The 57,671-nt window shown below is 44.2% G+C and carries 53 protein-coding genes and 2 pseudogenes (2 of these 55 running past the window's edge); 21 read left to right on the top strand and 34 right to left on the bottom strand.

Annotated elements, in window-relative coordinates:
• A protein-coding gene (locus AO382_RS01605) for a polyprenyl synthetase family protein (RefSeq protein WP_064617589.1) crosses the window boundary here: on the bottom strand, positions 1-313 show its 5' portion. It extends 731 nt beyond the left edge of the window; 313 of the gene's 1,044 nt are visible here — the first part of the coding sequence; its start codon is at positions 311-313; the stop codon falls past the left edge of the window.
• A gap of 228 nt (positions 314-541) precedes the next feature.
• On the opposite strand from AO382_RS01605, the gene AO382_RS01600 reads away from it, so the two are divergent.
• From AO382_RS01600 to AO382_RS11240, 4 genes are all read left to right on the top strand, one after another.
• Positions 542-1,624 (top strand): 3-deoxy-7-phosphoheptulonate synthase, encoded by a 1,083-nt coding sequence (locus AO382_RS01600; protein ID WP_049235794.1) that lies wholly within the window; start codon positions 542-544, stop codon positions 1,622-1,624.
• Positions 1,625-1,709: 85 nt separating this feature from the next.
• Entirely contained in the window at positions 1,710-2,423 is a 714-nt protein-coding gene (locus AO382_RS01595; protein ID WP_064617587.1) for a Smr/MutS family protein, read from the top strand.
• Positions 2,424-2,493: 70 nt separating this feature from the next.
• Positions 2,494-2,961: an SDR family NAD(P)-dependent oxidoreductase gene (locus AO382_RS11245; protein WP_258865223.1), complete on the top strand. Its 468-nt coding sequence runs from the start codon at positions 2,494-2,496 to the stop codon at positions 2,959-2,961.
• Positions 2,962-3,031: 70 nt separating this feature from the next.
• Complete coding sequence (locus tag AO382_RS11240) at positions 3,032-3,361, top strand: SDR family oxidoreductase (protein ID WP_258865224.1); 330 nt, start codon at positions 3,032-3,034, stop codon at positions 3,359-3,361.
• A gap of 83 nt (positions 3,362-3,444) precedes the next feature.
• Here the strand turns inward: AO382_RS11240 and AO382_RS01585 are convergent, their stop codons facing one another.
• Both AO382_RS01585 and AO382_RS01580 read right to left on the bottom strand, forming a co-directional pair.
• Positions 3,445-4,731, bottom strand: a complete 1,287-nt coding sequence (locus AO382_RS01585) for an ammonium transporter (RefSeq protein WP_064617585.1) — start codon at positions 4,729-4,731, stop codon at positions 3,445-3,447.
• A gap of 34 nt (positions 4,732-4,765) precedes the next feature.
• Positions 4,766-5,104 carry a P-II family nitrogen regulator gene (locus tag AO382_RS01580; protein WP_064617583.1) on the bottom strand — a complete coding sequence of 113 codons (339 nt, stop codon included), beginning with the start codon at positions 5,102-5,104 and terminating at the stop codon, positions 4,766-4,768.
• Between the two features lie 308 nt (positions 5,105-5,412).
• On the opposite strand from AO382_RS01580, the gene lpxB reads away from it, so the two are divergent.
• Both lpxB and AO382_RS01570 read left to right on the top strand, forming a co-directional pair.
• Positions 5,413-6,657, top strand: coding sequence for a lipid-A-disaccharide synthase (gene lpxB / locus AO382_RS01575; RefSeq protein ID WP_064617581.1), 1,245 nt, complete (start codon positions 5,413-5,415; stop codon positions 6,655-6,657).
• Position 6,658: 1 nt separating this feature from the next.
• Positions 6,659-7,402, top strand: coding sequence for a ribonuclease HII (locus AO382_RS01570; protein WP_227513596.1), 744 nt, complete (start codon positions 6,659-6,661; stop codon positions 7,400-7,402).
• 75 nt (positions 7,403-7,477) lie between these two features.
• Here the strand turns inward: AO382_RS01570 and der are convergent, their stop codons facing one another.
• From der to prmB, 9 genes are all read right to left on the bottom strand, one after another.
• Positions 7,478-8,896 carry a ribosome biogenesis GTPase Der gene (gene der, locus AO382_RS01565; RefSeq protein ID WP_064617579.1) on the bottom strand — a complete coding sequence of 473 codons (1,419 nt, stop codon included), beginning with the start codon at positions 8,894-8,896 and terminating at the stop codon, positions 7,478-7,480.
• Positions 8,897-9,032: 136 nt separating this feature from the next.
• Complete coding sequence (bamB, locus tag AO382_RS01560; protein WP_064617577.1) at positions 9,033-10,211, bottom strand: outer membrane protein assembly factor BamB; 1,179 nt, start codon at positions 10,209-10,211, stop codon at positions 9,033-9,035.
• A 71-nt stretch (positions 10,212-10,282) separates the two neighbouring features.
• Complete coding sequence (locus AO382_RS01555; protein WP_064617575.1) at positions 10,283-11,116, bottom strand: YfgM family protein; 834 nt, start codon at positions 11,114-11,116, stop codon at positions 10,283-10,285.
• A 98-nt stretch (positions 11,117-11,214) separates the two neighbouring features.
• Complete coding sequence (gene hisS, locus AO382_RS01550; protein WP_064617573.1) at positions 11,215-12,483, bottom strand: histidine--tRNA ligase; 1,269 nt, start codon at positions 12,481-12,483, stop codon at positions 11,215-11,217.
• A 23-nt stretch (positions 12,484-12,506) separates the two neighbouring features.
• Complete coding sequence (locus AO382_RS01545) at positions 12,507-13,457, bottom strand: hypothetical protein (RefSeq protein ID WP_064617571.1); 951 nt, start codon at positions 13,455-13,457, stop codon at positions 12,507-12,509.
• Positions 13,458-13,461: 4 nt separating this feature from the next.
• The gene (ispG, locus tag AO382_RS01540; protein ID WP_064617569.1) at positions 13,462-14,577 is read right to left on the bottom strand and encodes a flavodoxin-dependent (E)-4-hydroxy-3-methylbut-2-enyl-diphosphate synthase; all 1,116 of its coding nucleotides are present in this window, start codon (positions 14,575-14,577) and stop codon (positions 13,462-13,464) included.
• A gap of 58 nt (positions 14,578-14,635) precedes the next feature.
• The gene (locus AO382_RS01535; RefSeq protein ID WP_064617903.1) at positions 14,636-15,208 is read right to left on the bottom strand and encodes a tetratricopeptide repeat protein; all 573 of its coding nucleotides are present in this window, start codon (positions 15,206-15,208) and stop codon (positions 14,636-14,638) included.
• A 76-nt stretch (positions 15,209-15,284) separates the two neighbouring features.
• A complete protein-coding gene (gene rlmN / locus AO382_RS01530) occupies positions 15,285-16,472 on the bottom strand; it encodes a 23S rRNA (adenine(2503)-C(2))-methyltransferase RlmN (RefSeq protein WP_064617568.1) in 1,188 nt (395 codons plus the stop codon).
• Between the two features lie 143 nt (positions 16,473-16,615).
• Positions 16,616-17,728 (bottom strand): 50S ribosomal protein L3 N(5)-glutamine methyltransferase, encoded by a 1,113-nt coding sequence (gene prmB / locus AO382_RS01525; protein ID WP_064617566.1) that lies wholly within the window; start codon positions 17,726-17,728, stop codon positions 16,616-16,618.
• A gap of 246 nt (positions 17,729-17,974) precedes the next feature.
• On the opposite strand from prmB, the gene AO382_RS01520 reads away from it, so the two are divergent.
• The 6 genes from AO382_RS01520 (at position 17,975) to AO382_RS01500 (ending at position 25,395) form a co-directional block, all read left to right on the top strand.
• The gene (locus tag AO382_RS01520; RefSeq protein ID WP_181878875.1) at positions 17,975-19,120 is read left to right on the top strand and encodes a cupin domain-containing protein; all 1,146 of its coding nucleotides are present in this window, start codon (positions 17,975-17,977) and stop codon (positions 19,118-19,120) included.
• Positions 19,121-19,140: 20 nt separating this feature from the next.
• Positions 19,141-19,269: a hypothetical protein gene (locus AO382_RS11235; RefSeq protein WP_003666477.1), complete on the top strand. Its 129-nt coding sequence runs from the start codon at positions 19,141-19,143 to the stop codon at positions 19,267-19,269.
• 32 nt (positions 19,270-19,301) lie between these two features.
• A complete protein-coding gene (dnaE, locus tag AO382_RS01515; RefSeq protein ID WP_064617562.1) occupies positions 19,302-23,027 on the top strand; it encodes a DNA polymerase III subunit alpha in 3,726 nt (1,241 codons plus the stop codon).
• Complete coding sequence (locus AO382_RS01510; RefSeq protein ID WP_064617560.1) at positions 23,027-23,911, top strand: RNA methyltransferase; 885 nt, start codon at positions 23,027-23,029, stop codon at positions 23,909-23,911. Before dnaE ends, AO382_RS01510 begins: the two co-directional genes overlap by 1 nt.
• A gap of 100 nt (positions 23,912-24,011) precedes the next feature.
• On the top strand, positions 24,012-24,818 hold the full coding sequence (gene cysE / locus AO382_RS01505; RefSeq protein WP_064603592.1) for a serine O-acetyltransferase: 807 nt from the start codon (positions 24,012-24,014) through the stop codon (positions 24,816-24,818).
• Positions 24,802-25,395, top strand: a complete 594-nt coding sequence (locus tag AO382_RS01500; protein WP_064617558.1) for a DNA-3-methyladenine glycosylase I — start codon at positions 24,802-24,804, stop codon at positions 25,393-25,395. Before cysE ends, AO382_RS01500 begins: the two co-directional genes overlap by 17 nt.
• A gap of 69 nt (positions 25,396-25,464) precedes the next feature.
• On the opposite strand, the gene AO382_RS01495 is transcribed toward AO382_RS01500, so the two are convergent.
• The 4 genes from AO382_RS01495 to AO382_RS01480 form a co-directional block, all read right to left on the bottom strand.
• A complete protein-coding gene (locus tag AO382_RS01495; protein WP_064617556.1) occupies positions 25,465-26,499 on the bottom strand; it encodes a mechanosensitive ion channel family protein in 1,035 nt (344 codons plus the stop codon).
• A gap of 116 nt (positions 26,500-26,615) precedes the next feature.
• Positions 26,616-27,470, bottom strand: a complete 855-nt coding sequence (locus AO382_RS01490; RefSeq protein ID WP_064617554.1) for an SDR family oxidoreductase — start codon at positions 27,468-27,470, stop codon at positions 26,616-26,618.
• Positions 27,471-27,596: 126 nt separating this feature from the next.
• Complete coding sequence (sohB, locus tag AO382_RS01485) at positions 27,597-28,574, bottom strand: protease SohB (RefSeq protein ID WP_064617553.1); 978 nt, start codon at positions 28,572-28,574, stop codon at positions 27,597-27,599.
• Positions 28,575-28,710: 136 nt separating this feature from the next.
• Positions 28,711-30,573, bottom strand: coding sequence for a potassium/proton antiporter (locus AO382_RS01480; RefSeq protein ID WP_064617551.1), 1,863 nt, complete (start codon positions 30,571-30,573; stop codon positions 28,711-28,713).
• Between the two features lie 496 nt (positions 30,574-31,069).
• On the opposite strand from AO382_RS01480, the gene aspS reads away from it, so the two are divergent.
• Genes aspS through AO382_RS01465 form a run of 3 tightly spaced genes read left to right on the top strand, consistent with a single transcriptional unit; the run spans position 31,070 to position 34,532 of the window.
• Positions 31,070-32,866, top strand: coding sequence for an aspartate--tRNA ligase (aspS, locus tag AO382_RS01475; RefSeq protein WP_049235773.1), 1,797 nt, complete (start codon positions 31,070-31,072; stop codon positions 32,864-32,866).
• A gap of 3 nt (positions 32,867-32,869) precedes the next feature.
• Positions 32,870-33,793, top strand: coding sequence for a lysophospholipid acyltransferase family protein (locus AO382_RS01470; RefSeq protein WP_064617549.1), 924 nt, complete (start codon positions 32,870-32,872; stop codon positions 33,791-33,793).
• Positions 33,786-34,532 (top strand): hypothetical protein, encoded by a 747-nt coding sequence (locus AO382_RS01465; RefSeq protein WP_064617547.1) that lies wholly within the window; start codon positions 33,786-33,788, stop codon positions 34,530-34,532. Before AO382_RS01470 ends, AO382_RS01465 begins: the two co-directional genes overlap by 8 nt.
• A 46-nt stretch (positions 34,533-34,578) precedes the next feature.
• On the opposite strand, the gene AO382_RS01460 is transcribed toward AO382_RS01465, so the two are convergent.
• The 5 genes from AO382_RS01460 to AO382_RS01445 form a co-directional block, all read right to left on the bottom strand.
• Positions 34,579-34,788 (bottom strand): tautomerase family protein, encoded by a 210-nt coding sequence (locus AO382_RS01460; protein WP_064610821.1) that lies wholly within the window; start codon positions 34,786-34,788, stop codon positions 34,579-34,581.
• 74 nt (positions 34,789-34,862) lie between these two features.
• Positions 34,863-35,993 (bottom strand): YbfB/YjiJ family MFS transporter, encoded by a 1,131-nt coding sequence (locus tag AO382_RS01455; protein WP_064617545.1) that lies wholly within the window; start codon positions 35,991-35,993, stop codon positions 34,863-34,865.
• A 201-nt stretch (positions 35,994-36,194) separates the two neighbouring features.
• Positions 36,195-36,917 carry a nitroreductase family protein gene (locus AO382_RS01450; RefSeq protein ID WP_064617544.1) on the bottom strand — a complete coding sequence of 241 codons (723 nt, stop codon included), beginning with the start codon at positions 36,915-36,917 and terminating at the stop codon, positions 36,195-36,197.
• 27 nt (positions 36,918-36,944) lie between these two features.
• Positions 36,945-37,112: a hypothetical protein gene (locus AO382_RS10850; protein WP_167366915.1), complete on the bottom strand. Its 168-nt coding sequence runs from the start codon at positions 37,110-37,112 to the stop codon at positions 36,945-36,947.
• A gap of 154 nt (positions 37,113-37,266) precedes the next feature.
• Complete coding sequence (locus AO382_RS01445) at positions 37,267-38,757, bottom strand: DUF3360 family protein (RefSeq protein ID WP_064617542.1); 1,491 nt, start codon at positions 38,755-38,757, stop codon at positions 37,267-37,269.
• Positions 38,758-39,084: 327 nt separating this feature from the next.
• On the opposite strand from AO382_RS01445, the gene AO382_RS01440 reads away from it, so the two are divergent.
• The 4 genes from AO382_RS01440 to AO382_RS01425 are packed head-to-tail and all read left to right on the top strand — an operon-like array spanning position 39,085 to position 41,866.
• Entirely contained in the window at positions 39,085-39,270 is a 186-nt protein-coding gene (locus AO382_RS01440) for a DNA gyrase inhibitor YacG (protein ID WP_064617540.1), read from the top strand.
• A gap of 35 nt (positions 39,271-39,305) precedes the next feature.
• Positions 39,306-40,484, top strand: coding sequence for an aspartate aminotransferase family protein (locus tag AO382_RS01435; RefSeq protein WP_064617538.1), 1,179 nt, complete (start codon positions 39,306-39,308; stop codon positions 40,482-40,484).
• Between the two features lie 21 nt (positions 40,485-40,505).
• The gene (locus tag AO382_RS01430; RefSeq protein ID WP_064617900.1) at positions 40,506-41,405 is read left to right on the top strand and encodes a threonine/serine ThrE exporter family protein; all 900 of its coding nucleotides are present in this window, start codon (positions 40,506-40,508) and stop codon (positions 41,403-41,405) included.
• Positions 41,405-41,866 carry a threonine/serine exporter family protein gene (locus AO382_RS01425; protein WP_064617536.1) on the top strand — a complete coding sequence of 154 codons (462 nt, stop codon included), beginning with the start codon at positions 41,405-41,407 and terminating at the stop codon, positions 41,864-41,866. The genes AO382_RS01430 and AO382_RS01425 overlap by 1 nt, the downstream gene beginning before the upstream one ends.
• A gap of 162 nt (positions 41,867-42,028) precedes the next feature.
• Here the strand turns inward: AO382_RS01425 and AO382_RS11360 are convergent, their stop codons facing one another.
• Positions 42,029-45,910 (bottom strand): hypothetical protein, encoded by a 3,882-nt coding sequence (locus tag AO382_RS11360; protein WP_064617534.1) that lies wholly within the window; start codon positions 45,908-45,910, stop codon positions 42,029-42,031.
• A 374-nt stretch (positions 45,911-46,284) separates the two neighbouring features.
• A complete protein-coding gene (gene leuA, locus AO382_RS01415; RefSeq protein ID WP_064617532.1) occupies positions 46,285-47,997 on the bottom strand; it encodes a 2-isopropylmalate synthase in 1,713 nt (570 codons plus the stop codon).
• Positions 47,998-48,192: 195 nt separating this feature from the next.
• On the opposite strand from leuA, the gene AO382_RS01410 reads away from it, so the two are divergent.
• Positions 48,193-48,669 carry an Lrp/AsnC family transcriptional regulator gene (locus tag AO382_RS01410; RefSeq protein ID WP_064617530.1) on the top strand — a complete coding sequence of 159 codons (477 nt, stop codon included), beginning with the start codon at positions 48,193-48,195 and terminating at the stop codon, positions 48,667-48,669.
• A 40-nt stretch (positions 48,670-48,709) separates the two neighbouring features.
• On the opposite strand, the gene AO382_RS01405 is transcribed toward AO382_RS01410, so the two are convergent.
• The 10 genes and pseudogenes from AO382_RS01405 to AO382_RS10605 form a co-directional block, all read right to left on the bottom strand.
• On the bottom strand, positions 48,710-49,420 hold the full coding sequence (locus tag AO382_RS01405; protein ID WP_064617528.1) for an ATP-binding cassette domain-containing protein: 711 nt from the start codon (positions 49,418-49,420) through the stop codon (positions 48,710-48,712).
• Positions 49,404-50,340 (bottom strand): annotated as a pseudogene (locus AO382_RS11405) (ABC transporter permease subunit). Before AO382_RS11405 ends, AO382_RS01405 begins: the two are co-directional and overlap by 17 nt.
• Before the next feature lie 75 nt (positions 50,341-50,415).
• Positions 50,416-50,664: an ABC transporter permease subunit gene (locus AO382_RS11355; protein WP_309544252.1), complete on the bottom strand. Its 249-nt coding sequence runs from the start codon at positions 50,662-50,664 to the stop codon at positions 50,416-50,418.
• A 176-nt stretch (positions 50,665-50,840) separates the two neighbouring features.
• Positions 50,841-51,065, bottom strand: a complete 225-nt coding sequence (locus AO382_RS11350; protein ID WP_309544253.1) for a hypothetical protein — start codon at positions 51,063-51,065, stop codon at positions 50,841-50,843.
• A complete protein-coding gene (locus AO382_RS11345; protein WP_309544254.1) occupies positions 51,058-51,393 on the bottom strand; it encodes a hypothetical protein in 336 nt (111 codons plus the stop codon). Before AO382_RS11345 ends, AO382_RS11350 begins: the two co-directional genes overlap by 8 nt.
• A gap of 2 nt (positions 51,394-51,395) precedes the next feature.
• Entirely contained in the window at positions 51,396-51,953 is a 558-nt protein-coding gene (locus AO382_RS01390) for a manganese efflux pump MntP family protein (protein WP_064617526.1), read from the bottom strand.
• A 41-nt stretch (positions 51,954-51,994) separates the two neighbouring features.
• Positions 51,995-52,786 carry a hydroxyacylglutathione hydrolase gene (gloB, locus tag AO382_RS01385; protein ID WP_064617524.1) on the bottom strand — a complete coding sequence of 264 codons (792 nt, stop codon included), beginning with the start codon at positions 52,784-52,786 and terminating at the stop codon, positions 51,995-51,997.
• 149 nt (positions 52,787-52,935) lie between these two features.
• Positions 52,936-54,333: pseudogene (locus tag AO382_RS10955) on the bottom strand (extracellular solute-binding protein).
• A gap of 447 nt (positions 54,334-54,780) precedes the next feature.
• A complete protein-coding gene (gene serC / locus AO382_RS01375; RefSeq protein ID WP_064617898.1) occupies positions 54,781-55,872 on the bottom strand; it encodes a 3-phosphoserine/phosphohydroxythreonine transaminase in 1,092 nt (363 codons plus the stop codon).
• A 392-nt stretch (positions 55,873-56,264) separates the two neighbouring features.
• Positions 56,265-56,420, bottom strand: a complete 156-nt coding sequence (locus tag AO382_RS10605) for a hypothetical protein (RefSeq protein ID WP_154806247.1) — start codon at positions 56,418-56,420, stop codon at positions 56,265-56,267.
• 71 nt (positions 56,421-56,491) lie between these two features.
• Here AO382_RS10605 and AO382_RS01370 point away from each other — a divergent pair, with 71 nt between their 5' ends.
• Positions 56,492-56,953 carry a hypothetical protein gene (locus AO382_RS01370; protein WP_147286446.1) on the top strand — a complete coding sequence of 154 codons (462 nt, stop codon included), beginning with the start codon at positions 56,492-56,494 and terminating at the stop codon, positions 56,951-56,953.
• Positions 56,954-57,050: 97 nt separating this feature from the next.
• Here the strand turns inward: AO382_RS01370 and AO382_RS01365 are convergent, their stop codons facing one another.
• Positions 57,051-57,671 carry the 3' portion of a hypothetical protein gene (locus tag AO382_RS01365; protein ID WP_064617520.1) on the bottom strand. The gene runs 192 nt beyond the window's last position, so only the last 621 of its 813 coding nucleotides appear in the window; its start codon lies beyond the right edge, outside the window — the gene reads right to left on this strand; the stop codon is at positions 57,051-57,053.

Genomic DNA, 57,671 nt, shown 5'->3' with positions numbered 1-57,671 from the left:
CCAAAGTCGCCGTGTGTAGCATCTCAGTGATCGCCGCCAGCTGCATCGCTTGCTCACTTTGTACATCATTCAGCATTCGCGCCGTCAAAAGCGTGATCAAAGGACGCATTCTTTTACCGCCTGCGTCGATCACATGTTTCGAGACGCTCATCACCAGTTGCACTTTGGAATTTAGACTGCCAAAGACCTGTTTGTCCATAATGGCAAAGTCTTCAGAAACAATGGCTTGGATGTCGGCATAAGTCAGCTGATAGGCATTCATAATTGATAAATCTGTCTTAAAATCAAAAACGCTATCATAGCATAAAATTATGACAACTCAAACCTTGCATTGATGCTTTCAAAAGGCTTGGGCGAAATTATTTATCGGTCAGTTGGTTGGATTGGTTAGAAAAAAATTTCATAACTTTATGTTATTTTTTAATAGAGAAAATCAGCTTTTCTGCTTGTAAATCAAGCCAACTATAGGCATAATGTGGATTTAAATTTGTGCTTACATCCCAAGCCACTGTGCACACCCAAATTATACAGGGAGTCAACCATGAGCCAACCCATTACACAACATAAAGAAATTGATGACGTGAATATTGAACAATTCATTCCGCTGATTACACCAAATCGACTCAAAAGCGAACTGCCATTATCTGATGCTGCCTACAAGACTGTCCTTGAAGGAAGAAAAACCATCCAAGATATTTTAGATGGTGTGGATAAGCGTATCTTGGTTGTCGTCGGACCTTGTTCTATTCACGATCCAGTCGCCGCGCATGAATACGCTGATAAGCTTAAAATTCTTTCAGAAGAACTTAAAAATGAGCTGTTCATCGTGATGCGTGTTTATTTTGAAAAGCCTCGCACAACCACAGGATGGAAAGGCTTGATCAATGACCCTGATATGAATGACAGCTTTGATATCGAAAAAGGCTTACATATCGCAAGAAAGCTTTTGCTTGAGCTGAATGAAAAAGGCCTGCCTTGTGCCACTGAAGCGCTTGATCCCAATACTCCGCAGTATATGCAAGATTTGATCAGCTGGTCTGCCATTGGCGCGCGTACGACTGAAAGTCAGACACATCGTGAGATGAGCTCTGGACTATCTTGCCCTGTCGGCTTCAAAAATGGTACAGACGGCAGCATGACGGTCGCGGTCAATGCCATGCAGGCAGTGCAGTCAGGTCACAGCTTTTTGGGATTGTCTGGCGACGGTCAAGTCTCTATCATCAAATCCAAAGGCAACCGCTATGCTCATGTCGTGCTACGCGGCGGCAATGACAAACCCAATTATGACGAAACCGCGGTCGCTGCTGCCGAAAATGAGCTTGCCAAAGGTAAAACTAACGGCAAAATCATGATCGATGCCAGCCATGCCAACAGTGGCAAAGACCCATATTTACAGCCTATGGTCATCCAAAATGTCGCCAGTCAAATCGAGAATGGCAATCTGTCTATCATGGGCTTGATGATCGAAAGTCATCTTAAAGGTGGTCGCCAAAATATCCCTGTTAATTTGGCGGATTTGGAGTACGGCAAGTCTGTCACAGACGGTTGTTTGGATTGGGAGGCGACAGTTGAGACCTTGCGCGCTTTTGCCAAAACAGTGAAAACGCACCTGCCAAATCGCTAAATGATCCCAAAATACCCAAAAAACCGCTGTTGATGAGCGGTTTTTGTTTCATCTTAATTTATCAAAACATCATCAGAAGATTAGTATGAGCAATCCAAGTTTTAAAGATTTATTATCAAAGTCACTCCAAGAAGACCTAAAACAAATGGTCAAGCCTTCCGCCAAACCTGAATTGGCAAATGACAAGCCCAATGAAAACGTACAACTGCCCAGCTCAAGAGCCATCGCTAATGAAGTCAAACGCTTCAATCACGATGCCATCACTGATGACACCGTGCTGTTTATGCAGGCGATGAGCGGTGTTACGCCCCTAAAAACCGATGCCGTCGTCAGCCACACCAAGCCCGCCCAAGCTGATGAAAATACGCTGCGTCGCCGTGCATCAGCCGAAGGCGGTGAGCAGATCGAAGGCGTTTTGTCTGACATACAAGCTTTATTAAATCCTGTAACGGGCGAGGCTTTTTTATCCTACAAAAATCCCACCCTACAAAACAAAGTCTTTGAGCAGCTCAAACAAGGCAAACTGCGCTGGTATGATGCGGTAGATTTACATGGCTCAAGCATTGAAGATGCGCGCAATGCCGTCTTATTGCTTATCAACCAAGCGATCAATAAAGACGAAACCGTCGTCAAGATTGTGCACGGCAAGGGTAAAGATGCCATCATCAAAACCTGTGTCAATGGCTGGCTGCGCCAAATGGAAGATGTCATGGCGTTCGTCTCTGCACCTGCCAAAGATGGCGGCAATGGCTCGGTGTTGGTGCTACTCAAAAAGAAGTCATCCAAAAAAGATCCGTAACAAAAACCAACAAAACCTATCATAATGAGTGCCATTTGGGATAATCAAGCCTTCTATAATGATTGTGGTAGTGATTAAACTATCTTTTGGTACGATGATCAAATCAGCCTTAGGTTTGGTTTATCATCGACTGACACACACATTCACTCAGGGGAATTATGATGAACGCTCAAAAAGTTGCTATGTTACTGGCTCTGCTGCAGGACTCGGTAAAGCCATCGCCACTCGGCTTGCCAAAGATGGCTTTGCGGTAGTTTTGCACGATATTAATGAAGAAAATCTTAATCAAACTAAGCAAGACTTTGACTCACAAGGATACAAAAGCATCGCTGTTCAAGGCGACAGCACCAATCGCGATGACCAATTTCGACTCGTTCAAGAAGCAGTAGAGGCATTTGGTCAGGTCGATGTCTTTGTCAATAATGCAGGCGTAGAATCTGTGGAGCCTTTTATGCAAATTCAGGGCGATGAGATTGATCGGGTGCTTGGCATCAATATCAAAGGCGTGATTTATGGCACGCAAGCTGCTGCCGAATAGATAAAAAAAACAAGACGGTGTTGGCAAGATCATCAATGCGTGCAGCATCGCAGGACATGAATCTTATGAAATGCTTAGTTTATACTGCGCTTCCAAACATGCGGTACGCTCATTGACCCACTCTACCGCCAAAGAACTTGCGCCTTATAATATTCGTGTGAATGCTTACTGCCCTGGTGTGGCTGACACACCTATGTGGGAGCGCATCGATGCTGCCTTTGTCAAGCATAAGGACTATCAGCCTAAGCAAGCTTGGAATGAGTTTACCAGTGGTATTTTGGTGGGTCGCCCCCAAGAGCCTGATGATGTTGCCAATTTGGTTTCTTTCTTGGCATCTTCTGATGCTGACTATATCACAGGTCAGACTATCTTAACTGATGGCGGTATGGTTTTTAGATAAACGCCATTGATGTTGGTAATGATCTGGATTGAGTGACAAAAATAAAACGCTGTTTTGGCAGCGTTTTATTTTATTTATCAAAATCAATCTGCGATTTTCTCACCGTGGATTGCTAAGTCAAGACCTTGATATTCATCTTCAGCATCGACACGCAGACCGATGGTGTATTTGATGACAAGTCCAATAATCGCCGTCATCACTGCACTGTATGCGATAGTGGCAAGTACGCCTTCAATTTGTAGCCATAATTGAGTTGCCATGCTCACTTCAGCGGCATCTGGATAAATGGTTGAGCTAACAAAAACCCCAGTCAATACCGCCCCCACAATACCACCCACACCATGCAATCCGAACGCATCCAAGCTATCATCAATACCCAAACGGCGCTTACCATAATGAATCATGACAAAGCAAGCAATTGCTGTGATAGCGCCGATGGCAAGTGCACCAAAGACATCAACAAAGCCTGCCGCAGGTGTAATACCAACCAAGCCTGCGATCGCACCTGAAGCACCGCCGAGTGCAGATGCTTTTTTACGCACAATATATTCACACACCATCCAAGCGATCGCGCCAATCGCTGCTGCCACCTGTGATACGACCAGTGCCATCGCCGCTGATCCGTTGGCTCCCAAAGCTGATCCACCATTAAATCCAAACCAGCCTACCCATACCAAGCCTGCACCAATGAGCGTGAGTGAAAGATTTGCAGGTGCCAAAATACCTTTGCCATAATCTTTACGCTTACCAAGTAATGCTGCCAGCACCAGCCCTGCCACACCAGCATTGATATGAACTACTGTACCTCCAGCAAAATCAAGTGCATATCCAGTGAGCCAGCCACCGCCCCACACCCAGTGACAAACTGGCGCATACGCCAGAACGACCCAAGCGGCAGAAAACCACATAAACGCACCAAACTTAATACGCTCTGCCAATGAGCCCGCTAAGATTGCCACTGTAATCACTGCAAAAGTCAGCTGAAAGACCACGAATAAGATCACAGGAATGGTGCCGCTCACGTCATCAAGCCCAATATTAGCTAGCATCACATGATCAAACCCACCCACAAAGGCATTAAAACTACCCTCTGAAAACGCCAATGAGTAGCCTATGATCACCCAAAGCACCGACACCACAGCGGTGGCTCCGTAGCTGTGCATCATGGTTGATAAGATATTTTTCTTACGCACCATCCCAGCATAAAACAGCGCAAGCCCTGGCAGTGTCATCATCAAAACCAATGCCGTCGAAATTAAAACCCAAGCCGTATCACCAGTATCCAGTACATCTTCAGCATATGCCAAATTTGATGCACTCAGCAAGCCAAGCCCAACGCTCAGCGACGCCCATTTACCAAACCGATTCATGATCCCCTCCCTTTTTCATTGTAGTCATATTAAATTATAATGCCGCTTTGTCCATCTCGCCTGTGCGGATTCGGATCACCTGATCAAGCGAAGTCACAAAAATTTTACCGTCACCAATACGACCTGTATTCGTATTTTGTATAATCACTTGAATCACTTGCTCAACCATTTCATCAGTTGTAGCGATTTCAATTTTGATTTTTGGTAAGAAATCGACGACATACTCTGCACCACGATACATTTCGGTATGACCTTGCTGGCGACCGAAGCCTTTCACTTCGGTTGCAGTGACGCCTTGTACACCGATATCCGACAACCCTTCGCGTACTGCATCTAGCTTAAATGGCTTGATGATGGCACTGATTAGCTTCATAAAAACACTCCCTATTTGACCTAGATTCATAACTTAAATTTCTTGGTGGAAACAGTATGCAAAATTTTTAGTAAAAAGAAAAACAGTTTATTTTGATAAAAAATTCTTTATTTATAGTATTTTCTTATAATGTTATAGATTTTACTATTTAATTAAAATTCTAACTAATTATGCGCTAATTAAATGATATTATTCAGACTGTTTTTATAGGATCTTGTAGGCTTGAATTAGTCATTGCAAGCGCCTTGACATGGCATTACAATACAGTCAAACTTTCGATGAATTTAGTTAATAATATTGGGAAAATTATGAAAAACACATCATCACTGACCATCGGCATCGTGGCAGGTGAAGTTTCAGGGGATGCGCTTGGCGGTGATTTTATGCAGCAAATGAACGCTCTGCACCCAAACATTCGCTGGGTCGGTGTCGGTGGGCGATCCATGGCGGCACAAGGGCTAAGCTCAGTGATCGATATGCAGCGCTTATCGGTGATGGGCTTGGCAGAAGTGATGATGCATTTGCCCGATTTACTAAAAGCCAAAAAGCAGATCATCAGCGGGTTTCAAGATCATCACATCGACCTATTTATTGGCATTGATGCACCTGATTTTAATCTACGAATTGGTAAGGTTTTAAAAAATCAGGGCATATTTTGTGTGCAATATGTCAGTCCTTCGGTATGGGCATGGCGAGAAGGTCGCATTCATCACATTAAGACGGCGACAGATTTGGTACTGTGTTTGTTTCCTTTTGAATTGGGCGTGTATCAAAAGCACGCCCATCCTGCTGTCTGCGTCGGACATCCACTTTTGAATAAACTACACGCGGATCAAAATCAGCCAAAGACTCGTTTGGAGAATTTTATTCAACAATTTAATGATGAATATCATGGTGCGCCAGCGCTCACGCAAGCAAGTCATATCATCTGCATCATGGCAGGTTCGCGCACTTCTGAGATTCAAGCCATTTTACCGCTATTATTAACAAGCGCCCAAAAAATTCATCAGCATCTACCAAGCGCTCAGTTTGTGCTGCCAGTGGTTAGCGCCGAGCATGCACAATTGGTGACTGAAATTTTACACGCTCATCATACCAGCTTGATCGATTGCGTGCATATTTTGGATCATCGCAATCAGTCTCAAAAGACAAATCAGCCTGCGATCAGTCATGCTTGCATGACCATCAGTGATGTGGTGCTTTTGGCATCAGGTACAGCCACGCTGGAATGCTTATTGCTTGAGCGCCCCATGGTCGTGGTCTATAGAGTCAATCCGCTGACCTTTATGATCGCCAAGCGCTTGGTCAAAATTCCTTATGTATCACTGCCTAACATCTTGGCTGATCAGCATCTTGGTCGCCCGATCGTGCCTGAGCTACTACAATCTGACGCCACCGCCGAAAAAGTCAGCACCGAAGCGCTAGAGATTCTACATCACCCAAGTAAGCAGAGCGCAGATTTGAGCGAAATTTCGGCGTGGCTGCGCAGCCAAAGCCGCCAAAGTCCTGCCAAGGCAGTGTTAGACCACTATTTGATGAACGCCAAAAATTAATATGACAAACACCATCTCACCACTGGCAAAGCTTATGAATGATTGCTCCATCCACACCAAGCCCAATGCCGTTTTATCAAGTCAAGCACCCATCATCGGCATCGATGAGGTCGGACGAGGTGCGCTGTTCGGAAATATGACTGTCGGGGCGGCCATCTTACCTGATGATCTCAGCGGTCGCTTTGATGAGATAGATTTAACCAATACAAAAATTTCTTTATTAAATGACAGTAAAAAGCTGAGCGAAAAACGGCGAGAGCAGCTGTTTGACATCATCTCAGATGTGGCGCTTGACTATGCGATTATTGATGTTCCAAGGGCGATCATTGATGAGATAAATATTTATCAAGCCACCATGCTCGGTATGCGCCGTGCCATTGAGACATTGATTATGAAGCATGGTTTAAGTGAAAAAAACACAACCATCTTGGTGGATGGCAATCAGCTGCCCTCAATGGTTGGCGGATTAGGCGAGTATTTTAAAATTCATGCTATGATCAAAGGTGATGCCACGCATAGCAGTATTGCTTGTGCCAGCATACTGGCTAAAGTGCATCGTGATCGTTTGATGATTCAGTATGCCAAATCCTATCCTGAATATCTGCTCGATAAGCATAAAGGCTATTTGACCGCCAGGCATAAAGCTGCTATCTTAGAATATGGTATTTTACCCGAGCATCGTCGCAGCTTCTCACCGATTCGTGAATTATATGATCAAGGATTTACCAATCCAAATCACTGGTAGTCATAGTGATCATTATATATCAAGCGTCTGACGGCTGAATCACCATAAATAAAAAAGCGGGCATTACCCGCTTTTTTATCGTTTTTTCTCAGCACGCTTAAACCGCTGAATGCGTTTTTTCTCGCGCATCAGCTTGGCTTTGTTTTTAACGACAGGATTTTTCTTACCTTCGTATGGGTTGGTATTTTGCTTAAATTCTACCTGCAGTGGTGTCCCTTCGAGTTTATAGACATTGCGAAAAACATTTTCAAGATAACGCTGATAGCTTTTTGGCAGGCTGCTCGTTTGATTACCATGAATGACGATGACAGGAGGATTATGCCCACCCAAATGTGCATATCTCAGCTTAATTCTGCGACCACCCACCATCGGCGGTGGATGGCTGGCAACAGCATCTTCCAAGATTCGCGTCAGCTGATTGGTTGACACCTTAAACATCGATGCTTCATAAGCTTTATGGATCGAAGGATAAAGATTGCCCACACCATTACCATATAAAGCAGAAATTAAATGAATTTTTACCCAAGGCACAAAATTAAAACGGCGATCAATTTCAATTTTGACAGAGTCTTTTTGATCTTGGCTTAAGCCATCCCATTTATTGATTGCCACGACAATGGCGCGCCCTGCGTCTAGTGCATAGCCAAGCATATGTAAATCTTGATCAACAATGCCTTCTTTGGCATCGATGACTACTACCACGACATTGGCATCTTTGATCGCTTGCAGCGTCTTAACCACAGAAAATTTTTCTACTTTCTCATCAATGCGACCACGGCGACGCACGCCTGCTGTATCAATCAGAACATAGCTACGCCCTTCTCGCTCAAAAGGAATATAAATACTGTCACGCGTTGTGCCTGGCATATCAAAGACCACCACACGATCTTCGCCCAGCAAGCGATTGACTAAGGTTGATTTACCGACATTAGGGCGACCAATGATGGCAAGCTTTAAGGCTTTGTCATCAAGTTCATCTTCGGGCATATCTTCGGGCATATCCGCCGTCAAAGACTCAAGCAAATTGGTAACGCCTCTACCATGACTGGCTGCAGTAGCGTACGGTTCACCAAAACCTAAGGCAAAAAACTCTGCATATGCCGCTTCATGAACGCCATCCATCTTGTTTGCCACCAAAAATACAGGCTTACCCAAGGTGTGCAAAAAACGGGCAATTTCACTGTCCGCACCAATCAATCCTGCACGCGCATCTACCACAAAAACAACGATATCTGCTTCATGAATCGCCGTGTATGACTGAGTCGCCATATAATCGTCGATATTACCTGAACCATCATCCATCTCACCGATACCACCAGTGTCAACGACAATGAATGACTTATTTTCAAAATGTGCATCGCCGTACTGACGGTCACGGGTCAGACCTGCCAAATCCGCCACCAGTGCTTGACGACTCTTAGTCAACTGATTAAATAAGGTCGATTTGCCGACATTGGGACGACCAATCAAGGCGACCACAGGTTTTATACTCATGTTTTACTCTTAATATATTGAAATTAAATCTATAGCACTTAGGATTTGGGTGATGCCGTATTAATAATCAGTGACCCAAAACAGCAAAACCTTTGCCACTCATGAAGTGACAAAGGATGCTGATTTTATTGATCAATTAAAACTGCCAAACAGTCACAACGCCATCTGCTGATTGGGTATATAAACGATTATTGATCACAGTTAAGTTGGTCAAAGCACCCTTAGTATTGACTCGGCTGATAATTTTGCCTTGATGATTTAAAATATGTACCACGCCATCTGCATCCCCAACAGCGATATAAGAGCCGATGGTTACAGGGTTGGTTAATCCGCGATATTTTAGATCATGATTTTCCCAAAGCTTATCACCAGTCAGTCGGTTAAAGGCAACCACATCACCATCGGTGCTGCTACCGATGACAGCGTTCGCCAAAGTGGTCAGTTTTTTGGTGCTAGATAGCTCGCTGACGAACATGGTGCGCCCTGTTGTCATATCAAAGCCGGTTAATTGCCCACTGTAACTGGCAGCGTACAGATGATTCCCTGTTACGATCGGTGTGCCATCGACATCACGCAGCTTATCAATCTCTCCAGAACCCATCGCCAATCCCACACGGCGAGCCCATACAGGCGCACCTGTCATGGTATCTAGTGCATGAATACGCCCATCCGAGCCGCCTATCAATACCGTGCGAGCATCAAGCGCCAAAGGCTTTGCCATACCGCGCACACTGGTATTTGGTGCTTGGGTATTGTACTGCCAAACTGTCGCACCACTGTTAATATCCAATCCAAAAATCGCGCCGCTGTTAGTGATGGCAATCACTTTATCACCGCTGATCAAAGCTGGCGCCAAACTTGAAGAACCAAGCTCCGCTGTCCAACGCGGCGCACCTGTGTGGGCATCGAGCGCAATCATTTTGCCAGAGCGTGTGCCAATGACCGCCACCCTTCCTTGATCATCAATGCCAACACCACTGGTAATCGCATCTTCAGCGCTATATTGCCAAGCAGTAGATCCACCCATGTACCCACTAACAATACCGCTGCGACTTGCTGCAATCATACCATCTGCCAAAGGTGCAATTTGTAAATCAATCACATCCTTTCGCACTTTGGCGCCACTGCGGCTTAACGCCGATCGACCTTGATCCAAGCGGACGCTCGATACCTGTGTTAATACAGCGACTGGCGCCTGAATATTAACCAATTTGGCAGGTTTGCGTTCGGTTGGCTTGATGGCTTTGGTGCCGCAGCCCACCATAGTTACCGCCAAAGCTGCAACCAATGCGGTATTGATAAAGCGCTGATACATAAAATATCCTTACTTTGCTATTCTTAATTAAGTGTATTTGACCAATTATTATAAGGTGTCTTTACTAAGCACTAATTGCCATTTTGTGGGTTTTGTGTGTCTGTCACTGCCGAATCGTGCTCAACGATCTGTGATGCGTCCCCACCCTCAACTGTTGGCTGAGTATTTGGTATCGATACCACCGATGGGGCAGGCTCGATCGGCTCAACACTGACCCCAAGCGACTGCAATTTTAAAGCCAATACCGCGCGGTTTTCTTGGCGCTCACGCAGTGCCTCCCAGGCTTTGGTATAAGCAGCTTTGGCATTGTCTATTTCGTTTTTGGCATGATAAATATCACCCAAAAGCTCTTGGCGCGACGCTTCAAACGCTGTCGGCATGGTTTCATTAGCGATCGATAACGCACCGTTTGTATCACCATTTGCCAACATGGCTCGTGCATGGCGTATTTTAGCTATTGCTGTTAAACCGTCGTCATCAAGATCGATTGAAGCGGCTTGGCTGAGCGTTGCGACCGCACCTTCAAGATCATTATTATTGGTCTGATGGCGCGCCTTGATCATCAGCGCTTGCCAGGCATAAGCAGTATCGCCATGCGCTGCAACAAGTGCATCAATATCGCCAAATAACTGCTTTTCTTCTTCCGCCAATGCCTGCTTGCCAGCTGCATCGAGCTGTGGATTTAAATATGCCTGTACCAGCTGCTCGTCGCGTGTCGAGATCGATGTATAAGCATCTGCAGCGACGGTGTCTATCTTGGCATAATTCTTTTGATAATACTGCCACCCAAAAAAGACAGCCAATACCAAAAGTACGGCATAAATAATCTTTTCGCCATGCAATTTTAAGGCATTTAAGGATTTTTGATCAGTAAAATTATTGTCATTCTTCGGAGTGTCAATCATAATCAAACTCTAATTGAAAATTGCATGCATTATATCACACACAACCATTTTCATGCGGTTTTTATCCATATACATTTTATCGCAAAATCATACACATTTTATCGTATAAATTGATAATCAATGGGTGCACGGCGTTGTTCACCCGTTGCCATTGTCTTAATGGTGATTTGGTTGGCATTTACCTCATCTTCTGCGATGATGACCGTATAAGCTGCACCTGATTTATCAGCTTTTTTCATTTGTGATTTTAAGCCTGTCGCACTTGCCATTTTGACGCGTAAATTATTCTGACGCAAGCGAAGTGATTCGGCGTATTTTAAGCCATCAATATAATAATCAGGGTGGGCGATCACAAAAACATCACACCAAGATGCTGCTTGATAAGGATTAACGGCATCAATCAATAGCATTAAGCGTTCAAGACCCATAGCAAACCCAACCGCAGGCTCTGACTGCTCAGCTTTGCCTTTGATGATACCCACCAAGCCATCATAACGACCGCCACCGCAGACGGTCGCTTGTGAACCTAATTTGTCAGTTACCCATTCAAAAACGGTTTTGTTATAATAATCCAAGCCACGCACCAATTTATCGTTTATCTCAAACGAAATACCCAATGCGGACAAATAATTTTGTACTTTTTCAAAATGAGCCAACGATGCCTCACCCAAAAACTCACCAAGCTTAGGGGCGTTTTTTAGGATTTGTTGAGTGTTTTCATCTTTGGAATCCAAAATACGCAGTGGATTGGTATTTAAACGGCGTTTTGAATCATCATCCAAAGCCTCTTGGTGTGTTGTCAAATATTCAACCAGTGCTGATTTGTATGCCGCACGCTCATCAGTCTCGCCCAAGGTGTTTAGCTGAAGTGTCACATGCTCACTGATGCCCAGTTTTTGCCACATATGATAAGTCATAGCGATCAACTCAGCATCAGCATCAGGCAACTCAGCGCCAAAATACTCTACGCCCAATTGATGAAATTGGCGATAGCGACCTTTTTGGGGGCGTTCATAACGAAACATCGGACCTAAGTACCATAATTTTGGTGTATCGCCACGAGTTAAGTTATGCTCAACAATTGCCCGTACACATCCTGCAGTACCTTCGGGGCGTAAAGTAAAAGAAGATCCTTCATCGCCCTTATTTCCGCCATGTACAACGCCAAACATTTCTTTTTCAACAATATCTGTCGCTTCACCGACACCTCGTGCAAATAGCTGAGTTTCTTCAACCAAAGGCAAACGGATTTGGCTATAGCCATAGCTATCCATCACCTCAATTAATGTTCGTTCCATTGCACGCCATGCTGGTGTTTGCTCGGGCAGCACATCATTAAAGCCACGGATAGCGGTAATTTTATTCATAAATATTCCTTAATTATATACAATCAATGATTGCTGTCATTGGGTTCATGTAAGTTCAAAATTTTATCAAACTCACCTTTAAATCGGTGGGGGTGATTGACATCAAAGTCGATAATGGTTTTTAAAAATTGTGAAAAATTGGCATTTTTATTCGCCAATTCATTAACCACCGAATAATCCATCATCTCTTTAAATTTGGCAGGTGATAAAATCTTACTTTGTTTCACATTGTGTCTATTAAGCTCAATAATACCAATCCCAAAGCTTTGGCTAAGTTTTTTGAGCGCCTCGATAAATTGACCATCAGGCAGGATTTGTGCCGCCACCAAATAACCTTCATTTGCCCAACTTGAGTTACTGACTGCCTGAAAAAAGCTTTCTTTATAATTACTAAAATTTAGCTCTTTTTTAATCTCAAATGAGTAGATTTTTATTGGCGGCTTATTAAATTTCGTAATAAAATCAAGTACATAGTTTTTTTGGTAATTGGCGTATTCAAAATGCACCGCCACCATATCTGGATACAGCCATTTATCCTCGCCTTTTGCTCCTTTTGGACTGACTTCATGAAAAATGGTTTTTGAATAAGCTTGAAAATATTTATCAGATTTCAAAAAATAAGTCAAGATAGGATGTAACTCTCGCTCATGATATTTTGCTAAGCGATGAGTAGTTTGATCAAGATTTTTTGTTACTTCCAACTTTGTTTGCTGAGATTTTAAAATATATTGTTTTGGCTTGGTATTTGGGATTGCTTCAAAAAAATGTTTATTTTGAGAAATCGTGGTGGCAAAAGTCACCGATGGCGTTTTACCAGAAAATTTATTTTTTTGTACATCAAAAGTGTATAACCGATGATGCAGCTTATTTATAAGTATAAAATCCCACAGCTGCGTCGTTGTCATTGGTCGATTGACCATTTTCATCGCATGCACCGCCAAATCCACAAAGCCCAATTTATCCTGATCGCTCATACATTTAGCCTATGCGAATGATCTCATTTGCCCGTTTATCTTGAATGTCTTTGACTTGTGCACGCACCATCGCCTCAATCTCATCTACCAATTTTTTGGTATCAATCAGATGGCTTTTTGCACCATGTTTATAAACCAAACTATTGGGGCTTGCTCCCACGACACCGATCGTCGCTTCTTTGGCTTCACCTGGTCCATTGACTTTACAGCCAATAACTGACAGATCTAGCGGCTCACGGATATCCTCTAAGCGAGCCTCAAGCTCATTCATCACTTTAATCACATCAAACTCTTGACGGCTACAACTTGGGCAAGCAATAAAATTGACGCCATTACTACGAATGCCCAGTGATTTTAGAATGTCAAAGCCGATTTTAATCTCTTCTTCTGGTGCTGCCGCCAAAGAGATACGCATGGTATCGCCAATGCCATCAAGTAGCAAACCGCCCAAAGCAATGGCAGATTTGACCGTGCCAGTGCGATATACGCCCGCTTCGGTAACGCCAAGATGCAATGGATTATCAATTTGTGCTGAAATCAGCCGATACGCATCAAGGGTTAAAAATACATTGGAGGCTTTGACTGAGATTTTATAATTCTGAAAATTAAGATTTTCTAAAATATCAATGTGGCGTAACGCCGATTCTAGCATCGCCTCACCTGTCGGTTCTCGATATTTTTTTTGTAAATCCTTTTCAAGTGAGCCTGCATTCACACCGATACGAATCGGCACATTATGATGGCGTGCCGCCGCAACCACTTCTTTGACTTTTTGATCATTGCCAATATTGCCTGGATTGATACGCAGGCAGTCTGCACCCACATCTGCCACCGCAATGGCGATTTTGTGATCAAAATGAATATCGGCAATAAGTGGAATGGATACGCGTTTTTTTATCTCAGCGAAGGCAGCAACGCTTTCCATCGTTGGTGTCGATACACGCATCAAGTCCGCACCTGCGTCCACGCATCGCTGAATTTGTGCAACTGTTGCATCAACATCACAGGTATTTGTATTTGTCATACTTTGCACGCTGATGGGTGCATCACCGCCGATGGCGACATTGCCAACATGGATTTTTTTGGTGGGTCGGCGTTTAATCGGATTGTGTATTGACATGGTATTACCGTTATTCTTGTTCAATTGACCAAATACATGGCGTGATAATCATCATAAACTATTTATAATCACTTAATAATTTGTCATAAGACTTTTTGATTTCATCATGCTGAGTGCCTGAAGTTAACGCACGCTCAAGTGCTGATTTGGCGTTATGATAGTCATCTTTTGTTGGTGATTTGGCAGCTTCATATTGATGATAATAAATATATGCCATATTTTCGATGGCGATCACACGCCCTTCATAGCCGATAGCTCGGCTAGGCTTGTCAAAATAAGTCAACGCACCTGATAAATCTCCCATCCGTACCAAATAAAATCCATAATCCATATAATTTTGCATATCTTTGGGATTTAGTTCAATCGCTTTTTCAAACAAGCGTTGAGCTTTGGCTTGGTGAGCAGCATCCTCTGACGCCTGATAAACCTTTGCCAAGGTGCGATAGGCAGGTGCAAACTGCGGATCAGCCGATAAGGCAGCATCCAACTGCTGTTTGGCTTGATCAAGCTTACCCATGTCCAGTAGCGAGATTGCAATTTGGGTTCGGATTTGTGCCAATTGCGGATTATTTTTAGGCGGTATTGGTGTACTTTGACAGGCACTCAATACCGCCCCCGTCACCATGACCATAAGCCACTTTACTCGGATTTTCATGCAGCGTCCATTCTATCAGGCTTTGACATTATTAGTAAATAGATGTATCAATTCATTCATGATGGCTTTGGCGTTTTTGGATACTTTCTTGCCATTTTTTGGCACGGCGTGTACGATCAGCGACCTGACCGACCAGCTGCCCACAAGCAGCATCAATATCATCACCACGAGTCTGGCGAATTGTACAAACAAATCCTGCTTGGTTTAAAATATGACTAAAAGCATGTATCCGATTATTGCTTGAACGCCCATAAGGTGCATGCGGAAATGGATTGAACGGAATTAAATTAATTTTGCTCGGCAAATCTTTGAGCAAATCAACCAGCTGATGTGCGTGTTCATCAGAATCGTTAACGCCTGCTAGCATAACATATTCGATGGTAATGTGTTTTTTGTGACGAGGATTTTCATCGTACACATAAGATTTGGCAGCCTTAATAAGATCTTTTAAAGGATATTTTTTATTAATTGGCACAAGTTCATTACGAAGCTCATCATTAGGTGCATGTAAGCTGATGGCAAGTGCCACATCAATATCTTTGGCCAAATCATACATTTTTGGGACAACGCCTGAGGTTGAAAGCGTGACACGGCGTTTGGATAAGCCAAATGCATGATCATCAAGCATGAGTGACATGGCTGCCACCACAGGATTATAGTTTAATAACGGTTCACCCATGCCCATCATGACGACATTGGTCACACGGTTTTCTCGCTCAGTTGGCGGCACATTTTCCATATAAGACTGATTGGCGACCCAAAGCTGTCCGATGATTTCGCTTGGCGTCAAATCTCGCTCAAAACCCTGCTTGCCTGTACTGCAAAACGAACAATCCAACGCACAACCCACTTGTGATGAAATGCATAAAGTCTTACGCCCAAATTGCTTACCATCATCAGCAGGAATCAAGACTGTCTCAACCAACGAACCACCCGCCACCTCAAAGACCCATTTGCGTGTGCCATCTTGGCTAAACTCTTTATATTTCACAGTCGGTGGCACTACATAAGCTACCTCATGTAGCTTATGCTGAAGTTTTTTTGAAATATTTGTCATCTCAAAAAAATCTGTCACACCAAATTGATAAATCCACTTCATCACCTGCGTTGCACGAAACGGCTTTTCGCCCAAAGACACAAAAAACGCCGATAATTCATCTTTTGACATACCTAAAAGATTGACTTTCTTGGCTGCTTGGTCGGACTGCTCAGCGGAGGTGATGACAGGAATTTTATTCACGGTACACTCTATACAAGTATTTAATTAAACCCATTATTATACTAAAATTTTGCATCAAAGTCATGCCAATGCACTCAGATACAGATAATAAAAAGCAAACGGATGTTCCATTTGCTTTTTATTCAACACATCATAAAACGGTATCAGTGGGTCAAACCTTGCACACGCTCAACTTGTCTGGCAAAATCTTCTTGGTATTCCAAAAGCTCTTCACATGTGATGGCAAAAACACCGCTACCGCCTTTTTCAAAGGTCAGCCAATCAAACTGAATTTCAGGATAAGCTTGGCGTAATGCCCACTCGCTATCACCAACTTCACAGACCAACAAGCCATCTTTGGTCAAATAATCAGGTGCGTGGTATAAAATTTGATGTACCAAATCTAAGCCATCTTGACCTGCTGCAAGTGCATGTTCAGGCTCATGCAAAAACTCAGGTGGCAGATCTGCCATCACCGCCGCATCCACATAAGGCGGATTAGTCACAATAAGCTCGTACTGATTTTCAGCGGGCAGTTTGGCAAATAAATTTGATTCAAGTAGGTTGACTTGATGAGCAAGCTCATGATGCTCAACATTTGTCCATGCCACTTCTAGGGCATCTTTATCAATATCTGTGGCATCAATATTGGCATCAGGAAATGCCTTAGCAAGTGCAATGGCAATACAACCAGAACCTGTGCATAAATCCAAAATACGCTCAGGTGCTGCCAACTGCGACTCTTCTAAACCGTGGCTAAAAAATGAGTTTTTGCGTACATCATCGACATCAAAATATGGATAAAACTGCTGATTAATCAGCTCGGCAATCGGAGAGCGTGGAATCAAAACACGCTCATCAACATAAAAAGGCAGCCCACAAAAATACGCCAAATTAATCAAATAGGACAAAGGCTTACGCTGAATGATACGCTCAGATAATAAAGTCAAGACTTCTTGCTTTTCGCTGGGAGTCAGCTTACACTCCAAAATCTGCTCATCTGCCGACCATTCAAGCGATAAAGAATGCAAAACAATTGCCGCCGCTTCAGCAAACTCATCTGTCGTCCCTTGTGCCACAACGACATCATACTGGCGAAGCTTGGTCACCACAAAGCGGATAAAATCACGAATGGTTACCAATGCCTGCTCAGCTTCACCAAGCTCGGTATATAATGTAGCAATCTCCGCTTGGGTGAGCTGACCATTTTCATTCATCGTATAATCAAAGTCATATTCCGCCAAATCGTCAGCGTCAAAGTGGGTATCAGTTGTCATCAAGCTGCCTTTTCGTCATGCCCTGTCACAGTGCTATTTATTATAATCAACTTAGCACAAATTTGCCACTGTTTTCATCATACCAACCAAAATCTTGGTACAATCTTATTCAATAAAAACCACAAAAATACTAAAATTTGGTGAATGTGATTGGTTTTAAACCAAAAAATTGTTAAACTAAAGGTTTATATTAAGCATAAAGTATGCCAAATTTTATCGCATTTTTTGATTAATTTTGAGACCATCATGACCGATACTATAAGATTTTGCCTACCCAAAGGCATGAGCCATAAGACTTTTTTGGCAGAATATTGGCAAAAAAAGCCGCTGCTAATTAAGGGAGGTTTGCCTGACTTGATAGGGATGTTTGAGCCTGAAGATATACTTGGTTTGGCACTTGAAGAAGGCGTGTCTGCTCGATTGATCAGCCAAAGTGATAAAAATATCAATCAATGGTCGCTAAAATCTGCACCACTTGATGAGGACGATATCCATCAAGCCCCCAAGCTTTGGACAATCTTGGTACAAAATCTTGAGCAATGGTCGCCTGAGCTTGGTGAGCTTTGGTCGCATTTTGATTTTATTCCCAAATGGCAACAAGATGATATCATGGTATCTGTTGCTCCAAAAGGCGGTTCGGTGGGTGCACATTATGATGAATATGATGTATTTCTTGCCCAAGGTTATGGTGCGCGTCGATGGCAGTTGGGCAAAATGTGTACTGCCGATACCCCTTTTGTGCCTAATCAACCAATACGCCTTTTAGATGACATGGGTGAGATTATTTTTGATGAAGTCTTGCAAGCAGGTGATGTGCTTTATGTACCGCCAAGGCTTAGCCATCATGGGATTGCGATGAATGATTGCTTGACATTTTCATTTGGTTTTCGCAGACCCAATCTTGTGCAAATTATGGACGAGCTGGCAGATGTCGCCACCAATCACGCCAATCTGTTTCATGTCCTAACCTTACCGCAAGCTGACCAGCCAGATGCCTATGAGCTTAGCCAAGATAGCATTCAAGCACTCAAAGATAAGCTAATTACCCTGCTAAATTCCAAAGAAGGCGATGCGTTATTGACAGATGCCATCGGCGAGCTGGTCAGTCAACGCCAGTATGAATTACTTGCGTTTGAAGATGAGCTTGACGCTGATACACTCAAAACTCGCCTTGAAGATGGTGAGTGCTTGGTATTAAACCCTGCCTGCCGCTTTGTCCATGTGCGTGATGTGTGGTATATCAATGGCGAAAAAGTTGACTTGTCAGATGATGAACGAGCATATCTTAAGCATTTGATTCACGGTGATGCCATTACTGCCGAAGACGCCAATTTACAAAATCTACCTTGGCTTAGCCAGTGGCTTAATGATAATTGGCTGATTTTGGTTTAATATGATTTTGGTTTAATATTATGTTAAGCGTCATTCGTATGCTGATGCTATTTATGATTCTTTTGTTGATTGGTGCATATGTGTTTGGTCAATTCCAAAATCATCATTCAGACAATATCAATCCCATTCCTGTGGTTTCTGTGTTTTAGGCACAGTCAGCTTAACTCAAAATTAGAAGATTATGTCCTTTGTACATTTAGGTATTCGTAGCGAATACGCCATCGTAGACTCAATCGTCCGCATCAAAGACCTGGTCAAAGCCGCCGTCGCTGATGGTCAAGATACGCTTGCTTTGGCTGACTGGAATAATATGTTTGCGACGGTGAAATTTTATAAAGCGTGTATCGGCGCTGGCATTAAGCCAATCATTGGGGCTGAGGTGGTGGTCGGCGAGCATAGTGATAAAGATGCTGCCGATGCGCGCCACAGCGTCATCTTGTATGCGATGAATAATGATGGCTACCAAAATCTGATGCGCCTGATTTCGGACGCTTATACCAACCGCCCAATGAATAATCATGGTTCGGTAGAGTTTGAAACACCCGTCATCACCAAAGCGGCTTTGGCGGAACGCTCTGATGGATTGATCGCCATCTTGACACATCGCTCAGAGATCGCTCAGCCTTTACTTAGCCATAACCCTGACAATGCCCTACCTATTTTACAAACATGGCAAAATATTTTTGGCGATAGGCTCTACATTGGCATTCGCCGCGTCAAAGCCAGCGATGATAAGTTTAATGAAAGTGCCATCATTCAAGCGGTCAAACTTGGCATTGCTATCATTGCACATAATGATGTACGCTTTATTCACGCAAGCCCAACTGAGACAAATGACAAAAATAATACCGTCAGTACAGACTTTGATGCACATGAAGCTCGTGTGTGTATCGCAAATGGCTATACCTTAGCAGATGACAGACGCCCAAGAGAATACACCGAACTTCAATATTTCAAAAGCCAAAAGCAGATGGCCGAGCTGTTTGCTGATTTGCCCCAAGCCATTGAAAATACACGCCTACTCGCCAGCCGATGTAATGTAACGATCACACTTGGGATTAATGTTCTGCCCGATTTTCCTATCCCAAAAGGTGAGACCATTGAGACTTTTTTTAAGAAAGTGTCCGCTGATGGCTTAAACAGACGGCTTGAGAAGCTCTATCCCGTTGAGGAAAGAGGTGACGATTGGGATCAGGTACGCAAACCTTATGATGAACGGCTTGACTATGAGCTTGATATCATTCTTAAGATGGGTTTTCCTGGCTATTTTTTAATCGTGATGGACTTTATCCGCTGGGCAAAAGCCAATGGTGTACCTGTCGGTCCTGGTCGTGGCTCAGGTGCAGGCTCTTTGGTTGCTTATTCGCTTAATATTACTGATCTTGACCCTTTGAGCTATGATTTGTTATTTGAGCGATTCTTAAATCCTGAGCGCGTCTCGATGCCTGACTTTGATATCGATTTTTGTATTGAAGGGCGTGACCGCGTGATCGACTACGTGGCGCAGGCGTATGGTCGTCAAGCGGTCAGTCAGATCATCACCTTTGGTACGATGGCGGCGCGTGCTGTGGTTCGCGATGTCACGCGTGTTCAGGGCAAGCCTTTTGGCTTGGGTGATCGCATCTCAAAGATGATTCCAAAAACACCTGGCATTAAGCTTGAAGATGCCTTCGATCAAGAGCCGCAGCTCAAAGAGCTGCTCACCAATCCAGATGCGCCAGATCATGAGCTGGCACTTGAGATTTGGGAGATGGCCAAAAAACTTGAAGGTCTGACGCGTAATGTCGGTAAGCACGCAGGCGGCGTACTCATCGCCCCGAATCGTATCAGTGACTTTTCAGCCATCTATTGTGATAGTGAAGGTCATCCTGTCAGCCAATATGATAAGGACGATGTCGAAGCTGTCGGCTTGGTAAAATTTGACTTCTTAGGACTTCGAAATTTGACCGTACTTCAAGCCGCGGTCGATAACATCAATCAAACTCGCCAAGCCCAAGGTCAATCCCCAATTGATTTAGAAACCTTGCCACTCGATGATGCTGATGTATATACCTCAGTGCTCCAAGAAGCCAAAACCAGTGCGGTATTTCAGCTAGAAAGTAGCGGCATGAAAAAATACTTAGCACAGCTTAAGCCCTCAAATATCGAAGATGTCATCGCCATGTGTGCTTTATATCGACCCGGCCCACTTGAGTCGGGCATGGTATCTGATTTTATCGACAGAAAGCATGGTATTCAAGAAGTGGCTTATCCCCATCCTCAATTTCAGCATGAGCTGCTACAGCCACCCCTTGAATCAACCTATGGGGTCATCGTCTATCAAGAGCAAGTCATGCAGATCGCGCAGGTCTTAGCAGGTTATACCTTAGGTGGTGCAGATATGCTAAGGCGTGCCATGGGTAAGAAAAAACCCGAAGAGATGGCCAAGCAGCGTAGTACTTTTGTTGATGGAGCGATTGGACAGAATATCGATGGCAGCTTGGCGGCGCAGATTTTTGATTTGGTTGAAAAATTTGCCGGCTACGGGTTTAATAAATCACATTCGGCAGCCTATGGTGTGCTTGCTTATCAGACTGCTTACCTAAAGCATTATTATCCAGCTGAATTTATGGCAGCGGTCTTGACATCCGAAATGGATGATACCGACCAGGTGGTTTTTTTGTTGTCGGATTGTCGGGATAATTTTGGGCTAACTATCATCCCACCCAGTGTCAATCACAGCCAGTGGAAATTTGTAGTCAGGGACGCCAAGACGATTGTTTATGGGCTTGGCGCTGTCAAGGGCGTCGGTGAAGAGGCGGTTAATAGCATTGTCGCTGCACGCAAGGACGGTCCTTTTAAGGATTTATATGATTTTTGTAATCGCGTTGACATCAAAAAAGTGGGCAAGCGCTCACTAGAAGCACTCATCAAAGCGGGCTGTTTTGATATTTTAGCCGAAACCTTAAAACCACATTATATCACCGATCAGTCAGATCAAAGCTACCAAATTCGCCGCGGCTTATGGCGACAGCTCCCCGAAGCGATGGCAGCAGCTGACCAAAACCGCCAAAATCAACTGTCCGGGACGATGGATTTATTTGCAGATGTTGATGATGCGCTGTTTGTTGCACCACCAGTTGAGGATGTCTACTGGCAGCCCCAAGATCGCTTACGCTATGAACAAGCCACACTTGGACTGTATTTGACGGGTCATCCTTTGGATGAGTATCGCAGTGAGCTACCCTTATACACCACCGTCAAGAGTGTCATTGATCTAAAAGATACCGGCAAAGGCTTTGCATGGATTGCAGGCTTGATCTATGATGTGGCGTTTTTTGGGGAGCGCATTGTCGTGAAGCTTGACGATGGTAAAGGTCGCATTGAGATGAGCTGTTATGGCGAAACTTTTAATAAATTTAAAGATGTTTTGACCGCAGGTAAACGCGTGCCTGGCATTGATGAAGAGTATGAACCTTTATATACCAAAGGTGAGCGTGCAAATATGACCATCGCTAATATCGTCATCGCCAAAATCGGTGTCCGTGAAAGTGATGATGGTCGGATTTTTACTCGCCTACATCACATTGAGTCCATCGAAACCGCGCGGATTCGCAGACTTAAGGAAATCCATCTTAAGCTTGCTTGTGATGACACCCAAGCGCTTGCGGGGATTTTGAGCGTGATCAAAGAAAATAGCCCGCCGCCTGAAGTCATCAAACGGGGCTCCTACCCAAATTCAGAGCATGATGACGCTATGGATATCGGTCAAGTAGGCGATTTGTGCGTACCTTTATCACTGTATTTATATGATGAATGCAGTGTTGCGCGCGTCCAAACCAATGACCGATTGCGACTATACCCCAGCGACCAAAACATCGCTCAATTAAAAAATCATCTCACTGATGATCATTTGGTGTTCCGCTAATGACGAACAATTTACTCAAATCTTGGCTATCACGCATTCGTATCGTGATGATTGGCACTACCTTGCCTGCCAATATCGGCTCGGCGGCACGTGCACTTCATACCATGGGATTGGACGATTTGGTAGTTGTCAATCCGCGTCTGCCGATTGATGACAGCAGTTATGCCAATGCCGCAGGCGCAGGCGCATTACTGGATAAAACTTGCATCACAAAAGACCTTAAAGATGCTATTGATGACTGTACGCTTATTTTTGCGGCCAGTGCTCGCTCACGCCAAATGCCTAGACCTGTACTCACCCCAAGTATGGCGGCACAAGTTGCACTTAAGCAATTATCAAAGACTGATCCGACAAGTGATTTAGCGCCATCTTTGGCTGATAAAGCTCAATCATCTGATGATTCGGTCAATGCCTTACCTAAAATTGCCATTTTATTTGGGCGTGAAGACCGAGGCTTGACCAATGAAGAGCTGTCATTGGCTGATTATCACATTCAGATTCCTGCCAATCCAGACTATCCTGTACTTAATGTTGCCAGTGCCATACAAGTCATCACGGCTAACTTTTTTGATCAATTTGCCAGTACGCTGACATCATCCCCTCTTATCAGCACCAAGCAGACACAAGGCGTGCAGCAAGAGGATCACTCGCTGCCCATACACATACGCAGCGACTGGGATGAGCCTGCGATCACTCAAGCACAGGCAGCCAATCTTGAAAGTGCGCTCATCGCATTAATGCAACGGCTCAATCTTGCACACGACGATGATCTTAAGCACCTACCAAATCGCTTATCTCGATTGAATAGCCGCTTACAGCTCGACCAAAAAGAATACGCCTTAGTCCGTGCTTTGATTGCTAAGATTAATAAAAGTTTGCCCTAGGTTGGCGTGATTGCTCATATTCAATCATATCAATATGCCAAGATTGACTTGATAAATCTCACATTGAGCGATATGATGACAGAAATTTTAGGAAAAATACATGCTAAAAAAACTATTTAAATTAAAAAATGCCATCAAAGATGATGTTAAGGCTGTGCTTGCACGAGACCCTGCTGCACGCAGTCAGATGGAAGTGCTTTTAACCTATCCTGGTATTCATGCGCGTATCATGCACCGAGGGGCACACTACTTGTGGAATTTGGACCATAAGTTTATGGCCAGAGCACTTTCTCATTTTAGTCGCTGCACAACAGGCATTGAAATTCACCCTGCTGCTAAGATCGGTAAGCGTTTTTTTATTGATCATGGCATGGGCGTCGTTATTGGCGAGACTGCCGAAATTGGTGATGATGTCACTTTGTATCACGGTGTCACTTTAGGTGGCGTCTCTTGGGAAAAAGGCGCCAAACGCCATCCGACCCTTGGCAACAATGTGGTTGTTGGTGCAGGTGCTAAGATTTTGGGTGGCTTTCGTGTTGGTGATGATGCCAAGATTGGCTCAAATGCTGTTGTCGTAAAGACAGTGCCAGCTGGTGCCACGATGGTTGGTAGTGCCGCCCGCATGGTCGTCAAGCACAAACAAGAACAAATATCCACCAAACATCACGCACAATCCGAGGAGCTGTTTAACGCTTATGGCTTAAAACCTGATTCCAAAGACCCTGTTGCATCAAGTATTGCAGCTTTATTGGCACATATCCAAGAGCGTGATAAGCAAATCTGTGAACTCACCGCCGCAGTCAAAAAACTAGATCCAAATTTCAACCCCCAAGGCATAAAATCACTGTGCAAAGATGATTTAGATGTTTTTGATGGCGAAGGCTTAGAGCTTGATTATCACATTTGATATGAACAATCCAATCGCAAAAACAGCCAATCGCTGCAGTTGGTGCTTATCCGATCCACTTTACATTAGCTACCACGATCATGAGTGGGGCAAGCCCATTTATGATGATCAGAGGCTATTTGCTCAACTTTGCCTAGAGTCGATGCAATCAGGCTTAAGCTGGATTACGATTTTAAAAAAGCGTGATAATTATTATCGTGCCTTTGATGAGTTCGATGCCATAAAAATTGCCCAGTACGATCAAGCTAAGATTGAGGCATTAATGCAAAATACGGATATTATCCGCCACCTTGGTAAAATCAACGCCATCATCAATAACGCCAAAGCCTACCTTGCCATCACAGAGCATCAAAGTTTTAGTGACTATCTGTGGGGGATGACAACACCAGATGGCAAACCCATCATCAACCACCCCAAAACACTTGCCGACATACCCACCCAAAATGAAGTTTCGGCAAGATTGGCAAAAGCCCTAAAACAGCAAGGATTTAAGTTTATTGGTTCAACGACCTGCTATGCCTTTATGCAAGCAGTTGGTATGGTAAACGATCATTTGGTTGATTGTGATTTTCACTAAAAAGCCCTTTGTATTATCATAGATACAAAGGGCTTAAATCAATGGATTGATTAAATTTACTTAGGCTGTTTATGGGTTGGATGAATTAGGTTCAGGATGCTTAGCATTTGATTCAAAAATTGTTTTAACTTTATCCATCTGCAGCCCCTCAATCTGTACCGTGCGATTAGGAAAGGGAATATCAATGCCCGCTTCATCAAACGCATATTTCACCTGCTCAAGCAAATCTGCTTGAGTCATAAACCAATCGTCATTATTAGTCCATACTCTTAGCGCCAAATCCACAGAGCTATCCGCCAATGCTGTAACAATGACAGTTGGTTTTGGGTCATCCAAAACATTTGGATGGGCTTCGGCAAGACCAATCATTACCTTGCGTGCCGCTCGAATATCTGCATTATAACCGATACCCACCTCGACATCTACACGGCGATTTGGCAAGGAGGAATAATTGATACTAGCAGAGGTCATAATATCACCATTTGGGATAATAATCTCGTGATTATGGGCGGTACGAATACGGGTATTGACCAAGCTAATATCAAGTACTGTGCCAAGTTTACCGCCAATCTCAACCAAATCACCACGCCCAAATGGTCTAAAAATCACAATCAAAACACCTGCCGCTAAGTTTGATAACTGGTCTTTGAGCGATACACCAATAGCAACACCTGCTGCACCCAAGACAGCAACAAATGAGTTGGTATTGACGCCCAATTTGTTCAAGGATGCCAAAATCACCGTGACCAACATCAAACCATATAATAAATTACCCAAAAAGTTGGCAGCCGTGCGATCCAGTCGGCTTTTTACCATAATGTGTTTGGCAACGCCAACGATGCGTTTACCAATCCATTGACCTACAAAGAAAATCAGCAATGCCAATACCAAACGACCCGAAAAGTCAATTGCCAGCTGGGTTAATGTATTGATATCAATTGGTACGCCCAAAAATTGTAAAGTATCATTGGCACCATGCTCAAGGGTATCTTTTGTCAGCCTTGCTGCGTCTGTCGCAACCTCTTTGGCTGTTTCAGCGGTATCAGCGACCGTACGAACAACGGCATTAGACTCGCCGCTGGCTGCTTTATTGCTTTGACTCATGACTTTTCCATCAATTCTATTTTTATAACCTTTAAGTCTATTTGCCAAGTCTAGATACTTATCTTACTTATGGCAAAAACCTAACAAATCATTTTATTATTTATTATATCAATTCATTACATAAACTTAGTAATTAGTCTTAATGGTAAATATTTCATACCAAGTCCGATAGGTAACCACGGCCATAGTGGCACATAAGCTTCATCAACTTTGGCTTCAATGGCTTTGATAATGACATCAGCACCTTCATCTTCTTCAACTTCAAAAGGCAGATATTTCGCCCCAATATTTAAATCTGTGCGTACATAACCTGGGTAAATGGTCGATACCGTAATCGGTAACTTTTCTTTGATCATATCGGCACGAATGCCCTCAGCAAGTCTAGCAAGACCAGCCTTAGCGGCGGCGTAAGTTGTCAAATGACGCGGTAACCCTCGCACCGCTGACATACTTGAGATAACGACCAACTGACCGCTATTTTGACGGCGAAAAATCTGCATTGCCGCTTCACACTGGGCAATGGCGGCAATAAAGTTTATTTCGGCGGTCGCACGGTTAATATTAAATCGACCATGCCCAATCACACGACTGTCGCCTACGCCTGCATTGACGATGATTTTATCAATTTGACCAATTTGCTTGGCAAATTCGCCAAAGACTTCAAAAATCTGTTCATAATCCGTCACATCTAATCGCTTGATATGTACCGTGATGCCATAATCGCCCTCAAGCTCAGCTTTGATCGCCTCAAGCCTTTCTAGGCGGCGTGCACAAATCGCCAAATCATAGCCCAAAAAAGCAAACTTACGCGCCATCATCGCACCCAGACCCGAGCTTGCCCCTGTAATCAGCACTGTCTTACCCGCCCCAATGCCACGAATGTCATTTAAGTCTTTAATTTTATTAAAACGGTTGGCGACAATACGGCCGAATTTATCGGCCTTACTAAATAATTCTTCAAGTTTTTTCATGGAAATTACAACCAAGCTAATCTACATCATCAAATGACTAAATTGCATATTTTAACGCAGCCAAGCCAAAAATCACAGTATTAATTATATTTAGCTTAAATTTTCTAAAGACGCTTTGGTCATCACTTAAGGTCTGCTAAATTTAGCCAAAGCTTGCCCAAGTAAATTGCCTGTTTGTCCAATCACATCTGTGACGCTACGACCAAGCTGCTCAGCCAAGCCAATTTTCTCTACCAAAGTGGGCTTACTGCGAGAATGTAATAAATACGCTTCACAAGTTTTTAGCTGATCGAGCAAATACGCATCTGAAGTACCAATCTCATCAATCAACCCAAGCTCTAGAGCATCTTCACCAAACCACACTTCACCTGTTGCGACACGCTCAAGATCCATTTGGGGGCGATATTTATGAATAAAACCTTTAAATAACTCGTGAATACGCTCAATATCAGCTTGGTGCTTGGCACGATCTTCATCGTCATTTTCTCCAAAAATCGTGACAGTACGCTTATACTCACCTGCTGTAAACTGCTCAAATTGCACATCATGCTTTTTCAAAAACTCGTGAAAGTTAGGCAGCTGACTGACAACACCAATCGAACCAATGACCGCAAAATCACTGGCAATAATTTTATCGGCAGTACATGCCATCATATAGCCACCACTGGCGGCAATCTTATCAACACAGATGGTGAGCTTTAACCCTGCTTCTTTGATACGCACAAGCTGTGCGGCAGCCAGCCCATAGGCATGCACTTGACCGCCGCCACTTTCGAGGCGAAGCACCACTTCATCACCACGATTTGCCACACTGATGATGGCACTGATCTCTTCACGCAAATGAGCGACCGCACTTGCCTTAATATCTCCATCAAAATCAAGGACATAAATTGCTGCTTTTTGTGTGTGAGCGTCGGTAGACTGCTGGCATTTTTTGTCTAATGTTTTAATATCTTTGAATAATTGACACAATTTATCTTTGAATTTGTGTGATGCACCATGATGCTCAGATTGGATGGTTTTGATTTTGTTTTTGGTATCTTTTTGAGCGTTATTTAGATGGGTAATGTGTAGCTCAATGGGTTTTTTTGAAGTGTGTAACATAATTTTGCCTTAAAATATCAATCAATAAAAGCGTATTTGGTGGTAAATGGGGAAAAAATACATGATTTAAATGCCCAACATAACTTGATTACAAAAATCGTACAAACCAGCTAAACCAAGATTGGTCATCGCTCAATTAAGTGTCTTTTTTAATTTTATTTTTTAGACCCACGCCACGCAAGCGACCTCGTCCGTCCACATCACGCACGATGAGCGACCAAGTTTCATTCAGATATACCTCATCTCCTTTGACAGGTTCGGTCTTCAAATACTGCATCATAAATTCTTCGACAGTTTGATTTTTAGCTTCGGTCAATTTATTCACCAAATCTTCATCAACCCCAGCTAATGCCCCAACCGTTGGCGGTACGGTAAATACATCAAAGGCACTGGCGACAGGTCTTGGTAAGCGGCTTGATGAATTGGCGGCAAGTGAGCGCGTCGCCAAATTATAAAACGGCAAATCAGCAATGCGTGCATGGGGAGACAACAGCCAATCGCCATAAAACTCACTATTTTTTTGGTATTGGGTGGCGGAGTTATTAAAAATCTTGGCAATGCTCGGCGCATCATCACCGCGCATGGCATACCAAACCACATCGCCCATCTTTAAGATGGTATCTTCATTGACATTGACAAGCTTATCATGGCGCACCAACGCAAATAAAGACAAGGCTTGAGCATCAAATTTGGTAGAAATCGCTTGAGGATGGCGACCGATGGCAAACGCGCCCTGCTTGACTTCAAATTCGTATAAAGTAATATTTGCCTGATCTCCCACCCAAATTTCGTGCTCAGCTTTTGGCTCGTTATTCGTTGGTACCCACACCCGAAATAAACGAGACATCAGTGGAATGGTTGCACCTTGTACTAATAAGGATAAAATTACCACGCCAAAAGTAATATTAAATGCCAAGTCAGCGCCAGGCACCGCCATCGTCACTGGGATAATGGCAAGCGTGATCGGCACCGCCCCCCGCAAACCAACCCAAGAAATAAAACCGATCTCACGAATACCAAAACGAAACGGTAATAATGAGCTAAATACTGCGATCGGACGCGCCACAAATAATAAAAAGATAAAGATCAGTAGTGAATAATGAATTACCTCTAAGATGCTTGAGGGCTGCACCAACAAACCAAGCACCACAAATAGCACCGCTTGAGATAACCAAGCAAAACTGTCCATCACGCGCAGCACATGCTCTGTGGCGCGCACTTTGGTATTACCGATTACCACGCCTGCCAAATAGACCGCCAAAAATCCAGAACCGCCCAAAAGGTTTGTGATACCAAAAACAATCAAGCCAGCAGATAAAATCAAAATGGCATACATACCATCTGCCAAGTGGACTTTTGGTAGCATCTTGGATAATGCCCAACCTGACAATAACCCAAGCACCAAACCAATACCGATTTGGCTGATGAGCATAAAAATAATGTCACCAATCCCTTGGCTTGTCGGATCAAGATTCAAGGCAATCATCGCCGTAACCAATAAAATTGCCAATGGGTCGTTTGCACCTGACTCAATCTCAAGCGTGGCTTGTACACGGTCGTTTAGCTTGACACCACCATTTCTTAGCAGACTAAATACCGCTGCTGCATCGGTTGAACCCACAATAGCCGCCATCAAGACGCCCAGCCGCCAGTCCACATCCAAAAGCCAAGTGGCAAAAATGCCTGTCACCAACACCGTCGCTAATACGCCCCAGCTTGCCAAAGTGACCGCAGGCTTAAGCCCCACGCGAAACGAGCGCATCGAAGTACGAAGACCGCCATCTAACAAGATACACGCAAGCGCCGCCTGACCGATAAAGTTTGCCAAATTATATTCAGCAAATTCAATCCCCAAAATACCTTCTTCGCCCGCCAACATGCCCACGCCCAAAAAAAACAACAGCAAAGGCACGCCCAAACGCGCTGACAGCGTGCTCGTCATGATACTGGCAAATATCAATAATGAAGCAACGACATATAAAATATTTAAGGTGACCATCGATAATTTACAATCCTAATCTAGGGCGACTCATTTACCGCAAATACAACAAGTTTCAATATCAGTGATTGGCTAAATTTTAAATCCATTCAAACTTGCGCCATCAAATTACTCAAATCCTATCATAGCTACCCGTCAGATGCCATAAAAAATCTTGAAAAAATTGCCATTTTTTATGCAAAATATAAATGGTTAAGATTTGAAAATTTGATAAGTGTTAAATTTTTACTGTATTTTTATTCTATATAAGTGGACTGTATGAGCAGATAAAAACATGCCTACTCTTTTTATCACTCACTTCATCAATCAACCTAATACAATAAAGTCAGTCATCGCTTAAAATCAGTCAAAATCGCTCCCAAAAACAATAAATTTTCTCGCGGCAATACTTGCACGAAAGCCAATTAAAAGGCATAATGTAGCGTTTTAAACTCTTATTAATTTAACATTTTTCGCAACCGTGTGAATCCGGTAGCGCTGTTTTTAGGGCAAAATTATGATGCGTAGCACATACTGCGGTCAGGTGACCGAAGAGCTGATTGACCAAACCATTACCATTGCAGGCTGGGTACATCGTCGCCGCGACCATGGCGGGGTGATCTTCTTGGATATGCGTGACCGTGAAGGCTTGCTGCAAGTGGTGATCGATCCTGATACGCCTGAAGCTTTTGCTACCGCCGATGCCGCTCGCTCAGAATATTTGCTTAAGATTACGGGGCGTGTGCGTCGTCGCTATGAAGGTACCGAAAATCCAAATATGGTCAGCGGTCAGGTTGAGCTGCTAGGTAAAGAAATTGAACTGATTGCCAAAGCGGACACGCCGCCATTTCCTTTGAATGATGATAACATCACCGTCTCTGAAGAGCTTCGCTTAAAGTATCGCTTCTTAGATATGCGCCGCCCTGAGATGCAAGAGCGGATGAAATTTCGTGCCAAAGCAACCTCAACCATTCGCCGCTATTTGGACGATCATGGATTTTTGGATGTCGAAACACCCGTATTGACGCGCGCAACACCTGAAGGTGCGCGTGACTATTTGGTGCCATCGCGTACGCGTCAAGGCAACTTCTTCGCCCTACCCCAATCACCTCAGTTATTTAAGCAGCTGTTGATGGTAGCAGGTTTTGATCGCTACTACCAAATCGCCAAATGTTTCCGCGATGAAGATTTGCGCGCTGACCGTCAGCCTGAATTTACTCAAGTGGATATTGAAACTTCATTTTTATCAGATGAAGAAATCATGGATATCGCCGAGGGCTTAACCAAAGATTTGTTCAAAACCATGCTGGATGTTGAGTTTGATACTTTCCCGCGCATGACCTATGCAGATGCCATGCGTGACTATGCCTCGGATAAGCCAGACTTGCGCATTCCTTTGAAACTTGTCGATGTCGCTGATATCATGCAAGATGTTGAATTTAAAGTTTTTTCAGGACCAGCACAAGACCCTAAAGGTCGCGTTGTGGCACTGCGCATTCCTGGTGGCGGCGAGATGAGCCGTAAGCAAATTGATGAATACACCAAATTTGTCGGCATCTATGGTGCGCGTGGATTGGCATATATCAAGGTCAATGATGCCACCAACATCAATAACGGCGTCGATAAAGATTCTGGTCTGCAATCGCCCATCATCAAAAATATGACCGATGAGGTCTTGGTTGAGCTGATCAAGCGTACCGATGCCCAAACTGGCGATATCATTTTCTTTGGTGCCGATAAAGCCAAAATCGTCAATGACGCTATGGGTGCATTGCGTGTTAAAATCGGTACTGATCTAAACTTATTTACCTGTGAATGGGCGCCACTTTGGGTCGTTGATTTCCCAATGTTTGAAGAAACCGACGATGGTAAGTGGACATCAGTTCACCATCCTTTCACACGCCCTAAAGGCTCGGTTGAAGAGCTTAAACAAAATCCTGAAACCGCTCTATCCATCGCTTATGATATGGTGCTAAATGGTACGGAAATTGGTGGTGGTTCACTGCGTATTAATACGGTCGAGATGCAAGAGGCGGTCTTCGATGCGCTAGGTATCTCAAAAGAAGAAGCTGAGCTTAAGTTTAAATTCTTGATGGATGCACTGCGTTTCGGCGCGCCGCCGCATGGTGGCTTGGCATTTGGTTTGGATCGCCTGATCATGCTGATGGTCGGCGCAAGCTCAATCCGTGATGTGATCGCTTTCCCAAAAACCAAAACTGCTGACTGCCCATTGACCGAAGCACCTGCCGAAGTAGATAATCGCCAGTTGCGCGATTTGGGCATTCGCATTCGCGAAAAACAAAAAGCAGAATAATCAGTGCTTGGCTTTTTAAGATATGTACCGCTGTCAGTCCTGCATGGATTGGCAGCGTGTGCGTCTTATATAGCCTATCATTGTCAGCTTAGCATTTATCGCAGCATCCAAGCCAATTTAATCTTGGCTCACCCTCAGATGCCGGACAAGCAGCGGCAAAAACTGACCAAACAAATCCTAAAAAATCAGCTCATCAGTGCAGTCGACAGCCTTAAAACTTGGGCAATGCCACCAAAATGGTCTATCGCACAAATCAAAACGGTTCATCATGAAGATATCCTAATCAAAGCACTTACCAATCCCAACGGTATGCTTGCCATTGTACCTCATATCGGCACTTGGGAGATGATGAATGCTTGGCTCAATACCTTTGGCTCCCCTACCATCATGTATAAGCCCATCAAAAATGCGGCGGTAGATCGCTTTGTTTTACAAGGGCGCGAACGGCTTAATGCCAGTCTGGTACCTACGGATGCCAGCGGTGTTAAGGCAATTTTTAAAACACTCAAAGAAGGTGGCTTTAGTATCATATTGCCCGATCATGTGCCTGATGTGTCAGGTGGTGAGATCGTCCCCTTTTTTGGGATTGAGACCATCACCAGTACGCTAGCCCCAAAGCTTGCCGCAAAAACTGGCTGTGCTTTGGTTGGTTTAAGCTGTATAAAACGTGAAGATGGTGATGGTTTTGAAATTTTTTGTTATGAATTAAATGATGAACAACTTTATTCCAAAAATACCAAAACTGCAACCGCTGCTTTAAATAGTGCGATGGAACAAATGATTTATCCACATTTTTTGCATTATATGTGGAGCTATCGTCGGTTCAAGCATACACCACTATTAAATAATCCTTATTTACTTAATGAAAATGAGCTAAAAAAAATAGCCATCGAGCTTCAAGCCATGTCAAAGGATAGTTATGAGTGATACCAACTATATCATCTGTATGAAATGGGGTACCAAATACGGTGCCGAATATGTCAATCGCTTATATAATATGGTCAAGCGTAATCTGACTTTACCATTTACGATGGTGTGTCTAACCGACAACAGTACAGGTATTCGTGATGAAATCACCTGCTATCCCATCCCAGAGCTAAATTTACCAAGTGATATCCCAGAGCGTGGCTGGAAAAAACTCACCACTTTTAAGCCTGACTTATATGGGCTAAAAGGTACGGCACTGTTTTTGGATATTGATATTGTTATCATTGATAATATTGATGCTTTTTTTACTCATAAAGCCCAACATGATGACAGTGTGATGATTATTCGTGATTGGAAGAAACCATGGCGAATGGTGGGCAACAGTTCAGTATATCGCTTCAAGGTTGGGTATCATACTTATCCGCATTTATTGGAATATTTTGAGCAAAATTTTGAGAAAATCCGTAAAGAGGTTCGCCATGAACAGGCATTTTTGTCAAATTATCTGAGAGAGCATCACCATTTGGAATATTGGGATCCATCTTGGTGCGTAAGCTTTAAATACCACTGTCTACAAAAGATTCCTATGGCATATTTTGTACCGCCTAAAAAACCTGCCAATGCCAAAATTGTGATCTTCCATGGGGAAATTAACCCACCTGATGCCATCACGGGTGGTGGCGGTAAATGGTATCGGCATGTGCTGCCTAGCGACTGGATCAAAGAAGCGTGGCAATGAGGCACCAATACAGTAGCTGGCGCATTGACGCCTCAATCATCTAACCTTATTTGGCAAGCTTACGCACTTCGGTAATGGTCTTGCCGCCCAAACCATAGTTATCCATATCAACTTCATCGATGACGACGACAGTTGTGGCAGGATTTTTATTCAAAACGCGCGCAAGCAGTTCGGTCACGCCTTCGATGATCTGCTGCTTTTGCTCAGTAGTGGGCGCTTCGCTGCCCCCTGTGACTTTGACATTGACATACGGCATATCGCCCTCCTGTGTTGACGTTGTTCAAGAATAAAGTTTTTGTTTAAGAATTTAACGCATTTAAAATCCTGCAACTAACCTTTTTTCCAAGCAATGAGCGCACCCAGGCTCAGCGCACAGGCTGCTAAGACCAGCGAAGCTTGAAAATCATGTGTCCACTGATAAAGCTTTGCTGAAATTAGCGGACCGATGATCTGTCCTGCGCTGTATGAGACCGTCACAATGGCGATGAGATTTTTACCGCTGTCCTTAGCCAGCTGCTGTGCGATCGGCATCACCAAAGTGACCGTACCCATAAACCCACCTCCAACAAGCACAGCGCTTAGCAGATATCCCCAAGTATTAGGCAAAATTAAAGGCAGTATCACGCCCAGCGCTTGCATCGCCATATTCAAAGTCAGACTTGTGCGACTACCAAACCGCTGACGCAATCGATACCAAATAAAACAAGACGGGATCACACTCAAGCCAAATGCCGCCCAAATATGACCAATATTAGCCTTAGGCAGCGCCATTTGGACCAGCAGTGGCAGGTAAGTGGCTGTGATGATATAACCAAATCCTGCCAATCCATACACCCCAATCAAGGCATTGGCGCCAATGCGCGTATCTGGCTGCCGGGCTGCGGCTTGATCTCCCTGCCCAAAGCGTCTGTCAAAAAATAGCCCATGTAAGACGCTTATCATCACCAAAACTGCCACTGCGCCCAGCACCAGCCACATCATCGGTGAGTGCCATCCTTGACCGACCGCCCAAACCACGCTTTCTGCCGATAGCGCAATGCCCAAGCCCACACCAGCGTACATCATGGGCGCGGCTTGCGGCAGATGACGCTGCCCCAAAAGCCACATCGAAGTTGATACGATCCCCAGCGCGCTGAGCACACCAGCCAACAGACGCACAAAAATAATACCAAAGCTTGACTGCACAAAATATAAAGCTGCCAAGCCAATCACTGTGCCAAGCAATGCAACGAATGCCATTTGGTGTGCTTTGGACGGCTTAATCCGTACCGCCATCAAAGCCCCGATCAAATAACCCACATAATTTGCCGAAGCTGCCAAGCTGCCCTGCTCAATGCTTAAAATTCGCTCACTCACCATATACGGATATAAAGCGGTATAAGCAAAACGCCCAAAGCTCATCACGACAGCAAGCATGAATGCTGCTTCAATGCCATTTTTGAGTGCTTGATGAGAGATCATAACAATAATTTATATGGAATTTAAACTCATTGTATTTCATCAATAATAAACATACAAATATTTTGTATCATTTTATAAATTTATAATCAGATGACATTGACTTGTCGCTAAGTTTGATTAATGATTAATTAATAAAAAAGTAGCGTAATTAAAGATATTTAAAATAAAAAACCTTCTGCAAAGCAAAAGGTTTTTATTTGGTTAAATCTGCCGATAAACTTCCTCAAAAGGCACACGAAAACGCTCACCCCAAACCCCTTTTTCGGTGCGGTAGCCACATGAGATGATCATATTAACTTCGGCATCTTCGGGTAAATTGAGTAAACTGTTAACCATTTTACTGTCAAAGCCTTCCATCGGACAAGTATCAGCCCCTGCTGCACTCATGGCAAGCATGAAAGTTTGGGCAGCCAAGGCACAGCTTTTATGCACCATGATCCGCACATCGGTAGCAGAGACACGGTCATATACAGGCTTGAATTTTTGGATGGCTAAAAATGCTGCGCTGCGCAAACTTGACACGCCAAATGTCGTGCGATAAATCGTTGGCATCAGCACGCCATAATATTTCTCCATGCGTTTAATGCGCGATGCTTGACGCTCAGGCGGACTATAGGTCTTGATATTATTTCGCTCAAAAGACAGTACCGATTTGGCTCTTTGGGCATATTTATCTTGGCGCGTCACAAAAACAACCATTTGTGATGCACTGGCAGCCGCTTGCTGTGACAGGCAAGCTTTGGCAAGCTTTTTGAGCATATCGACATCGGTAATGTGATAAAATTCGTATAGCTGCATATTTGAGCTACTGGGCGACAGCTGCGCAAGCTTTAGGCAATCGACCACCAATACTGGGTCTAGCACCCGATTTGAATCATAATCTCGCACCGCACGGCGATGATCAATAACGGCTTTAAAATCCATATATCACCCATTGAGTTGTGAGTAAAATTAACGCTTAAACATATCCGCTTGGCGATTTTTTTTAACATATTCAATCATGCAATCGCGCAGTAGCTGACTTGCAGTACGATTATTATCTCGCGCCGCTTGCTTGAACTGCTCGACCAAATGCTTGTCTACGCGCATATTAAAAGTCGTCTGCTCGCTTTGTTTCATGAAAATCTCCAAGGCTTTGATTATTAAAGAGTTAAATCGCACAATTTAGCATAATTGCCTTCATTTTGCAATGACTGGGGCTATACACCATCTTTATGAGTCATAAAAAAAATCGCCCCCAATCAGTGGAGCGATTTATGGAACCAGTCAAAACTCAGAGTCTAAACTGCGGTAATAACGCAGGTATGCCTGGGAACATACCAACGGCAGCCATGACAGAACAAAGCACGATAAATCCTACCAATGGGATGACCACACGACCTGATAAACCAAGCTCGACGCTGCGCTGCTTGTCCCCGATCAAACCCAAATTATCCAGCATCATTGTCAATGACCAGCCAAAGACTGGATTCACCAGTGCAGACGCAAAGACAACAATCGCCGCCGACTGCGTGGTCTTACCCTTACGCGTCATCTCCATGCCTGCTTCAAGTAGCGGCACAAACACCGCAACAATCAGTGCAACTGACAACACAGGCTGCCAAATTGCCAAATCCATCGGATAACCCCAAATACTCGCAACGATACAAAAAACTGCGGTCAATACAGCGCCAGCAGGAATCGGACGCTTAGCGATCGCCGCAGGTACAATATAAGTCCCCCATGATGACGCAAAGTTTGCACCACCTAGGATCGAGCCTGCTGCTTGACGAGTGGCGGCGCTGATCATGGTATCGTCGATATTCATGTGCGTGCGCTCAGTATTCGGTGGATAGCTGATTTTTTGAAATACTTGATGACCCAAAAAGTCAGGCGACCACATCGCAACAGCAAGCACCGCAAAAGGGAACACCACGATGAACGCTTTTAAGTCTGGCAATCCCATCGTCCAGCCCGTTGTCTCGCCCCACCAATACATTGGGTTTAGCGGCGGCAATCCAGGCTCAGTCTTAAACTCAAACGGTGCACCAAATGCAAAGGCGATCACACCCGCTAAAGCACAGCCAATTGGCACAGCCAGCCATCTTTTTTGATAATTTTCAAGGAGTGCGTACATGACAATCGTTGCAATGATGATGATAAATGCCAAATGCGGCAGTCCAATCGACTCAGACCACGCCATCATGTTTTTGACTTGAGCGATCAATCCCACAAAGCCCAAATACAGCAAAAGCCCCCCAGCCACACCGTTACTGGTCAGCTTAGCAAGCAATGAGCCACCCTTAAATAACCCAAGTAATATCCCAAATACACCAATCAAAAGACCAAAAGCCAATGGATGACCACCTGCTGCCACCACCAGTGGAATCAGCGGAATCAAGGGTCCATGTGTTCCAGCCAAATTCGCTGTCGGCAATAAAAAACCCGACAACAGCAGCACAAATACCGCCGCAATCAACATCTCATAACGCACGTTTTCTAAAACAAATGCCTCGCCAAGCCCCAACGGCGCAGCAAATGCAGCCGCCATCGCACCCACCATCACAATCTTACCGATGGTACCTGCCATCGCAGGGATGGTGTCTTCTAATTCAAAGCGGTAATCACGAAAAGGTAGGTTTGCACGCCAGCGACGCGGTTTCATGATTTGTAATTCGTGTTTTAGATAATCATCACGCGTCTCAAAACTTGAGCTAGGACGATGCAGTTCACGGTATGATTTGTTTAAAATATTATCATCGGTGACTGGATTTGAATCACTCACAATATTCTCCTTATTATTGCTATTGATTAAATTCGTCTGCTGTTGCAGTTTTTAGTCTTGTTCTAAATTGATCGCGTGGGATTATAGCTTGCTTTAATATTTCTGTCATGTATTATTTTATGAATTTGATAACTTTAAAAGCAAAACAGATATATTTTGCAAAAATGGCATAAAGTGTAGTTATCATTGGTATTAAGTGGCATTTTTATGCAAATTTTGTATAATCATATAGACAATTTAAATTATCATGTCAGCCATTCGAAGGATTTGGCTGCTTAGTTTTGCCAAATTATGATAAAATACACATTATTTTTAGTATCATAAATTATGACCCAAATCACCTATCCATGCCCAATCTGTCAGACACCAACCACATGGTCTAACAACCCAAACCGCCCATTTTGTTCAAAGCGCTGCAAGCTCATTGATTTGGGTGCGTGGGCGTCTGATGAGTATTCAATTGCAGGCGATGAGCTGTCATTGCGTGAGCATGATGAATCATCAGAGTATTAAAACTATCTTTAAATTAAAGACATTAAGGACGCTTCATGAACAGTCACATCATGCCCACCTATGCCCGCCAGCCCATCAGCTTTGTGCGTGGCGAAGGCTCATACCTATACACTGAAGATGGTACGGCTTATTTGGATGCCTTGACCGGCATTGCCGTATGCGGTCTTGGGCACTGCCACCCTGCCATCACTCAAGCCATCACAGAGCAGGCTTCTAGTTTGGTGCATACCAGCAACCTATTTGGCATTGACTGGCAAGAAAAGGCGGCAGATAAGCTGTGCCAAGCTGCCGGCATGCAGCAGGTGTTTTTTGCCAATTCAGGTGCTGAAGCCAATGAATGCGCCTTAAAAATCGCTCGCCTTTATGCGCACAATCAAGGCAAAGCTAAGCCTAAAGTCATTGTGATGGAAAACTCATTTCATGGGCGTACGCTTTTGACAGTCTCTGCCACTGCCAATCCTAAGGCGCGTGCCGGCTTTTATACGCTTGATGATGAATTTGTGCGCGTGCCTTTTGGGGAGGCTGATGCAGTGGCGGCACTGTCTGGCGATCCAGATATTTGTGCGGTGCTCGTTGAGCCGATTCAAGGTGAAGGCGGCTTACACACCCCCCCTGATGATTATTTAGAAAAACTGTCAAAAATTTGCAAAGACAACGACTGGCTTTTGATGTTGGATGAGGTTCAAACGGGCAATGGTCGCACGGGCAAATATTTTGCTTATCAATATTCAACCATCGCACCTGATGTGCTGACTACCGCCAAAGGCTTGGGTAACGGCTTTCCGATTGGTGCTTGTATGGTGAACAACAAAGCCGTTGGGCTATTTGGTGCAGGCTCGCATGGCTCAACCTATGGTGGTACGCCGCTTGGCAGCCGCGTAGTATGCGCCGTTTATGACGTGCTTGATGAGGCGATCATGGATAATGCACGCACCCAAGGCGATGCCATTCGCGCGCACATTGTGGATAAATTTGGCGCACAAGGGGTCAGCGCACGAGGACGCGGGATGATGATTGGCTTTGCCATGCCAAAAGAGGTCGATCTGACCGAGGCTGTCAATATCGCTCGCGATCAGCACCACTTGATCATCAATGTCACGGGCAGCAATGTCATTCGCTTGTTACCAGCGTTGAATTTATCAAAACAAGATACCGATTTGCTCATTGATAAAATGACTGATCTTTTGGTGGGATTATTCAATCAATCTCATTGAAGTTTAAATATGAGTGATGCCATGCCAAAGATCGAAACCATCCAAAATCGCCCAATGACAAACTCAGCCGACGAGATGCCCAGTATTTTATTTGATACGCATACCAGCCGCCTAAACTATGCTCAGCAGCAACGAATCACCCGTTTATGTATCCGCTGTGCTTTACTACTCATGCAATATGGTGCAGAGTCTGTGGTGGTTGTCGATTTAACAAAGCGGCTTGGGGCAGCACTTGGGATTGATGGTGTTGAGTGCGGTTTGTCATTGAATGCGGTCACCTTAACCACTTTATATCAAGGTCGGTGTATCACAACGGTGAGAAATACAGTTCATCAAGGCATTAATGTCAGTATCTTAGTCCAAATTCAGCAAATTATCTTAAGTGCCGAAAATCATCAAGCCAATCAATCTCATTGTTTAAACACTCAAAGTCACGACGCATGCATCGGTAGCATAGAACAAGGGTTTGATGCCATTTACCAAACTGTCTATTCTAATCATTTGGTATCATTTTTTGTGGGCGTCTCATGTGCCAGTTTTGCCTATTTAAACGGTGCAACATTGGTGATTGCCCTGATTACTTTAATTGCCAGTTTTGTTGCAATGCGATTGCGTATGTATCTTTTAAAGCAACATTTTAATCCTTTTGTCGTCGCTATGATAACAGCATTTACCGCAACTTTATTGGCAGCTTTGGCATATTTTTTAAATTTAGGTGCTAATGCTGACATTGCTGTCGCTGCCAGTGTACTATTACTTGTGCCAAGCTTTCCTATTATTAATGCGTTATCCGATATCTTAAAAGGCTATATGAATATGGGCGTGGGTCGATGGATGTTTGCAACCATGCTGACCCTATCAGCCTGTGTTGGGATTGTGATGACCTTGATTTTTCTTAGAATTCCACATTGGGGACTATGATGGGCATTATCGAGATTATCCAAACAATTGTATTGTCATGCATCATTACTGTGGGCTGGTGTTTAATGTTTACATTACCAAAGCAATACATTAGACATTGTATGATGGTAACAGCACTGGGTTTTGGTTTAAAACAAGTGATGGTAATTTTTGGTGTGCATTTGGTTGTGGCAACATTCTTTGGAGCAATGGCGGGTAGTTTTTTGGGTGTACATTTTGCTCAGCGTCATGGTCTGCCACCCAAAGCTTTGATTGTACCTAGCTTGATTTGTATGATGCCAGGGATCGCTGCCTATAAAGCCATGGTCAGCATGGTGCAAATTGGTTATTTTGGATTTGATATGGATTTATTCATTGTGATGATGCGTCATTTTTTTGAGGCAATTTTTATCATCTCAGCATTGGTTTTGGGACTGTCCATTCCAGGTATTTTATTTTATCGTCGCAAGCCGATTGTTTAGCAGTTTTAATATCTCTTATTTTAATATCTCTTATTATTACTCAGCTTTGGCTTATGATACTACATAAAATTTAATATAATTTTTTTTAGATAAGTTTTTTAGATAAAAATATGGTCTGTATAAACAGACCATATTTTTTGATACAGCAGTTAAATTTAGGCTCTATTTCCAGCGGTAACTGCCACCAACACCACCAGATAATCCACCTGCATCTGACCAGCTTAGACCAATCTTATAAGTTGATTTTCCTGTATCACTTGACCCAGCTGCACCCAATGATACTGCAGCTTGACCATTATGATAACCTGAACCAAATAAGACATGATGCTCACCTGCTCTATTGGGAGATGGTAAAGTTGCAATTGCGATAGCATTCGCAATACCTCCAGCCGTTTGACGCTCAACAGCACTAATACGGCTATTAAAATACTGACCTTGCTCTTTTAGTGTATAACCTAATTGGTCAATCTTCTGATCCTGACGATTATTTGTCTCATCAATTCGATTCAATCGATTATTTTGAATAATAAGCTCTTGCTTGTTGGTAGCAATACCAGCTTTATTTTTCTCAATCTCAAACCCATTGACAACAGTTCTATTAACATTTTGCTCAATAGCGGTTTTATTGGCAGTGATGTCAGTTTGGTTTTGAGCGATTAATGCGTCTTGTGCTTCACCTTGCTCAATCAAAGTATTTTGATTTTTGGTGAGCGTTTCAAAGTTTGCATCGGCATCGGCTTTATTTTTAGCAATACGATCAGTATTCTCAGAGCCTGCTTTTGCCAAGGTTTTGATATCAGAGCCATGCTGATCTTGCTGTTGTGCTAACTCATAGATATTGTTGATGTTATTATCAATATCAGCTTTGTTTTTGGCAATGTCAGCTGTGTTTTTATCAGCTTGTTCAGCGATTGCATTTTGCATGTCAACAACATCTTTGATGTCGTTTTCGTGTTGCTGTCTAAACTCCTGTATGCTCACACGGTTGGCAAGTGTGTCTGTTTTAAGATTTTCGATCTTTTCAATATTCTTGGCAATATCTGCTTGGTTTTTAGTGATGTCAGCTTGGTTTTGACTGACACCTTTCTCCAAACTCTCTACTGTCTTTGTGTTTACGCTTAGCTTTTTATTGACGGCTGTGGCCAAAGCATGTAGCTGTGAGCCGTTGACGGCATCTGTTGAGGTGGCACTGATATTACCTGCACCAACATTGACGATTTGACGCTCACCGCCTTCACTACCCACAGAAACTACGCCGTTTTCAGCTTTTGATGTGCCTGCAAAATTTTCTAGGGTTAAGCCGTTCACTGTGGCACTGCTAACAGCAGTCGCCTGTTTGCCAGAGGTTTTATTACCTAGCAGTACTGAGCCGCTTTGTGCATTTGTTGTGTTAGAGCCAAGAATAAAGACATCTTTTTGACCGTCTGCAACGGTATTATTAGAGCCGATGGCTGCTGAGTTTTCACCATTGATGATGTTCTTTTTACCCATGGCGATGGCGTTTTCGGTGTTGGCTTGGTTCTCTACACCTGCTGCAAATGAACCTATACCTGTGGCTTGGTTGCCATAACCACCACTAACGGTAGAATACTCGCCTATGGCTTGGTTTTGTTCACCACCACTAACGGTAGCATTATCCCCTGATGCTAAGTTTAGCTCACCACCTGCGACAGTAGATCGGTCACCAAACGCCTCATTTTGATGGCCACCACTAACGGTAGCATTATTCCCTACTGCACCATTTAAAAAACCACCTGCCACAGTAGAATGACTACCTATAGTAGAGTTAAACTCACCGCCACCAATGGCTGAGCTTTCGCCCTCTGCTAGGTTATCACGACCACCAGCGATGGCAGAATGATCACCTGTGGCTCGGTTCTCTACACCTGCTGCAAATGAACCATTACCTGTAGCTTGGTTATCATAACCCCCTGCAACCGTTGAGTTACGACCTGTAGCATGGTTAAGCCTACCGCCACCAACGCTAGAATAAGTACCTTCTGCTTTGTTAGCATCGCCTCCTGATATGGTTGATTGCTCGCCTGTGGCTTGGTTGCCAGAACCACCACCAATGGCTGAGCTATTGCCTGTGGCTTGGTTTTTAAAACCACCTGAGATGGTTGCACTTATATTTGTCGCTCGGTTTTCGCTACCACCTGCGATGGTTGAGTAAAGAGCTGTGGTTTGGTTTTCAGAACCGCCGCCAATGACTGAGCCTGTGGCTGTGGTTTGGTTGTCAGCACCACCACCAATGGTTGAGCTGTTGCCTGCGGCTTGGTTTTTAAAACCACCTGAGATGGTTGCACTTGTGCCTGTGGCTGTGGTTTGGTTTTCAGCACCACCACCAATGGCTGAGCTGTTGCCTGCAGCTTGGTTTTTAAAACCACCTGAGATGGTTGCACTTGTATTTGTGGCTTGGTTTTCGCTACCACCTGCGATGGTTGAGTAAAGAGCTGTGGTTTGGTTTTTAGAACCACCAGCGATGGTTGAGCCTGTAGCTGTGTCTGTAGCTTGGTTCTTACTACCGCCTGCGATGGTAGACCAAGTACCTTCTGCTTTGTTTTCGCCACCGCCTGCAACAGTTGACTGAATGCCTGTAGCTTTGTTTTGAATACCACCACTAACGGTTGAGTACACACTTTTGGCGTGGTTGCTTTGACCGCCTGCAACCGTTGAGCCGCTGCCTGTGGCTTGGTTATGAATACCACCACTGACGGTTGATCTCTCTTTTGTGGCTTGGTTTTGATGACCCCCGCCGACGGTAGAATACTCGCCTGTGGCTTGGTTAAAAGTGCCTCCCGATACAGTAGCGTGATTTTTTGTGGCCTGATTTTCTTCACCGCCTGAGATGGTGGTATTTTTAGCCGTTGCACGGTTTTTCAAACCGCCTGAGATGGTGGACTGTTCGCCTGTGGCTTCGTTTACCAAACCCCCTGCAACCGTTGAGTTATCACCTGTAGCTTGGTTAAGAAGACCGCCATTAATAGCAGAGTAATGGCCTGTGGCTTGGTTCATCGAGCCACCACCGACAGTAGAATAAGTACCGTTTGCTCGGTTAACTGAGCCACCACTAACGGTAGCGTTGATGCCTGTGGCGTGGTTGCTACTACCACCACCCACAGTTGAGCGTATACCTGTCGCTTCATTGTACTCACCGCCTGAGATGGTTGAGCCGTCAGCTGTGGCTTGGTTTTGGTTGCCGCCTGCGATGGTAGCATGCTTGCCTGTGGCTTGGTTTAGCTCACCACCGCCAATGGCAGATCCATGACCTATTGCAAGGTTAAATTTACCACCAGCGATGGCAGAATGATCACCTGTGGCGTAGTTTCGCTCACCGCCTGCGATGGCCGCACTTCTACCTGTGGCTCGGTTTTGGTTACCACCAGCGATGGCAGAATGATCACCTGTGGCGTAGTTTCGCTCGCCACCTGAGACAGTTGAGCTTTTGCCTGCAGCTTGGTTATCACGACCACCACCGACGGTCGCAGTCTCACCTTTGGCGATATTTTTATGACCACCACCGACGGTAGAGCCACCGCTCATGGCTTGGTTTTTGCTACCGCCTGAGACGGTTGCATCTGTTTGCATTGCTTTATTAAATTTACCGCCACTGATGGTAACGGCATTGATGTTGTCGTCGTCTGGGTGTTTGATCTCATTACCATAGCCGCCTCCGATGGTGGAGGCTATGGCTTTACCGATTGTATTATTTTTACCACCTGAGATGACAACACATTCAGCTTTTGTTTCATTATTAGTTGGACGGCGATCCCAAAAGCGTTCACGAGGATCAGGATACCTAGAATTATGTACATTGCTACCAGTCCTATAGCAATCCAAATCATAACTACCACTATAATCACTATAACTACCACTAGAATCACTATAATGTACCGATTGTGCAGACGCTGTATTTGATATGCCCAATATTCCAGCAATTAATAAACTGCCCAAAACCGCTTGACGCACATGACCTTTGGCAAATTCAGAACACGCCACCGAGTGACCTGCGGCATTTTTTTTCACTTTATAAATTTTATTCATCTTAGTCTCCTAATTTAATGACTGGGGTCTCCCCCCCCTTCATTTATTAGGGGCGTGGTACATCAGATGGGGCATCCACCAAACCAAACTTACCGTTTATATGACGATACGACGACAACATGGCGACAACGGAACTTGATTGCTATCGCTAACTGGTTATCTCAGACTGTCATTATGTTTAGCCGTAGCAAACATCTTACTGTATTGTATCGCTATAGTCAACTTTTATATGTTGATATATATTGATATATTTCATTAAATATACAACCATCAGTTATTTTAATTATTGACTCACATGCTGATGATCATCATTATTAGGTAGCCTACTAAATAAAAAAAATCCTGCCATCATGCAGGATTTTTATTAGGTCATATTACCACGCCTGCGCCAAAGCGGATAATGCACCTTTTAGCATGGCGGATACGGTGCTATGGCAAGTGGCGATACCTGAATAAATCTGCCCCTCTACCGACAGCTGGATATAAGCGGCGGCGGCGGCATCGGTTTGGTTATCTGTATCGATTTTTTGATGGGCTTTGTTATCAATGGCGTGTTCGGCGTAATTGGTGACATGAATTTGTCTGCCTGTGGATTTCACCAAGCCATCAATGAACGCAGATAACGCACCATTGCCTTGACCAATCACCTCAAACACCTCTTCAGGTGCAGCCACTTGACCTTGGAAGCTGACCGTACCGCCTTTATTGCTGATGGTGTAGTCGCTTAGGCGGAATTTATCTTGCTCAAGATACGCTTGGGTAAAAATTTCAAGCAGCTCATCAGTTTTTAGTTCACGCGCCATACTTTCTGCATAAGCCTGCACCACACGGGCAAAGTCAATCTGTGTCCAGCGTGGTAAATTAAAACCAAAGTGCCGCTGCAAGATATACGCAGCGCCGCCCTTACCTGACTGGCTATTAATCCGCACCACATCTTGATAGCCTCGACCGATGTGTATTGGGTCGATGGGCAGATATGCCACATCCCAATGCTGCTGAGTCTCGGGGTGTTTTTCATTATAGTCTAAAGATTTTTTGATGGCATCTTGATGTGAGCCACTAAATGCCGTAAAGACAAGTTCACCAACATAAGGATGGCGTGGATGTACTGGCAGATTGTTACATTCGCTGACAATTTGTACAATGTCGCTCACCTGACTCAAATCAAGCTCTGGGTCAATGCCTTGGGTGTACAGATTCATCGCCATAACCAAAATATCCATATTGCCCGTACGCTCGCCATTACCCAAAAGCGTGCCCTCGATGCGGTCAGCCCCTGCCATCAATCCCAGCTCAGAGGCCGCCACGGCACAGCCACGGTCATTGTGCGTATGTAGACTGATGGTAACATGCGGGCGTGCTTTTAGATGTCGGCAAAAATATTCCACTTGGTCGGCATAGATATTTGGCGTCGATGCCTCGACAGTGGCAGGTAAGTTTAAAATCACTTCTTGCCCAGTGTCAGGTCGCCAAATCTCACAGACAGCGTCGCACACCTCAACGGCATAATCGGTTTCGGTTTGGCTGAAGCTTTCTGGCGAATATTCAAACACCCACTGCGTCTCTGGATAGTGTTTTGCCTTATCACGCAGCATGGTCGCACCATCGATGGCGATTTGTTTAATTTGGGCTTTATCCATTTGATAAACTTTATCTCGCTGCACTTTTGAGGTGGAGTTATACACATGCACAATCGCACGGCGTACCCCTTTAAGTGCCTCAAAAGTTCGATCAATCAAATGCTCACGCGCCTGTACCAAGACTTGTAAGGTGACATCATCAGGCACAAGACCCTCTTCAATCAAGCGGCGTGTAAAATCAAACTCAACTTGTGCCGCTGATGGAAAACCAATCTCAATCTCTTTAAAGCCAATCTCTACAAGCAGTTTAAAAAATTTTAATTTTTGTTCGATGCTCATCGGATCAATCAAGGCTTGGTTGCCATCACGCAAATCAACACTTGCCCAAATTGGGGCTTTGGTGATGGTCTTATCAGGCCAAGTGCGGTTTTTAAGCTTAGGGGCAAACGCAAACGGCTGATATTGATTAAAATTAAACGCGGGATTTTTTGGGGTAATGTGTGGCATAAAAGCTCCAAAAAGTTTATTGACTTTTAGATATTGAATAGTAACGATTTTGATGGCTTAATTGTATCAAATATCGTATAGTAATTTTTACTTATTTTGATATTTATTACAAGATATTTTAGATGATTTTGCTAAAAATATGCTAATATATAGTAAAAATAACCATTATTTCATCGCTATCTTTGGATAATCCATATGAGCCATATCACCAAACAGACCGCCTTAGATACAACCGATCAAAAAATACTGCGTATACTGACCGATGATGCTCGATTATCCATCGCAGAGATTAGCGAACAGATTAATCTATCGCCCACGCCCACCATCCGCCGAATCAGACGCCTTGAGGATGATGGTGTCATCACAGGCTATCACGCTGCTACCAATCCTACGGCACTTGGCTACACTTTATCGGTCTATGTTGCGGTGAGTATGGATAAGCATACCGCTGAGCGATTTTATGAATTTGAAAGCCAAATCCAAAATTTTGACGAGGTGGTCAGTTGTAGCGTCGTGACAGGACGCAGTGAAGATTATTTACTGAAAGTATTGGTCAAAGACATGCGTCATTATGAAGAGTTTTTATTACATCGGCTCAGTAAAATTGAGGGCGTAAGCCAGCTACATACCAGTTTTGTTTTAAGGGAGGTGTTTCATCGTTCTGCCGTTTAATATGATCTAAATTTAAATCAATTATCTAAATCAATTATCGTTAGTCTATCATCTCAATGATGCGGTGGCATATCGCGCTTTGGACAGATTCATCATGGCTAATTATCATCATAGATGTATGATAAGTTTGATTGATGCGCCTAAGTAGCTTGAGCAGCTGAGCGATGACGATACGGTCTAACATCGCTGTCGGCTCATCTAAGATCAGCACCGAAGGCTTGGCAAGTAATGCACGCACCAAGCACACTCGCTGACACTCACCCCCTGAGAGCTGATCGGAATAGCACTTAAGTACCTGTTTTGGCAGCTGACATTGTTCAAGCAGCTCAATCATCACAGATTTGCGCGATTTTTTGGGGGTATTAAGCCGGCTTAAGACAACATCAAAGTGCTTTGCGATCGTATGAATTGGGTTAAATGCCGCTTTGGGTTCCTGAAAAATATAGCCAATCCCTTGACCACGAATGGGCAAAAAGGCCGTTTCATCACCTTGTTTGGATAGCAAAATTGGCTGATTCTCTAAGACGGCAAGCCTTGCCTTAGCTTGAAAATCAGACGGCAGCAGCCCCAGCAGCGACAGCATTACAGTGCTTTTGCCGACACCTGAACGACCGACGACGCCCAAGATTTCGCCAGCCGACAGCGTCACTGTCAAGCCACTGATCAGCACACGATCGCCTAAGCTTAAGTGATAATCTTGAAGCACCAAAATAGGCAGATCATTTGGGTTTTGCTCATCTGTCAAGTGCATTTCTTAAGCCTTCCCCAATAAAAATTAATAGCGACAAAACCACTGCCAAAGCAATAAAACCCGACAAAACCAAATGCGGTGCGTCCAGATGGTTTTTGCCTTGTGCCAAAAGCTCGCCAAGGCTTACCAAGCCCATCGGCAATCCCATCCCAAAAAATCAAGGGTGGTTAGGGCAGAAATATTAGCCACCCCCACAAAAGGCAGTTGTGATAGCACCAGTAAAAATGTACTGGGTAAAATGTGCCTATAAAATGCGCCTATAAATAATCACCCACGCAGGAACACCCAAATTTTGGGCGGTGAGCACATAATCCAATCTTCGTGACTGCAAAAAATGCACCCGAGTCAGCGAAACCAGCGACAGCCAACCAAAGCTTAGCAGCAATAAAAATAGCACCGTCAATGAAGGCTCAAAGATACTTGCCAAAATGATCATGACAAACAGCTGCGGCAGACCAATCCAAATCTCAATGAGTCTTTGGCCAAATAAATCGGTTAGCCCACCAAAATAACCCATCAATAAGCCTGCAAGCACCCCAAAATACTGCCAATCAAAGACAGCCCCATGCCAAATATCAGCGATATACGCAGCGCATAAAGTAGTCGTGCCAGTACATCTCGCCCCACTTGATCTGTTCCCAATGGATGCGCAATGTCTGCTCACCGTACTTTATGAGAGGCATCCACAGATCGCCATTTTGATGGATTAATTTTAATACTGCAGGATCATGGTAATTGGTCGGCGTTTCAAAGTCGCCCTCAAATCTTGTCTCAGGATACGCCTGCAACATGGGCAACAAATGCTCACCTTGATAATGCACATACAGCGGCTTATCATTGGCAATCAGCGGGGTGCATAGTGATACAATCAAAATCAGCACAAATAAACACAAAGAAACCAAAGCCAAGCTTCTGAGCACACAACTTTCGCCAAATGACTGCGATTCGGCTGATTGGCTGATTTTTTGTGGGTAAATCATTTGGCAAATGATACATCAGACAGCCTCAAAGTCCACTCTAGGATCAATCATGCGATACAGCACATCAAAGATGAGCTGCACCACCATTGAGATGAGCGTAAAGAGGTATAAAATACCAAACATCAATGGATAATCTCGCTGCATCACCGCCTCATAACCCAAATGCCCAATGTCATCAATACCAAAAATAATTTCAATCAAAAAATTCCCCGAAAACAGCACACCCACTACCGCCGTCGGCAAATGCGACATCACGGGCAGCATGGCTTATCGAGCTCTACCATCACACTAAATTTGGTCAAATAAGCAATGCCAGCAATAGAACCAAGACTACCAGCAAGTACTGGTAAGCTTAGATGCCAAAGCAAATCTTTGATTTTGTCAATCCAGCCAAGCTGCTCAAAATTTGGGGAAACCACGCCTTGAATGAGGAAAATTTGCTAACCGCTCGAACCAGCCAATAAAACCAGCAAAAGCACCGCAAGCATAAATACCGGCAAAGCATGTAGCACCGCCAAAACCGCCGTCAACACAGAATCGCGCAACGACCGATGATGGCGCACCTTGTACAGCCCAATCACAATTCCAAAACCATACATCACTATCAGGCTCAAAACTCCCAATAAAATCGTGATTGGCATTTTTTCTATAATCAGCTCAATCACCGCCCTGCCCTGAAAAAAAAGACTCGCCCAAATCAAAGTAAGCAAAATTTGACATCATCAGCCAAAAACGCTCGATCAAAGGTAAATCATAGCCAAAGCGAGCGTTCAGATCTGCAAGCATCTGCGGTGATAGACCGCTCGCCCCTTGATGGTTGATATTGGCAAGCGCAAAGCCCTGAGCAGCTAAAGCTTGTTGTTCATTTTGGATTTTGGTCAGTTGATATTCCACCGGTCCACCGGGCACCATCTGAACCATGATAAAATTGATACATAAGATCACAAACAAGGTCGGCAGCATCAGCGCCAAACGCTTTAGGACATAACGCATTATCACCCCGTCAAATGACTGTAAAGAATATAAGTACCAATGGCGATCAGCATCAGCCCGCCCAAGATCATTGCGCGATTACCAAAATGTGCACCAAGTCGCTGCCCCAAAGTAAGTCCCAGTGTCGCCATGATAGTCGTTGCAGCGCCAATCAATGCCGCAGCCAGCCAGATATTCACCTCCAAAAAGGCAAGCGAAACACCGGCCACGGTTGCATCAATACTAGTGGCGATGGCGGTGACGAACAGCCAAATGCCGGTTTGTGATGAAGACTCAGCGCTTGGTTCGCCCGTCAGCCCTTCATAAATACAGCGCACACCCAAAGCGAACAATAAAATAAATCCGATCCAGTGATCGACACTTTGTATCCATTGTTGCGCCAGACGACCCATCACCCAGCCTAGAATGGGCGCAACCGCCTCTACCAAGCCAAAGACCAATCCTTGACGCAGCGCTTTGGCGAACGTCATATCACGAGTTGCCACGCCTTTGGCAATCGCCACAGAGAATGCATCCAGCGACATACTCAATGCCCAAATGATCAGCACAATCAAACTCATAAACCGACCCTTGGGGTGATGATTTTATCATTCATCACTGATTAAAAATTGTTTTTCTTTTCGCGCAGCCATGTAAATACCGACAGCGCAGTATCTTGTGCCAAATGATGCTTGGCAGCAAATTCTTTGGCTTTTTGGGCATCGCACGCTTGCAAAAACACATTGATTTTCCGTTCGTGCTCAAGGGTCACAGGCAAAGATATTTTACCTGCTTGACGCAAGGCTTTGACTGCTTGGGTCACCTGATCGATCATCGGCTGAGCATCATCTGTCGCCACACTCTGAGCAAACTTAAGATTTGATAGCGTATATTCATGCGCAGGATAAAAAACCACCCCATCGTCCATCTCATTAAACCTGCGCATACTCTCAAACAGCTGCGCCATCGTACCTGTGAACACTCGCCCGCAACCTGCACTAAACAGCGTATCACCACAAAATACACGCGTTTTTTGGTCAATATCCGCCACATAGCTTAAATGACTGTCTGTATGCCCTGCGGTGCGCCAAACTTTAAAGGTCAGACCAATCACGCCAACTTCATCACCTTCATCCACCAAATTGACAAAAGACAACTCTTTAAAGCCGTGATCTTCATGCGCATACAAAGCACAGTCTTTATAAACATTCAAAATCTTACGCACGCCGCCTGTATGATCATCATGATGATGCGTCACCAAAATGGCACTGGCTATCAGCTGATGCCTGTTCAAATAATCAAGCACTTCTTGGCTGCTGCCTGGATCGATGATGATCGCTTGGGTGTCATCATGAATCAGCCAAATATAATTATCCTCAAAAGCTGATACCGCTTGAATCTGATAATTTTTCATCATTACACCTTTACTTTATTCAAAAAATTTTATTGAAAATTATTCATACCACCAATAATCCAAACCGATGCTGCTACTGGGCAGACGGTCAGGATGATGATAGTTATTATAATACATCACATCAGTGGTTGTTTTGCCATACCAAGGGATCATATACCCCCCGCCAGCAGCAGCCGATCGAGCACTCTGGCATGGCGCACGATATCCGCCCGAGTGTCCGCTTGGGTCAGCCGATCGATCAGCTGATCAATGGCGGCACTTTTTATACCGATGGTGTTTTGATTGCCGATTTCATCAGCGGACGCGCTACCCCACAGATATGCCTGCTCCGCCCCTGGAGCATTGCCCTGCATAAACCGATCAATGATCATATCAAAATCATAATGCCGCTTACGATGAATATAACTGGCATTATCCACGCGTCGCAAGCTGGCTTGAATGCCCAGCCGCTTAAGATGAGTAATATACGGCAAAATAATGGCTTCATACTGATCATCCACCAATAAAATCTCGATACGCACAGGCTTTCCTGACGGATCGATCAGATGACCTTGCCGATAACCAAATCCTGCCTGCTCAAGCAGCGCTTTGGCTTTTAATAAATTGCTGCGATTGATGCCATCGTAGGCGGAGATGGGCTGTTTTGGTACGCCAATTAGCGCGGATTTTTCATCATCATTTAAGGGTAAGCTGGATAAAATTTGGCGCTCCATCCCATCGGGCTGACCTTTGGCTTGGATTTCAGAGCCAAAAAAATAGCTGTTTAATCACTCATACTCGCCGTATAAAAGCTGTGCATTCGTCCATTCAAAATCAAACGCCAAATTCAACGCGCGGCGCACGCGAATGTCTTGAAATAGCGGCTTTCTAAGATTCATCACCAAGCCCTGCATCAGCACGGGATTATCATTTGGGATAGCGGCTTTTAAAATCCCATGAGCAGCGTTTGGCTCAAAAGTCGCCCAACGCTTGATATCATTTTCGATACGAAAGCGATAAACTCCTGATTTAAAGCCTTCAAAGGCGATCGCTTCATCAGCGAAATACACATATTCAATGGCATCAAAATTAAATCGCCCTTGATTGACCATGATATCTTGCCCCCAATATGACGAGTCTTTGATATAGCGGATGCGGCGTGAAGGCTCTACGCGGTCTAGGCGCTAAGGACCGCTGCCCATGAGCGGCGTTAAGCTGATTTTATCAAAATTTTGAATGATATCATCACGCGCAAATACTGGCATCAAACCGACCGTCGCCCCCAAGTCAGTCGACGCCGAGGGCGTAAAGTAAAATTTAACCTGATGAGTGTCTAGCACCTCGATCGCCTCAATGCCTGACAAAAACGCCCGCCAAGACATCAAGCCTTTTGATAAGATGGCTTGATAAGTCGCTTGCACATCATGAGCCGTCACTGCACTATCATCCCAAAATCTGGCGTCTGGATGAATGTGATAAATAATCCAGCTGCGATCATTTGGATCAAAGCTCACCTTGTCAGCCAGCTGTGGATACAGCACAAAAGCTTCATCAAGCGATCCTGCCATCAAGGTGTCGTACAAATAAAAAGTGCCCGCCGCTGGCACACCTTGATCAATGAAACTATTTAGACTATTAAACATGCCGATCGCTGCCATCGACAGTGTGCCGCCTTTGGGTGCATGAGGATTGGCGTAGGGTAGATGCTTAAGATGAGCATATTGGGCACTATTATTAAACGCCAAAACTGTCTGAGTCTGCAGCCGATCGGTTAAATGACTGTCGCGCCGAGCCTGACTAAGCGGCGCAGGATCAAGCGTATTTAAAAATCCTGGTTGGGCGTTTGATGATTTGGTATCCGTATCTTGAGATACCGACTGGTTGGTTTTATGATTAGAAGAATGATCATCGTGGTAGCCACAGCCATATAAAGCCGCCATGAATACCAAAAACCACGAACCAAGCCATGCGATTCGTGGTTTTTGCCAAACTCTAAAAGCCAAGCACATCAATGATCAGCCGTGCTTACGCTCAAACTCTGCCATAAATGCCGTCAGTGACTGAACTTGCTCCAGTGTGATGGCGTTATAAATGCTGGCACGCATCCCGCCCACCGCACGATGACCTTTTAAGTTTAACAAGCCTGCTTTTTTGGATTCTTCCAAAAACAGCTTATCCAAACTGTCATCCGCCAAATGAAACGGTACATTCATGATTGAGCGATATTTTGGATTGACTTTATTATCATAAAAATCGCTGCCATCGATGGCGGCATACAGAGCATCAGCCTTAGCGCGATTGACTTTAGCGATCGCTTCGACACCGCCTTGCTCAAGCAGCCACTCAAACACCAGACCTGATAAATACCAGGCGTACGTCGATGGCGTATTAAGCATAGAGTCATTGGCATGCTGATTTTTATAATTCATCACTATCGGACACCATGCGCTGGCTTGATCTAGCAAATCTTTACGAATGATGACCAAAGTCAAGCCTGCTGGACCGATGTTTTTTTGGGCGCCTGCATAGATGACACCAAATTTATCTACCGAAATCGGCTCAGATAAAATACACGATGACATATCCGCTACGATGGGCGCCTCAACTGTCGGCACATCAAACATCTGAACACCATGAATGGTCTCATTTGGGCAATAATGAAAATAGCTTGCACCTTCGGTGAGCTGCCAAGTGCTTGGATCTGGCACATCGCTAAACTGGGTTTCGCTGCCTGTTGCGACCAAGTTAACTTGACCAAGACCCAATGACTCATAGCGCTTGGCTTCTTTATAGGCTTTATTTGACCATGTGCCCGTCTCAAGATAATCCGCCGTCCCGCCGTTCATCAGATTTAGGGGGATTGCTGAAAATTGCAGTGATGCTCCGCCTTGCAAAAACAGCACAGCATACTCATCGCTGATACCCATGAGCTGTCTCAAATCAGCTTCGGCTTTTTGAGCCATCTCAATATAATCTGTACTGCGATGGCTAACCTCCATCACCGATGCACCAAGACCTTGCCAATCAAGCATCTCAGCTTGAGCACGCTCAAGGACAGCGGTTGGCATGGTGGCAGGACCAGCACAAAAATTTGCAAAACGAGTCATATTATTATCCTTAAAAAAGACGCCATAAATCATCATAGTATATCATGAAAATTTATGGCATTTGACGGTATTTAAACATTTCATCAGTAAATATCCTTAAATAAGGCTTCATCATTTTTTATAAGTAATCGCTTAGGATGACAAGACCAAAGCTTGGTAGCTTTTCATTTAACTGACAAATTTGCAAAATCATTTTCTATTTTTGTAGGCATTTTCGCACTATTAAATTATGACAATTATGTTAAAATTTCACGCTGCTTAAGTTACCAGTCGATGACTGATTATTTAAAGTCTAGACCAGCAAAAATACAGCGATCAGACTGCACAATGTATAAGATGCGCAAGCCAATTATCAGCACTATGATTATGCAGTAAGGATTTTAAGATGATTTTTAGACATAAACACATGAGTACTGATGGGTGGTTTTGGGTTTTGTTGTTGTACGCGGCGGTGCTGTCTGTACCGTTTGCGCCCTATTTGCCAAGAATTTAGTTTGATGAATATCAGCTAATTGAAAATCTACAATGCCTGCTGCTGATTTTGGCAACTCTTTGCTCGTTTTATCTGTCTGGCAATCGCTTGAGTCAGATGGATCAGTAGTTGTGGCTTGGGGTGGGTATGGTATTTTTATTGCTTGTCATCCGCGAAACCAATATGCTGCGCGGAGTTTTATATCCTGTTGATGCGATTTGGTTTGGTATCAGCAATCGCACTTATACGCATTTTGTTATGGGCGCGATCGGTCTGACAGCGCTTAATTATCTGATCAAAGGCAAAGCTCAGAGATGGATCCCAAAAGGCGCAAGCTTTAGACTGATGATTCTATCTGGCATTGTTTTATTATTGCTAAAATATATTGGCGAGCACGCATGGCTGAATTTGGGCGATTTGGGTATCATTGTCGAAGAAGGCAGCGAGCTTTTGATGTATGTCGCGATGTGGGTTGGTGCTTTGATGTATGGCAAGCCCAAGATCGGTCAGGCTCTTGATACCTCATCACTCCATGCCCACGGCGAGCAAATACCTATCAAGCAAGGTGAGCTAGACTGCGGCGGCATTTTCAAAAAGCCTTGCCATTAAAATATTCTGATTTTCTCAGATTAGTCGCCTAAAATAGACCAATTCGGCATTGATTGGTCTATTTTATAGCGCTAAAACTATTCATCAAATTCATCATTCAGCGATGCAGCGCTTGCCAAAATGCTTTTTTTGCCGTGCCATCTAGCAGCATTTGGCTGATATGATGGTCGCTAATAAGCGTCAAATTTTGAATGCTCTCTAAATTCAGATAATCAGGCAAAGTTGTCAAAGGCGCAAGGTATTTTACCTGACCAGATTCACGCATGCACCCAAATATAAATCCTCTAAGACTGACATTTGCCAAAGACACAGAGTCACTTTCAGGATCATCCTCAAATAATGGATAGTCGAATTGTCTACTGATTAATGCAAGCTGATGCTGCTTTGCCTGACGAGTCAGTGACTGATGCAAAGACAGCCAAAGCTCACGCCCTGCCGTATCCAAAGCATCGACATCAGCCATAATTATCCAGCTTCTATATATCATGACTTTCACATGATATTCAAGGACCTTATCCTTCGGCTTAGATTCAGAAACCAGCTGATCTGCCTCCAAACGAACATCATTCGGTAGAGATTTCTGCTGCGATGTTTTGGCTTGTTGAGTCTTGAGTAGGGTATCGTTCACCTGCTTTGGACTGCGCCCAACTGGTGTTAGGGCTATCTTTGGTTGGGGATCCAAGCTTTGTATGATCGGTGGTATCGGCACTTCTGACTT

It is taken from the genome of Moraxella catarrhalis, assembly GCF_001656295.1.
Classification (GTDB): Bacteria; Pseudomonadota; Gammaproteobacteria; order Pseudomonadales; family Moraxellaceae; genus Moraxella; species Moraxella veridica.
Note: the sequence above shows the minus strand (reverse complement) of the source record. Positions and strands in the feature narration are given on the sequence as shown.

What these genes read in the sequence shown, in the direction of transcription:
- AO382_RS01600 (WP_049235794.1), top strand. Translation starts at nt 542, where the DNA reads ATGAGCCAACCCATTACACAACATAAAGAAATTGATGACGTGAATATT.
- AO382_RS01595 (WP_064617587.1), top strand. Translation starts at nt 1,710, where the DNA reads ATGAGCAATCCAAGTTTTAAAGATTTATTATCAAAGTCACTCCAAGAA.
- AO382_RS11240 (WP_258865224.1), top strand. Translation starts at nt 3,032, where the DNA reads ATGCTTAGTTTATACTGCGCTTCCAAACATGCGGTACGCTCATTGACC.
- AO382_RS01585 (WP_064617585.1), bottom strand. Translation starts at nt 4,731, where the DNA reads ATGAATCGGTTTGGTAAATGGGCGTCGCTGAGCGTTGGGCTTGGCTTG.
- AO382_RS01580 (WP_064617583.1), bottom strand. Translation starts at nt 5,104, where the DNA reads ATGAAGCTAATCAGTGCCATCATCAAGCCATTTAAGCTAGATGCAGTA.
- lpxB (WP_064617581.1), top strand. Translation starts at nt 5,413, where the DNA reads ATGAAAAACACATCATCACTGACCATCGGCATCGTGGCAGGTGAAGTT.
- AO382_RS01570 (WP_227513596.1), top strand. Translation starts at nt 6,659, where the DNA reads ATGACAAACACCATCTCACCACTGGCAAAGCTTATGAATGATTGCTCC.
- der (WP_064617579.1), bottom strand. Translation starts at nt 8,896, where the DNA reads ATGAGTATAAAACCTGTGGTCGCCTTGATTGGTCGTCCCAATGTCGGC.
- bamB (WP_064617577.1), bottom strand. Translation starts at nt 10,211, where the DNA reads ATGTATCAGCGCTTTATCAATACCGCATTGGTTGCAGCTTTGGCGGTA.
- AO382_RS01555 (WP_064617575.1), bottom strand. Translation starts at nt 11,116, where the DNA reads ATGATTGACACTCCGAAGAATGACAATAATTTTACTGATCAAAAATCC.
- hisS (WP_064617573.1), bottom strand. Translation starts at nt 12,483, where the DNA reads ATGAATAAAATTACCGCTATCCGTGGCTTTAATGATGTGCTGCCCGAG.
- AO382_RS01545 (WP_064617571.1), bottom strand. Translation starts at nt 13,457, where the DNA reads ATGAGCGATCAGGATAAATTGGGCTTTGTGGATTTGGCGGTGCATGCG.
- ispG (WP_064617569.1), bottom strand. Translation starts at nt 14,577, where the DNA reads ATGTCAATACACAATCCGATTAAACGCCGACCCACCAAAAAAATCCAT.
- AO382_RS01535 (WP_064617903.1), bottom strand. Translation starts at nt 15,208, where the DNA reads ATGGTCATGGTGACGGGGGCGGTATTGAGTGCCTGTCAAAGTACACCA.
- prmB (WP_064617566.1), bottom strand. Translation starts at nt 17,728, where the DNA reads ATGACAACTGATACCCACTTTGACGCTGACGATTTGGCGGAATATGAC.
- AO382_RS01520 (WP_181878875.1), top strand. Translation starts at nt 17,975, where the DNA reads ATGACCGATACTATAAGATTTTGCCTACCCAAAGGCATGAGCCATAAG.
- AO382_RS11235 (WP_003666477.1), top strand. Translation starts at nt 19,141, where the DNA reads ATGTTAAGCGTCATTCGTATGCTGATGCTATTTATGATTCTTTTGTTG.
- dnaE (WP_064617562.1), top strand. Translation starts at nt 19,302, where the DNA reads ATGTCCTTTGTACATTTAGGTATTCGTAGCGAATACGCCATCGTAGAC.
- AO382_RS01510 (WP_064617560.1), top strand. Translation starts at nt 23,027, where the DNA reads ATGACGAACAATTTACTCAAATCTTGGCTATCACGCATTCGTATCGTG.
- cysE (WP_064603592.1), top strand. Translation starts at nt 24,012, where the DNA reads ATGCTAAAAAAACTATTTAAATTAAAAAATGCCATCAAAGATGATGTT.
- AO382_RS01495 (WP_064617556.1), bottom strand. Translation starts at nt 26,499, where the DNA reads ATGAGTCAAAGCAATAAAGCAGCCAGCGGCGAGTCTAATGCCGTTGTT.
- AO382_RS01490 (WP_064617554.1), bottom strand. Translation starts at nt 27,470, where the DNA reads ATGAAAAAACTTGAAGAATTATTTAGTAAGGCCGATAAATTCGGCCGT.
- sohB (WP_064617553.1), bottom strand. Translation starts at nt 28,574, where the DNA reads ATGTTACACACTTCAAAAAAACCCATTGAGCTACACATTACCCATCTA.
- AO382_RS01480 (WP_064617551.1), bottom strand. Translation starts at nt 30,573, where the DNA reads ATGGTCACCTTAAATATTTTATATGTCGTTGCTTCATTATTGATATTT.
- aspS (WP_049235773.1), top strand. Translation starts at nt 31,070, where the DNA reads ATGATGCGTAGCACATACTGCGGTCAGGTGACCGAAGAGCTGATTGAC.
- AO382_RS01465 (WP_064617547.1), top strand. Translation starts at nt 33,786, where the DNA reads ATGAGTGATACCAACTATATCATCTGTATGAAATGGGGTACCAAATAC.
- AO382_RS01460 (WP_064610821.1), bottom strand. Translation starts at nt 34,788, where the DNA reads ATGCCGTATGTCAATGTCAAAGTCACAGGGGGCAGCGAAGCGCCCACT.
- AO382_RS01455 (WP_064617545.1), bottom strand. Translation starts at nt 35,993, where the DNA reads ATGATCTCTCATCAAGCACTCAAAAATGGCATTGAAGCAGCATTCATG.
- AO382_RS01450 (WP_064617544.1), bottom strand. Translation starts at nt 36,917, where the DNA reads ATGGATTTTAAAGCCGTTATTGATCATCGCCGTGCGGTGCGAGATTAT.
- AO382_RS10850 (WP_167366915.1), bottom strand. Translation starts at nt 37,112, where the DNA reads ATGAAACAAAGCGAGCAGACGACTTTTAATATGCGCGTAGACAAGCAT.
- AO382_RS01440 (WP_064617540.1), top strand. Translation starts at nt 39,085, where the DNA reads ATGACCCAAATCACCTATCCATGCCCAATCTGTCAGACACCAACCACA.
- AO382_RS01435 (WP_064617538.1), top strand. Translation starts at nt 39,306, where the DNA reads ATGAACAGTCACATCATGCCCACCTATGCCCGCCAGCCCATCAGCTTT.
- AO382_RS01430 (WP_064617900.1), top strand. Translation starts at nt 40,506, where the DNA reads ATGCCAAAGATCGAAACCATCCAAAATCGCCCAATGACAAACTCAGCC.
- AO382_RS01425 (WP_064617536.1), top strand. Translation starts at nt 41,405, where the DNA reads ATGGGCATTATCGAGATTATCCAAACAATTGTATTGTCATGCATCATT.
- AO382_RS11360 (WP_064617534.1), bottom strand. Translation starts at nt 45,910, where the DNA reads ATGAATAAAATTTATAAAGTGAAAAAAAATGCCGCAGGTCACTCGGTG.
- leuA (WP_064617532.1), bottom strand. Translation starts at nt 47,997, where the DNA reads ATGCCACACATTACCCCAAAAAATCCCGCGTTTAATTTTAATCAATAT.
- AO382_RS01410 (WP_064617530.1), top strand. Translation starts at nt 48,193, where the DNA reads ATGAGCCATATCACCAAACAGACCGCCTTAGATACAACCGATCAAAAA.
- AO382_RS01405 (WP_064617528.1), bottom strand. Translation starts at nt 49,420, where the DNA reads ATGCACTTGACAGATGAGCAAAACCCAAATGATCTGCCTATTTTGGTG.
- AO382_RS11355 (WP_309544252.1), bottom strand. Translation starts at nt 50,664, where the DNA reads ATGCTGCCCGTGATGTCGCATTTGCCGACGGCGGTAGTGGGTGTGCTG.
- AO382_RS11345 (WP_309544254.1), bottom strand. Translation starts at nt 51,393, where the DNA reads ATGCGTTATGTCCTAAAGCGTTTGGCGCTGATGCTGCCGACCTTGTTT.
- AO382_RS01390 (WP_064617526.1), bottom strand. Translation starts at nt 51,953, where the DNA reads ATGAGTTTGATTGTGCTGATCATTTGGGCATTGAGTATGTCGCTGGAT.
- gloB (WP_064617524.1), bottom strand. Translation starts at nt 52,786, where the DNA reads ATGAAAAATTATCAGATTCAAGCGGTATCAGCTTTTGAGGATAATTAT.
- serC (WP_064617898.1), bottom strand. Translation starts at nt 55,872, where the DNA reads ATGACTCGTTTTGCAAATTTTTGTGCTGGTCCTGCCACCATGCCAACC.
- AO382_RS01370 (WP_147286446.1), top strand. Translation starts at nt 56,492, where the DNA reads ATGGTATTTTTATTGCTTGTCATCCGCGAAACCAATATGCTGCGCGGA.